Here is a 48,823-nt window from a genome sequence, read left to right as displayed (position 1 = left end):
TTTTAAAGGGTTTTTCCTCCCCTTCCCCCGGCCGCCGGAGGCACCCCCCACCAGGCACTTGCCAACCCGGCCCGGTGTGCTAGGGTGGGGCATCTCTCACGCAACCGGCAGGGCGACCATGGCATCCATAGCGGACTATCACGCGCTCACCTCGCACAGGCGCGGCCACATCACCGGGCGGGTTCCCTTTCAGGAGAACCGGCCCGCGCCCTTCAAGCGCTATCCGGATGGGCCCGTGGCCCGGGTGGTCGAGGCCGAGCCGCCGGACGTGCCCCTGGATCGCGCCGCGCAAAACGCGCCCCGGTCCGGGCAGGCGGACCTGCCCGCCCTGCTTCTGGCCTGCTGTGGGCTGGCCGCTGGCATCAGCCAGGCGCGCACCCTGCCGAGCGGCCGGGTCTTTCACCTGCGCACCGTGCCCTCGGCCGGGGCGCTCTATCCCACGGAGCTGTATCTTGTGGTACAAAATGTCATCGGATTGGATGACGGAGTGTACCACTACTCCCCGCTGACCCACAGCCTGGGCCAGTTGCGGGCCGGTTCCGCCCTTGCCGGACCAAGAGGTGAGGGCGGGGGCGGACCCATGGCCCGGTTTCTCCTGACCTCGATATTTTTCCGTAGCGCGTGGAAGTACGGGCCGCGAGCCTACCGCTATTGCCTCCTCGACGCCGGGCACATGGCCCAGAACCTGCTGCTGGCCACGGCCATGCACGGGCTGGACGGACGCCTGGACTACGATTTTGACGACGCGGCGGCCAATGCCATGCTCGGGGTGGACCCGGACCTGGAAGGATGCCTGGCCATGGTCCACGCCTTGGGCTGCGACAGGGCCACGACCTGGGCCGCCCCGCCCCGGGCCACCCTGGACGGCCTGCCCGGCTTCAGCCGGTGCGCGCCCCGGCCCGACGCGCCGCCGGAGCTGCTCGACGCCCACCAGGCCACGGCCAGCTTTGCCCGCTGCCCCCTGCCCATGGCTGCCGGGCCTGACCGGGAGTTCACCCCCCTGCCTGCCCCGGTGGTCCCGGCCTCTGCCGCAACCACCATCATGGCCCGCCGCTCCAGGCGCGACTTCTTGCCCAGGCCCGTGCCCGCCCGCGACCTGACCGACATCCTCGGCCTGCTCTGCCGCAGCCCGGGGCCGGATTGCTCCGGGGCGACAACCACCCGCCTGCTGGCAGGACCCGACAGCGGCCTGACCCCGGGCCGCCACCATCTGCACCAGACGCCTCCGGCCCTGTCCCTGACCGCGCCCGGCCTGTTCCTGGCTCGGGCCGCGCGCGTCTGCCTCGACCAGGGATGGCTCGAAAGCGCGTCCCTGCACCTGACCTTCACCGCCGACCTGGACGGGCTGCTGGCCCGCTGCGGTCCGCGCGCCTACCGCCATATCCACCTCGATGCGGGCCGCCTGGGCCAGATGGCCTGCCTCGGGGCCACGGCCAAGCGGCTGGGCGCGTGCGGCATCGGCGCCTTCTTCGACCAGGAGGCGGCCACCCTGCTCGACCTACCTCAGGGGCATGCCCTGCTCTATCTCGTTGCGGTCGGTTGCGTTCGCAATCCATGAACGCCAAAAAACCAGATATTCCAAAAGGCACCGTCAATTTTGGCCACTGCTGATCGTTGCCGAAAAATGAGACCGCCCGAAAGGCGGGAAGCCGTTCCGGGCGGTCAGAGTGTGACCGGAAGAAGCCGGTGCGCGCCTAGCCGAGGATGGCCTTGAGGTCTTCGTCAGGCGTGGTGATGGGCGCGATGTTGTAGTTCTCCACCAGGTAGTTGAGCACGTTGGGGGTGATGAAGGCGGGCAGGGTGGGACCGAGCCGGATGTCCTTGATGCCCAGGGCCAGGAGCGAAAGGAGGATGGCCACGGCCTTCTGCTCGTACCAGGAGAGGACCAGGGACAGGGGCAGGTCGTTGACGCCGCAGTCAAAGGCCTTGGCCAGGGCCAGGGCGATCTGCACGGCGGAGTAGGCGTCGTTGCATTGGCCCACGTCGAGCAGGCGCGGGATGCCGCCGATGTCGCCCAGCTTCTTGTCGAAGAAGCGGAACTTGCCGCAGGCCAGGGTCAGGATCACGGTGTCCTTGGGGGCCTTTTCCACGAACTCGGTGTAGTAGTTGCGGCCGGGCTTGGCGCCGTCGCAGCCGCCCACCAGGAAGAAATGGCGGATGTCGCCGGACTTGACCGCGTCGATGACCGTACCGGCCACGGCCATGACTGCGTTGCGGGCAAAGCCGGTCATCACCGTGCCCTTGTCCGTGTCGGCCGGGAACCCTTCCATGGACAGGGCCTTCTCGATGACCGGGGTGAAGTCGCCGTTGGGCACGTGGACCGCGCCGGGCCAGCCCACCAGACCGGTGGTGAAGATGGAATCCAGATAGGTAATGGGTTTCTGGATGCAGTTGGTGGTCATCAGGATGGCGCCCGGGAACTCGGCGAATTCCTTTTTCTGGTTCTGCCAGGCGGTGCCGTAGTGACCGGCCAGGTGCGTGTACTTCTTCAGTTCCGGGTAGGCGGTGCAGGGCAGCATCTCGCCGTGGGTGTAGACGTTGATGCCCGTGCCCTCGGTCTGCCTGAGCAGGGTGGCAAGATCCTTGAGATCATGGCCCGAAACCAGGATGGCCTTGCCCTTGGTGGCACCGAGCTTGACCTCGGTGGGCTCGGGGTGGCCATAGGTGGAGGTGTTGGCCGCGTCGAGCAGCTCCATGGCGCGGATGTTGATGCGTCCGCATTCCAGGGCGGCCTCCACGCACTGGGCCAGGGTCAGGTCCGTGGACAGGGTGGCCACCAGCAGCTCTTGCAGGGAGGCGTGGAGCTTCTCGTCCTCATGGCCGAGAATGGCCGCGTGGTCGGCGTAGGCGGCCACGCCCTTGAGGCCGTAGGTCAGGGTGTGCTTGAGGGACTTGAGGTCCTCGTTGGTTTCCGGGTCGTTCTCGACGCCGTACTGCTTGCCCTGGGCCACGAGGCTGTCCAGGTCAGCGGCGGGCTGGATAGCGGCCGGACCGTCAAAGGTCACACCGGGCACTCGGGCCTTGAGACCCTCGCGCAGGGCCACGCATTTTTCGATGAGTTTGACAAAGCGATCGTCGTCGAAATTGACGTTGGTCAGGGTGGAGAAGACCGCCTCGGCCACAAAGCGGTTGACCTTGGGGTCGGTCACGCCTGCCTTGCGGGCGGCGATGGCCACCTGGGAAAGGCCCTTGGTCAGGTGCAGCAGGAGATCCTGCAGGGTGGCGGTGCTGTCGGTCTTGCCACAGACTCCGGCCTTGGTGCAGCCGCCTTTGGCGGTCTGTTCGCACTGGTAACAAAACATGTCTGCTCTCCTTGGTTGCTGGTTGTCTCAAACGATGAGTCGAGGAGTACCGGCAATCTGATCACAAAAGTATGACTTGAGTCAAAAACGGCGAAAAAATATCATCCTCCCCGAGAAAGTCCGATCCCCCGGGGTTTCGTATGGCAACCGCTTTCCCACACAAGAAACCGGCCCGGAACTCGATGTGTTTGCCCGTGCCCTGGCTTGCGCGGCGGGTCTGCGGCGAGGGGATTGTCCAGACTTCCGCAAATCTCTTTAGACTTTTTCTGGAAAATGTGTTGGATTTGCCGGGCGCGCGACCTGATGGTCCGGCAAGGAGCCAGAATTGATGGACAATGCGGCAAGACTGCCCATAGGCATGTTTGATTCCGGGGTGGGTGGGCTGACCGTGCTGCGCGCCCTGCGCCAGCGCATGCCCTGCGAGGATGTGGTCTATCTGGGCGATACCGCCCGGCTGCCCTACGGCACCAAGTCGCCCCAGACCGTGACCCGCTACGCCGTGCAGTGCGCGGCCGAGCTGGTGCGACGGGAAATCAAGCTGCTGGTGGTGGCCTGCAACACGGTCTCGGCCGTGGCCATCGGGCCCCTGCGGGAGGCGTATCCGGGCATTCCGGTCATCGGGGTGGTGGAGCCGGGGGCCCAGGCCGCCTGCCGGGCCACCCGCAACCAGACCATCGGCGTCATCGCCACCGAGTCCACCATCGCGGGCGGGGCATACCAGCGTGCCATCCACGCCATCGCCCCGGAGGCGCGCATCGTGGGCCATCCCTGCCAGCTCTTCGTGGCCCTGGCCGAGGAGGGATGGACAGAAGGCCCGGTGGCCGAGGGCGTGGCCGCCAGATACCTGCATCCGCTCTTCCGGCCCGCCTCGGGCACCGAGAGCCCGGTGGTGCCCGATACCCTTGTTTTGGGCTGTACCCACTTCCCCCTGCTGGCCCCGGCCATCCGCTCGGTGCTGGACCCGTCCGTAATCATCGTGGATTCTGCTGCCACCACGGCCGAGACCGTGTACGCCGAGCTGGCCCGCCTCTATCTGAACAGGCCCGGCACCGGCTGCGGCGACACCGCCTACCTGACCACGGACGACGCGGCCCGGTTCGCGCGCACTGGCACGCGCTTCCTGGGCACACCCATCGCCGGGGGGCAGGTGGAGCTGGTGGATCTGTAGCGGACAGGATGGCCCCATCAGGGGCTACTTGACGATGAGCACCGAATTCCTGGCCCGGGCGGCCACCTCGTGGGCCACGCTGAAGGTCTTGGCAAACCACGGCTTGGCCGACTCGGCCATGACGATCAGGGAAAAATCGTAGCCGATCTCGGTGATGATCTCCGCCGGATCGCCCGTCTCCACCAGCAGTTCAAGGGGCGTGACCCCGTGATTTCGGAAAAAGGCGTCCGCCTCGTCCACGGCCCGCCGTGCGCTCTCGAGCCCGGCCGTGTCCGGGGCCACCGAGAGCAAAGTGGTGGGGCAGTCGCACGCCTGGGCGTAGCGTACCGCCCGCTCGAGCATGCCTCGCGAGCGCTCGGTCTCCTGCACGCAGACCAGATGCCCGTGGCCCGGCTCCAGGTGGCGGGCCACGATGACCGAGCGCTTGCAGTGGGCGGCCACGGTCAGGGCCAGGGACCGGGGCGTCAGATAGCGGCGCAGCCCTTCCACCGGCTCCGGCGAGCCGCCCACGATGACCAGGTCCGCATTGAACCGCTCGGCCTCGTCCACCACGGCCGTGGTCACGTCCGGGCTGGTGCGCAGCTTCAGCGTCACCGTGCCGCCGCAGGAGCCCCGGTATTCCTGCACATACTCGCCCGCCGGGTCGCCGCCGGTCTGCGCATGCCGCCATTCGGATTCGCCCTTGATCTCGCCCAGGTCGCGCAGGATGTCGCTGGCCTTGCGCAGGGCGGTCATGCCCGGCAGTTCAAGGCCCCACTCAAGGATGTTCTCGCGGGCCACGCGCACCTCCATGCCCCCCGAGGTCAGGCCGCTGTCCTGGGCGCGGACATAGAGCAGCTCGATGCTGGCGCAGTCCTTGCCGCTCATGCGGGCCGCGAATTTCAGGCCGGTAAAAGCCTCGGGCCCGCCGCCGATGCCGATGAGTATCTTCATGGGCTCTTGGTGGGTCATTTCATCTCCTTACAGCCCGACCAGGGGCCAGTACAGTTTCGACGCCAGCAGCATGACCGCAAAGGACATCAGGGCCATGCGCCAGCCCACCTTCATGAAGTCCGACGGGCGCAGATAGCCCGAGGAATGGACAATGGTGGAGGCCGGGGTGCCGATGACCGTGAAATAGGCAAAGGCGCTGGACATGGCCGTGATCATGCCCACGGCCAGGGGGTTGCTGCCCGTGGCCATGGCGATGGAGAGGACGATGGGGCCGAGCACGGCCACGGCCGCGCCGTTGCTCATGGTGTTGGTCAGCAGGGTGGTCAGGAGCATGATGGCGGCCAGGAGCCCGATGCCCCGGTCCATGCCCAGGGGAGCCAGCCCGTCCATGAACAGCCCGGCCACCCAGGCCGCAGCCCCGGTATCGCGCATCTGCACGCCAAGGGAGATGGCCGCCGCATAGAGCAGGACCACGCCCCAGTTCACGCCGGTATTGATGTCCTGCCAGCGGACCAGCCCGGTGACCAGGAAGAGGGTGGCCCCGAGGATGGCGATGGTGCCCATGCCCACCTTGGACGAGAACCCCACCCAGCCGATCAGGGTGAGCACGAACAGGGCAATGGCCAGATAATGCTGGCCGGTCAGGCCGCCCTCGCCGCCCACCTGGGCCTTGAGCTTTTCCACGGCCGGGCCGAGGTCGGTTATCTCGGTTTTGAAGGTGCGGCGCAGGATCAGGTGCATCAGGGGCAGCTGGATCAGGAAGACCGGATAGGCGTAGACCATCCACTTGAAATAGCTGACCCGGAACTGGCTGGTGGCCGGGTCGTCGGCAGAGTAGAAGAAGTCGCGCAGGTAGTCGATCATGATGGCGTTGCGCGCACCGCCCGAGGGGGTGCCGATGCCGGCCATGGCGCAGGCGTAGGAGATGGAGAAGAGCAGGAGCACGGCCAGGGCGCGCCGCTTGTTGTCGTCGTCCGTGGCCAGTTGGAGCAGAGACAGGGCCACGGGCAGCATCATGGCCGCCACCGTGTGCTCGCCGATGAAGGAGGCGAGCAGGCCCGAGAAGACTGAAATACCGAACGCGATGTTGTATGTGTTCGATCCTGTAATACTGACGATGAGCAGGGCCAGCCGCTTGTCCAGCTTCTGCTTGACCAGGGCCACGGCCAGCATCAGCGAGCCCATGATGAACAGGACCGAGTCCTTCATCAGCGAGCTGGCCACCAGGGACGAGTCCAGCCCGAGCAGGAAGACCTGGCCCAGGATGATGAGCAGGGCCACGGCAGGCAGGGGGATGGGCTCGGTGACAAAAAGGATGGTGGCCCCGGCGGTCATGATCAGCACCCGCCAGCCTTCGGGGGAGATGCCCTCGGGCACGGGGGCGATGAGCATGACGGCCTGGATGACCAGGGTGATGAGAAACCACCGTTTTTCGCGTAGATAGTGTATCACGATGGGGGAAGCATACACCAGTTTCCGGTCTGTCGCCAGCCCTGTCGGTGATTTTTGGGGGCCGTCTGTCCCGGTGGACGGCTTTTCATTTCTGCCCGGTTGGGGTATTTTTGGATGATCGGCGTGCCCACGCCGATCGCAACCTTCAGCCCGAAGTCGAGGAGGCGCCCGTGAAGCGCACCATATCCGCCCTGGCCCGCAACGAGCCCGGCGTGCTGGCCAGGATGGCCGCCGAATTCGGCCGGTACGCGGCCAACATCCTCTCCCTGGCCGCCGGTGAAACCGAAAATCCCGAGGTCTCCCGCATCGTGGCCTGCATCGAGGGGGACGACGAGGCCATCGACGCCATCACCCGCCACCTGGAGGCCCTGGACACCATCATCCAGGTGGACGACCTCTCTCGCAAGGATTTCGTGGACCGCGAGCTGGTGCTGGTCAAGGTGGACATGGACCCGACCCGCACTGCCCAGCTGATGCAGGTCTTCGAGGTCTTCCGGGCCAGCGTGGTGGGCATGGGCCGGGAGACCATCACCGTGGAGATGGCCGGTGACCAGGAGCGGGTGGAGGGACTCATCCACATGCTCAAGCCGTATGGCATCAAGTCCATGTGCCGCTCGGGCATGATCGCCCTCAAGCGCGGGGACGAGTAGCCCGTGGCCGCCTGCGCCACCCCGCGCCACGAACCCGTGACCAGCCTCGACGGGCTGGTGCGCGCGGCCCTGGCCCGTGAGCCGGGCACCCCCATGCCCAAGGTGGCCATCGCCCGCTCGGCCGAGGGGTTCGTGATCAGGGCGGGCATCGAGGCCTTTGAGCGCGGCATTGCCGAGCCCATCCTCATCGGTGACATGGACGCCACCCGGCGCATCGCCGACGAGCGTGGGCTGGACATCTCCCGGTTTCACTCCATCGAGATGGCCGACGACCAGGGGGCCGTGGCCGAGGCGGTGCGCCTCTTCCGCGACGGCGAGGCCCAGCTGATCATGAAGGGGCTGGTGCCGACAGCCACCCTGCTCAAGGCAGTGCTCGACAAGCAGACCGGCGTGCCGCACCCCTCGCGCATCATCAGCCATGTAGCGGTCTTCGAGTCGCCCCTTGACGGGCGGCTCATGCTCATGACCGACCCGGGCGTGAACATCAGCCCCACCCTGCAACGCAAGGCGGACATCCTGAGAAACGCCTTGGACGTGGCCCGCTGCCTGGGCATGACCGCACCCCGCGCGGCCATCCTGGCGGCCACCGAAAAGGTCAACTACCCGGCCATGCCCTCCACCCTGGACGGCGACATCCTGACCAAGATGGCGGCCAGGGGCGAGTTTGGCGACGCGGTGGTGGCCGGGCCCCTGTCCCTGGACCTGGCCGTGTCCGGCGAGATCGCGGCCTGCAAGCGCTTTGAGAGCCCGGTGGCCGGGTGCGCGGACATCCTGGTCACGCCCGACATCGAGGCGGGCAACATCCTCTACAAGTGTTTGTCCGTGTTCAGCGGCCGGGTCATGGCCGCGGTGGTGGTGGGCAGCCGGGTGCCGGTGGTGGTCCCTTCCCGCGGCGACTCCAACGCGAGCAAGTTCCACTCCATCGCCCTGGCGGCCCTGCTGGCCACGCGCGGCTGCGGCTAGGCGGCCCATCAATCACAACGGGCTGTCAGCCCCGCCCGACAGCCCGCCAGGAGACGCCATGCGCGTGTTCGTCATCAATCCCGGCTCCACCTCCACCCGGCTTGCCCTGTATGAGGACGACCGGGCCGTGCTCACCAGCGAACTGCATCACCCCAAGGGGGAGATCGCGCGGTTCACGCACATCGCCGACCAGTTCGCCTACCGGCTGGCTGCCATGGACGGTGTGCTCGGGCAGTGGAACCTGGACCCGGCCAGCCTCCACGGCGTGGCCGGGCGCGGCGGGCTGCTGCGCCCCATGGAGGGGGGTGTTTACGAAGTGTCTGCGGAAATGCTGGACGAATTGAAATCAGCCCCGCACGGGGAGCATGCCTGCAACCTGGGCGCGCCCCTGGCCCGGGAGCTGGCGGACCGGGCCGGGGTGGGCGCGTACATCGTGGACCCGGTGGTCACGGACGAGCTGGATGACGTGGCCCGGATCACCGGCCTGCCCGGCATCCGCCGCCGCAGCCTGTTCCACGCCCTGAGCCAGCGCGGCGTGGCCCGCACGGCAGCGGCCCGGCGCGGGGTGGACTATGCGCAGGCGGACTTCATCGTCTGCCACATGGGCGGGGGCATCTCCATCGGCGCGCACCGGCGCGGCCGGGTGGTGGAGGTGGTCAACGCCCTGGACGGCGAGGGGCCGTTCTCGCCCGAGCGCACGGGCGGGCTGCCCCTGGTGCCGGTGCTGGATCTGATCGAGGGCGGCGAGCGCACCCCGGGGGAGATGAAGCGCATGGTGCAGCGCGAGGGCGGACTCTTCGCCCATCTGGGCACCAATGATCTGCGCGAGGTCCTCGGGCGCATGGCCCGGGGGGACGAGGCGGCGGCCCGGCTGTTCCACGCCCTGGCCTATGGCGTGGCGCGGCACATCGGCTCCCTGGCCCCGGTGCTGGCCGATGGGGAGGGGCGGGTGGCCGTGGCCGCGGTGGTGCTCACGGGCGGGCTGGCCCGTAGCAACCTTTTTGTGAATGAAATAAGGCGGATGGTGGGATATCTCGGGCCGGTGGAAGTGGTGGTCGGCGACGAGGAGATGGCGGCCCTGGCCCGGGGCGTGACCCGCGCGCTGCGCGGCGAGGAGCCGGTCAAGCACTATGCCCCGGCCCGGCGGTGACGGCCATGGGCCGGAAACCCTTTGACTTTATCCGTTGACCGGGCCTGCGTGGCCTGCTACCGAAAATGACTGCCCCCAATCCCCGCCTCGTGGTTCACATGGCGTTGGCGCGTGAAAATAATAGCCACGCCCGGTGGTGTTTCCTAGGTTCCCCCAAGGTTGTCCGGATGGGACGACCCCACTTTGGGCAGCAAGGACAGTGAGAGAATGGGATCGCTTTTTTCCAACGCCATAACACTGCGCAAGAGCGTCGGCATCACCGATGCCGAGTTCGTGCAGCTGCGCGACTTCATCTACGAGAAGTGCGGCATCTATGTGGACATCAAGCGCAAGTATCTTTTCGAGAGCCGCTTTTCCAAGCGGTTGTCCGAGCTGGGCCTGCCCGGATTTGCCGACTACATCAAGTATCTCAAGTTCGACAGCCACAAGAGCGAGGAACTGGCCAGGCTCTTCGAGCTGGTGACCACCAACGAGACGAGCTTCTGCCGCGACGGCAAGCAGTTGGAGGCGTTTCAGGACAAGGTGCTCAAGGAGACCCTGGACCGCCAGCGCAAGGCCGGGCGGCTGGAGTTGAATATCTGGTCCGCAGGCTGCTCGTCGGGCGAGGAGCCCTACACCCTGTCCATCCTCCTGCACGAGACACTGCGCGCCGAACTGCCACGCTGGCGCATCGGTATCACCGCCGTGGACCTGTCGCGGGCCATGATCGAGCGGGCCAGAGAGGGCGTGTACGGCGACTACGCCTTCAAGACCACGCCCGACGATATCCGCCAGCGCTATTTCACCCCGGACCCCGGCGGCTGGAAGATCAAGCCCGAGGTGTCCCGGTTCGTCACCTTTCAGGAAATGAATCTCAACGACCCCCTGGCCCTGAAGCGGGTGCCGCGCTCGCATATCGTTTTCTGCCGCAATGTGGTAATTTATTTTGACGACGCCATGAAGCGGAAGGTGGTCAGCGCGTTCTATGACAACCTCCTGCCCGGCGGGTATCTGATGCTTGGCCACTCCGAGACGCTGCACAAGGTCTCGTCGTCGTTCAAGCCCGTGTACCACCCCGGAACCATCGCGTACTTGAAGGAAGGCTAGGCCCGGCCTGCCCGTATCGGAGGAAGACTTGGCTATCACACCCCTTGACCAACTGACCGCAGGCATGGTCCTGGCCTGCGACCTGAAGTCCGAAGACGGCAGGCTGCTCTTTCGGGGCGGCACCCAGCTGGAGGAGCGCCATGTGGAGCTCCTGCGCCGCGTGGGCGTGACCGGGGCCGAGGTGGAGCCCGGGCCGCAGACCCTGGGACCGGAGAAGCTGCGCCAGATCGAGGAGTATGTCCGCGATTTCTTCCTCTACGCCAACCCCGATTCGCCGCCCATCATCGCCATGTTCCGCATGGCGCTGGAGATGACGGCCGAGGCCGTGTCCAGGGGATGGGAACTCCCGGACGCCAACACCCGCCGCGCCTCCAACGTGGAACACATGCACGATCTCTTCCTGCGCGGGCTGGGCACACCCGAGACCATCGTCAAGCACGAGACCGAGCTGGCGAGCTTCCCGGACATCTATTTCCGCATCAGGCAGGTGCTGGAGGACGAGAGCGCCTCGGCCGAGCGCATCGCCAAGGTGGTGGGCACGGACATGAGCCTGTCGGCCAAGCTCATCAAGCTGGTCAACAGCCCCCTCTACGGCCTGCCCCAGCCCCTGGATTCCATCAGCCGGGCCGTGGCCCTGGTGGGGGCCAAGGAGCTTTCCATCCTGGCCCTTGGCATCTCGGCCATCAATTATTTCAGGGACATCCCGCCGGAACTGGTGGACATGCGCACCTTCTGGCGCCACTCCATCACCTGCGGCATCTTTGCCAAGATTCTGGCCGGAACACAGATCGGGCTTTCGCCCGAGCGCTGTTTCACCGCCGGGCTGCTCCACGACGTGGGGCGGCTGATCATGTTCAAGAAACTGCCCTACGCCTCCACCGAGGCCATGCTTTTTGCCCGCGAGAACTCCATCCCCCTGGTGGAGGCCGAGCGCGCGGTCATGGACTTCACCCACACCGACATCAGCCGCCCGCTGCTCGAGGCCTGGAAGTTCCCGGAAGAGCTTTCGGCCATGATCAATTACCACCACGACCCCATGGACTACCCCAACCCCCAGGAGTCGGCCGTCATCCATGTGGCCGACTGCCTGACCAACGCGGTGGAGATCGCCCGGGGCGGCATGTATGTGGTGCCGGGCGTTGACGAACGCGCCTGGGAGCTGCTCGGGCTCGACGCCGAGGCCGTGCTGAACTCGGCCGCAGGCCAGTACTGCGAGCAGATCGACACCATCATGGAAGCGTTTTTTTAGGGCGACAACCAGCCGTCATTCCATGGTTTCTTTGCACACTCGCCCGGACCTGGGCGGGTGTTTTCCTTTGTGGACCACAACCACCCGCAATGTCCGCAATATCCGCAATGGAGCGGGTCATCTCCCGCGCGCGCTTTCCGTGTCGTCCTGCTCGCGCAGGTCGCGGCGGATCATGCCGCTGACCAGGACGCTGTCAAAGACCACCTGGCAGACGTAGAAGACCAGGATGGGGAAGATGGCCAGGGGATGGTGGGCGGCGTAGGTCATGCTCCACAGGGCCACGGACAGGGACATGGGCTTCTCGGCGGTGATGAACAGGAAGGAACGGGCCGGGGCGCGCTCAAGGCGCAGCCACTTTCTGCCCACGAGGTGGGCCGCGCCGACCATGATCACATGGAGCAGGACGCAGGGCAGGGCGATGTGCGCCAGATCGGCCAGACGCAGGGAGTGGAACAGGGCGGATTCGCTGGAGCAGGAGGTGTAGACCAGGATGATGATGCAGACCATTGGCACGCGATGGGCAAAGGCGGCCGTGCGCTCCGGCAGGGTGGGAAAGGCGCGGCGCAACCCCTGGCCCACGGCGGCCGGAATGAAGAGATAGAAGAGCAGGTTGGCCAGCACGGCCATTTCGCCCACCTGGGCCTCGCCGCCCACCCACAGGGCGATGTTGGCCGGGATGGTCACCAGCCCGAGCAGATTGAGGCTGACCAGCAGGATCACGGCCGTGAGGGGGTCGCCCCCGGCGCTGGCAGCCATGGCCATGGCCGCCTCCAGCGAGGTGGGCAGGCTGGCCAGCAGGATGAAGCCGATGTGGAAATCCGTGTCCAGGTCAAAGAGGGCTGACAGCCCGGCCGCCAGCAGCGGATAGCAGACCACCGAAACCACCGCCCCGGCCCCGATCAGGGTGGCGTAGTCGCGCAGCCTGCCGCACCCCTCAAAGGACATGTGCAGCCCCTGGATGATGAAGATCAGGGCCACCAGCGGGGCATTGACGTCAAAGCGGCTCAGGACCGTCTCGGGCACGGGATGGTGCATGCTCAGCCATATGGCGCCGAGGATGCCGACGAGCAGCAGGTTCCTGCTCACGAGATGCCCAAGGGCGGCAAGGATGCGGTAAGTCATGGCGGCCTGGGGCAGAGGGTGGCTGACAGGGGGCCGGAGACGCTCCGGGAATCAGTACACCATTTTGCCCTATGGGGCCAGTGCGTGGGGCGTGGTCGAGCGCATCGCCCTTCGACCTTCCTGTCCGGCCGGGCCGTGGGCGGCGGATTTGTGCGGCCTTGGGTCGTCTTCAAGGGTCAGCAGGGCCTCGGTCACCAGGTCGGCATTGGGCGAACCGGGCCGGGCAAGGCGCAGCAGGGTCAGCCCGGCTGCCAGGAGCGTGAGCAGCCCGGCCAGGGGGATGGCGTTGCACATGACGGGCCTCCTTTGGTTTCAGGAGACCAGCCGCGGGTGACGGTTTGACGAAGGCGGGACGACGCTTGGGTGAAAAAGGCAGGGAGCCGGGCAACGGCAGCCCGGTCAGCGCGGATGCCCCAGGCGCGGGCCGAGGGGGGTCAGGCGGTTTTCTTCTTTTTGGCCGGTCGCTTGAGGCGCTTGCCAGCGGCCAGGAGCTTGCGCAGCTCGGCGGCGGCCTCCACCGGGTCGGCCTCGTGGAGCAGGAACCGCTCGGCCGAGGTCTGGAAGTGCCAGCCCGCTGGCCGGGCCAAGAGCTTGGCCCCCCGGGATTCGAGATATTCCAGGGCCTCGGTCTCGGCGGCCACGCACTCCATTTCGGCCAGGATGCTGCGCCGTTCGCGCATGTCGCGCATGCGCTGCGAGATTTCGTAGGCAGAGCGCAAGATATCGTCCGGCTGGACGTCGGTGGTCTTCTTGCGGCCAGAGAGATGCCGTTGCAGTTCGTTGAGGTCTTCCTTCAGCTCCTTGATCTCGAACAGGGCCTTTTCATTTGAGTCGTCAATTTTGTCAGCAAGTTGTTTGTATATGGCGCGGAGTTTGTGCGTGGACATGTCACCTGCTTTCACGTTGCGGTTGGTCGTCTGCTTGGCCTGTTGTCCTCAAGGCTAGCCCATTTTCGCGGGGCAGCGCAACTGTTCGGGCAGGGAAAATCCTCTTTCCGACCGAGCAGGATATTACTTTTTCGGATCAGGGTCGCGGCCCGTCCGCTTCCACCAGGGCGGGCAGGATCAGGCCGAAGAAGGCGTGGCCATGGCCCGTGAAGCGCCAGCCGAGCATGGCGGCGCATCCGGCGCAGGCCACGGCCTGCCACGCGTATCCGGGAAACCAGGAGAACTCGGCCGTGCGCGGGCCGGTGGGCAGGATGTTACGGGCCGAGGCAAAGCAGCCCACCTCGAAGACATGGCCGTGGGGGTTGAAGAACACATGGCGGTGCGCGCCGCCCATGGCCACTGCCAGCTCCCGGGCCGTGATCACGATGCGGCAGGCGCGGCAGACCAGCACGGGCCGGGCCGGGTCCGAATGGGCCGTGGTATCCGGGCCCTTGTCGGGCGCGGCCAGGGCAACGTCATCCTGATCCGTGCCTCCTGGCGCGTCCTTGAGCAGGACCGAGGGTATCCGGCCGTGGCGGCATGGGGTGATCAGGTGTTCCGGTGTCTGCATGTGGCGAACATACGCCAGCCGGGCGGGAAAATGAAGGGGCGGCCACAGCAGGGGCAAGAAGCATGGCGGGCTTTGAATCAGTCGAATGAATCCGGCATGTTGTTAGGTAAACAGCCAGCTATGCATAGGCAGGATTCTTGACATATAGCCGACTGTTCATGCCAGGGCCGAGCGGACCAGGGCGGCGGCGATGGTCCACATGGTCAGGCAGACCACGGTGTCGAGGACGCGCCATGTGGCCGGGCGGCGAAAGAGCGGGGCGAGCATCCGGCCGCCCGCGCCCAGGAGCGCGAACCAGACAGTGGAGGCCGTGACCGCGCCCAAGCCGAAGGCATATCGGCCAGTGCCCTCGAAGCGGCCCGAGAGGGAGCCCATGAGGACCACGGTGTCGAGATAGACATGGGGGTTGAGCAGGGTCACGGCCAGGGTCAGGAGCAGGGTGCGCCGCAGGTCCGGCGGCGCGCATTGGTCCGTGGCCAGCGTGCCGCCCCGGATGGCCGAGCGCAGCGCGCCAAGGCCGTACCACCCCAGAAAGGCGGCCCCGCCCCAGGTGGCTGCCGCGCCCAGCACCGGGCTGGCCGCCACCATGGCCCCGAAGCCCGACACGCCCAGCCCGATGAGCAGGCCGTCGCAGAGAATGCAGACCAGGACCACGGCCAGGATGTGGTTGCGCCGCACCGCCTGGGTGAGCACAAAGGCGTTCTGTGCCCCGATGGCGACTATCAGCCCGCCGCCCATGGCGAATCCCTGAATGAATGGTGTCATGCCTGCATGCCCTCCGTGGCGGGTGGTGTATGCGAGGGTGGACGACAATGGAAACTCATTGTTTTCATGATGCATGATTTTTGTTAATGGCAGCCCATGCTGGACTACAAGTTGGTGGAGGCCCTGACCGCCGTAGTGGCCGAGGGCGGGTTCGAGAGGGCGGGCCGGGTCCTGGGGTTGACCCAGTCGGCCGTGTCCCAGCGCGTGAAGCTGCTGGAGGAGGCGGTCGGACGGGTGCTCCTGGTGCGCTCTGCGCCGCCGAGGTTCACTGCGGCCGGGCGCGAGGTGCTGGCCCTGCACCGGAGGGTGCGCCATCTGGAGGACGACCTGTGGGCCGGCCTGGGCCATGAGCGCGGCATGGCCACCCTGGCCGTGGGCATCAATGCGGACAGTCTGGCCACCTGGTTTTTTCCGGCCGTGGACGAGTTCCTTGACCGCGAGCCGCTGCTGCTGGACATCAGGGTGGATGATCAGGCCCGGACCCACGCCCTGCTGCGCGACGGCGAGGTGGCGGGCTGTGTCAGCGACCGGGCGACCCCCATGCAGGGGTGCGCGGTCCACCCGCTGGGGGTCATGCGCTACCGGCTCTACGCCACCCCGGCCTATCGTGCGCGCTGGTTTCCCTCGGGCGTGACCCTTGAGGCCGTGCAGCGCGCGCCAATGCTCATCTTCAACCGCACGGACGTGATGCACGCCACCCTGCTGGCTCGGGCCCTGGGGAGCGAGCCGTCCGGCTACACGCCATTTTATCTGCCCTCGTCCGAGCGGTTCGCCTCGGCCATCGCCTCGGGCCGGGTCTGCGGCATGCTGCCGGAGGAGCAGGCGGGTGAGTCAGCAGTTCACGGCCAACTGGTGGACCTGCTGCCCGTCCACGTCCACACCGTGCGTCTTCACTGGCACTGCTGGAATCTTGACACCGGCATCCTGGGCCGCTTCACCAAGGCCCTGACAGCCGGGGCGCGCCGGTTGCTGGCTCAAGACGAGTGAGCCGGGGAGCGCAGAAATCCGTGGAACGGATTCCAGCGGGCCGTGCCCAGGTGATCACGGCCCGCATTGTCTTGAAAAGTGAATTGTGGCAGTGCGTTGTCTACAAATATAGCCTACGATCAGTCTGTTCGGGCACCCCTTGTGGCGCTTTGCGATCACGCGGGGCTAGTCGTCCCGGGGGCCGATCATGTTGGCCGGGTCCGTCAGCCTGTCGAACTCGGCTGCGTCCACAAGGCCCAGCTGAAGGGCGGCCTCGCGCAGGGTGATCCCCTCGGTGTGGGCGTGGCGGGCGATGCGGGCCGCCTTTTCGTAGCCGATGGCCGGGCTTAAGGCCGTGACCAGCATCAGGGAGCGCTCAAGGTGCGCGGCGATGCGCTCGCGGTCGGGCTCCAGGCCGTCGAGCAGGTGGGTGCAAGAGCTTCCCATGGCGTCGGCCAGCAGCCGGATGGAGGTCATGACGTTGTGGATCATCAGGGGCTTGCAGGCGTTCATTTCCAGGCTTCCGGCTGCGCCGCCCAGGGTCACGGCCGTGTCGTTGACCATGACCTGGATGCAGGCCATGACCATGGCCTCGCACTGGGTGGGGTTGACCTTGCCCGGCATGATGGATGAGCCGGGCTCGTTGGCCGGGAGGATCAGCTCGCCCAGCCCGGCGCGCGGGCCGCTGCCCAGCAGCCGGATGTCGCAGGCGATCTTGTGCAGCGACGCGGCCAGGGTCTTGAGGGCGGCCGAGAGGTGGACCAGATCGTCGTGGCTGCCCTGGGCCGCGAACTTGTTTGGAGCGGGCGCAAAGGCCAGCCCGGTCAACCCGGCCACACCAGCCGTGGCCGCCGCGTCAAAGCCGGGATACGCGTTGATGCCCGTGCCCACGGCCGTGCCGCCCAGGGGCAGGCGCAGCACGCCCGCAAGGGCTGCCTCCACCCGGCCGATGCCGTCCCCGATCATGGCCGCGTAGCCCGAGAACTCCTGGCCCAGAGTCAGGGGCGTGGCGTCCTGCATATGGGTGCGCCCGAGCTTGACCACCCCGGCCCAGCGGTGCGCCTTGTCCGCCAGAACCCCGGTCATGCGCCGGACTGCGGGCAGCAGGGAGCGGGTCACGGCCAGGGCTGCGGCCACGTGCATGGCCGAGGGAAACACATCGTTGGTGGACTGGCTCATGTTGACGTGGTCGTTGGGGTGGACCGGATCGCCCGAGCCCAGCGGCCTGCCTGCCAGCTGGGCGCAGCGGTTGGCGATGACCTCGTTGACGTTCATGTTGTACTGGGTGCCGCTGCCCGAGATCCAGACCGGCAGCGGAAACATGGCCGCGTGTTCGCCCGCCAGCAGTTCATCGCAGACCCGGGCGATCATCCCGGCCCGGTGCGCGTCGAGCCGCCCGGCCGCCTCGTTGGCCCGGGCGCACGCCTTCTTGATCACGGCAAAGGCCTCGATCATCTCCATGGGCATGGGCTCGCGGCCAATGGCGAAGAGGGTCAGGGCGCGCTGGGTCTGCGCTCCCCAGAGCCGGTCTGCCGGGACCGCCACCGGCCCCAGGCTGTCGGTTTCGATACGGGTGTCGCTCACGGCCGCCTCCCTGGCTTGCGGGTCGGAAAAAGGTCCATGCTCCCTTCTGGGTCATGGGGCGGCTGGTGTCAATCATTGGGGCTGAATACACTGTGCTGGCCGTTTCTGCGTTGACGCGATATGCATATACGAAATGAGCCGCCACCGGGAGGGATAGATGATCAGACGCAATCGGGAGCTTCAATTCTCAAAAGAGGAACTTCTTGATGAAGGCAACAAGACTGGCTGGTTCGAGAATGATCTTCTTGACCGGGGGCCGCACATTCGCGCTGTTTCCGACCTTCTGCTGACCACGCAGGGCAATTTCGTCATGACCGTGAGTTCCCCGTGGGGAACGGGCAAGACGACCTTTGTGCGGATGTGGAAGGCTTATTTGGAAAGCAAGGGCTGCCCATGCGTGTTGTTCAATGCCTGGGAGCACGATTTCGCCGAAAACCCCTTTCTGACGTTCATAGCAGAGATGCACTCCCAGCTACGCATGGTTCAGGGGAAAGGCAAGAAAACGCGTACCGTCGCCCTGAATGAACTCAAGAAAGTGGGGAAAAAGCTTTTTCCGCGTTTGATCTCTTTAGGCACCAAGGGGTTGTTGGGTGTTTCGGTGGATGTCGAGAAGCTACTGGGCGAAGATTTTGGCAAGGGTTTGAGCGAAGCATTGAGCGGCTCTCTGGAGGCGTATGCCTCGGACGTGATGGAAAAGCATGACGCCACCAAAGAGTTGGTCAACAAATTCAAGGCTGAACTGACCAAGGTTGTGAAGAGCTTTGGCGACAAGCCCCTGTTCTTTTTTGTGGATGAGCTGGACCGGTGCAAGCCGACCTATGCTGTGGAACTGCTCGAAGCGGTCAAACACCTCTTTGATGTGGATGGCGTCATATTCATTCTGTCCCTGGACCGTGAACAACTCGGCCACTCGGTCAGGGCGGCATACGGGGACGGCATAGACGCGGACGGGTATCTGCGCCGATTCATTGATCTGGAATACAGGATTCCGAAGCCGTCAAACGAAGCGTTTGTCAGACAACTATCAGAATATTACGGAGTGAGTGAATATCCAATTTTTAAGAACAAAAGAGACCTAGACGCCTGTGTAGAGTTTGAAAATGAATTTATCATGATCACTAAAGATTGGACTCTACGAGCAATTGAAAAGTCGTTTCTGAGAGGATCTATAATGCTGCGAGGAATAAAATCGCTTGCAGACCACGGTACAACTCGCGCAAAAGTGTTCGCTCACTATATATGCCTTTGCGAAATAAGCCAGGATGCGTTCAATACGCTTGCAAAAGGAGATGATAAAAAGCAATTTCCGTCATTAATGATAATCACTATGCACAAAATATTAATATTGAATTTATTATAGCATGCATTAGCGCCAGGCTACATGTTGAAGCAAGGCGTGGCTTGAAAGGCGATATAACAGTGCACGAGCCCAAGGCCTCAATGGAATACAGCGCTGCCAAAGAGTTTTCCATTCATTACTCTAATAATAATAAGACTTACCTTCACGATGACGTTGTCAGATTCCTTAATCTGTCTGAGTCCCTTGTTCCGACGCCGGGAATAGAGTAGCTGCAGAACCCCGCATTTCCAGTTGTCCCGGCCCCCGGTTGGGGCTATCGGTAGCGGACGGTCCGGGAAAGGCCCGGCCCGTGATCGTCAACCGGCATCATTCACAGTTAACATCGCAAGGGGTTACGCGCCATGAAGCGCCTGCTCAGGTACATCATTTCCCGTCGGGGGCTGCTGGTGGTCAATTTCGCCATCGTGGCCTTCATCGCCATTGTGGCCGTGGAGTCGTGGGAGCTGCTGCGCGATACCATCCACAACGCGGACGAGATCGGCGATATCCTTGACGCGGTGGGCATCGTGCTCGTGGCCTGGGGCGTGGCCCTGGAGGAGCGCGCCACCCTCATGAACGCCTTTGGCGCGTACAAGGAGGGATGCCCGGAGTCCGAGGCCATGATCGACCGCGAATGCCACATCTACGGCATGGCCGCCCTGCTGCTCGGCCTGTTCATGGAGGTGACCGTGGAGCTGGTCAAGGTGCCGGACACGGTCATCAACACCTTTGGCATCGAGCACGTGCTCTTTGGCGTGGGCGGACTCTTCATGCTCGTGGCCGCGAGCCTGCTGGCGCGCATGAATCTCGAAATCTGGCGCATCGGGAAAACCGCCTGCCAGACGGCGTGACAAGCCTCGCAGAAAGCGCCGTGAGAACCATGCTGATCAACGCCGACCCTGTCCGCGCCCGGACCCATCGGGCCAAGGAGGCAGGGCCATGACCCCGCTCCTGGCTGATCTGATCCTGGCCGTGCATGTGCTTTTTGCGGCTTACAACGTGCTCGGGCTGGCCGTGGTCTGGGTCGGTGCCCTGGCCCGGTGGCGCTTTGTGGGCAACCGCTGGTTTCGGGGCTCGCATCTGGCGGCCATGGGCATCGTGGTGGCCGAGGCCCTGCTGGGGCAGGCATGCCCGCTGACAGTCTGGGAAAACCAGCTGCGGGCTGCGGCCGGGCAGGGGCAATACGCCGAATCCTTCCTCAGCCACTGGGCCGACCGCTTCTTCTATTTCGACGCCCCGCCCGAGGTCTTCACCGCCATCTATGCGGCTTTCTTCGGGCTCATGGTTCTCTCGGTCTGGCTGGTGCCCGTGCGCTGGCGCAAGGGCTGACCCCGGCTCGGAATCACCCGAAAAACCCGCAGGAGACGCCGTGCTGGTCAACCTCGCCCGCACCCATCGGCTCAACGCCGCACCCCTGGCTCCCGGCCCTGTCCTCTACTGGATGAGCCGCGAGCAGCGCGTGCGCGACAACTGGGGGCTGCTCCATGCCCGCGAACTGGCCGGACGCGCCCATCCCCTGGTGGTCTGCTTCTGTCTGGTCCCGGCCTACCCGGGCGCGACCCTGCGCCATTATGACTTCATGCTCTCCGGCCTGGCCCGGGTGGAGATCGATCTGGCCGCGCTTGGCATCCCCCTGGCCCTGCGTCTGGGCGACCCGTCGGCCGAGATTCCCCGGTTGGCCGATGAACTTGGCGCTGGCTGCGTGGTCACGGACTTCGACCCCATGCGCGTCAAGCAGGGCTGGCAGCGGGCCGTGGCCGAGGCGTTGCCCGTGGCCCTGATCGAGGTGGACGGACACAATGTGGTCCCGGCCCGGCAGGTGTCGCAAAAGCAGGAATACGCGGCCCGGACCATCAGGCCGAAAATCCACCGCCTCTTTGGCGAATATCTGGAAGAGTTTCCAGCCATTGAGCCGCAGGCGGCGGCCGTTCCAAGCCTGCCGCCCACGGATTGGGATGCACTTCGCGCCGGGCTGGCTGTGGACCCTGCCGTGGGACCGGTGGCCCTCGCGCCGGGCGAGGACGCAGCCCGCGAGGCGCTGGACCGCTTCGTGAGCGACCGGCTGGAAGTGTATGCCGAGCGCCGCAACGACCCCAACGCGGGGGCCACCTCCTGGCTCTCGGCCTATTTTCATTTCGGCCAGCTTGCGCCCCAGCGGGCGGCCCTGGCTGCGGCGGCCTCGGGCAGGGGCGAGGGGCAAGCCGCGTTTCTGGAGGAACTGGTGGTGCGGCGCGAGCTTTCGGACAACTTCTGCCTGCACAACGCGCATCACGACACCCTGGCCGGGGCACCGGCCTGGGCGCTCAGGACCCTGGACGAGCACCGGGCCGATCCGCGCCCATATGTGTATTCGCAGGAGGAGTTCGAGCAGGCGCGGACCCACTCGCGGCTGTGGAATGCGGCCCAGAACGAGATGCGTCGCACCGGGTTCATGCACGGGTACATGCGCATGTACTGGGCCAAGAAGATACTCGAATGGTCGCCCACGCCAGAGGCGGCCCACGCCACGGCCCTGGCCCTGAACGACCGCCATCAGCTGGACGGCCGCGACCCCAACGGCCATGTGGGCGTGCTCTGGTCCCTGGCCGGGCTCCACGACCGCCCCTGGCAGACCCGCCCGGTCTTTGGCTCCATCCGCTACATGAACGAGCGCGGTTGCCGCCGCAAGTTCGCCGTGGACCAATACATCGAGCGCTGGGGCGGCTAGGGCAGGCTGTTGAAAAACGGCGATCTGCGGACGTTAAGCGACTATAGGCGAGTCTTCGAGCCGCACAGAAAGCTTATTCAAAAAGTTCACGAATCCGCAGAACAGCCTGCTTGTATTGACTTTTTTAATGATGGGATGCCGGGGCAGGCGGCTGTTCGGCGGGGAATTGCCCGGGGTTTCCCCTTGTGCTACACCCGGCCTCACGGCAGGATGGCCGGGCTGCCGCAATCGCAACCAGGGAACCAGATGAAGAGAGTGTGCTTTTTCAACACGAGCCAGTCATGGGGCGGCGGCGAGCGGTGGGTGCGCGATACAGCCCTGATGGCGCGCCGGGCCGGGTACGAGGTGCATGTGGTGACCAACACCCACAGCGCCCTGGCCGACAGGCTGGAAAAGCACGACACCATCCGCCCGCACCGCTGCACGATAGCGAACCTGAGCTTTCTCAACCCGTTCACCCTGGCGTCGTTTGTTCGGTATTTCAAGAAAAACCGGATCAGCACGGTCATTCTCTCGCTGCCGACCGATGCCAAGGTCGGCGGCATTGCCGCGCGGCTGGCGGGCGTCGAGTCCATCATCTATCGTCGCGGCATCGCCCTGCCGGTTCACGATACGGGGCTCAACCGGCTCCTTTTCCGTTCGGTGCTGACGCACTTCATCTGCAATTCGCAGGAGACCCGGCGGCTGGCGCTGCGCGACAACCCGGACCTGATTCCCCCGGAGCGCGTCACCGTGATTCCCAACGGACTGGACCGCGAGCAGCTGATCGACCGCCACGCAGCCCCCCTGTATGCGGGTCGCGGCGAGGACGCGGTTATCGGCCACGCTGGTCGGCTCACCGAGCAGAAGGGGCAGCACCTGCTGCTGGAGGCCGTGCATCTGCTCGGGGAGCGCGGCCACAACGTCACGCTCCTGGTGGCTGGCGAGGGCGAGTTGATGGATTCGCTGCTGGCCCATGCCGATCAGCTGGGCCTGGGCGAGCGGGTGCGCTTTCTCGGATTTGTGGAGTCCATGGAGTCTTTCTACAACTCCATAGATTTCCTGGCGCATCCCGCCCTGTGGGAGGGGTTTGGCTATGTCATCGCCGAGTCCATGGCCCGGGGCAAGCCCGTGGTGGCCTTTGACCTCAGCTCCAATCCCGAGCTGATCCGCGACGGGCAGACCGGCCTTCTGGCCCGGCCCGGCGATGTGGCGGACTTCGCTGACAAGCTCGAAGCCATGATCGTGGACCCGGCCCTGCGCCGCGACATGGGCGAGCGCGGCAAACAGCACATCCGCGAGGGGTTCACCCTCGAAGTCGCCTTTGAGAAGCTCGCGCCGCTGATTCGCTGACACGGCCGCGCCGCGTCACCGTGCGCCGCACTCCCTTTCGCAGCGTTACTGGGCGCAGCCTCACCGCGCGCCGCGCGCACAGAGGAAATCGGCGTAGGTCCGGTCGGTGCGCTGGAGGTGGTCGGTCATCCAGTCGCGCAGAAAATCGTACACCTCAAGGTCGATGAGGTCGTTGTTCTGGCGGGCTCTGCGGATGAAGTCGTGTACTTTGCCAGTCAAATCCCTGTGCTCGCCTATGTGGCGCTCCAGCATGTCCGTCGGGAAGCCGTACTCCGTGAGCAGGGCTTCCTCGTGGGCGAAGTGAAGGTCGGCGTATCGGGCCATTTCGTCGAGTATCCCGAAGATGACCTCAACGCCCGCATCCCTGACGATGGCCTGAAACAGGTTGTTGGTGATGGCCACCAGCTGCTTGTGCTGCTCGTCGATGGACGCAACACCCACCGAGTTCTCGTCGTTCCAGAGAATCTGATCCGTGGTCATGTCGTGCCCCCCTTGTCGCAAAGCCGTTCCCGGGCTGCCCGGCCTCTGCTCTCCCGCTTCGACGATAGCCCGAATCGGGCGACCAGGGCAAGGTTGGGGGGGGAGTTTATAAGGCGGCAAAGAAAAGCCCCTGCAAAGAGGTTGCAGGGGCTTGATTCGCACGATGGTGCTCGGGGACAGAATTGAACTGCCGACACGGGGATTTTCAGTCCCCTGCTCTACCGACTGAGCTACCCGAGCACGCGGTCGAGAAGTGGGATTTACCCAAATGGGCCGGGGTTGGCAACCTCTTTTTGGCGTTTGGGTGAATTTTGGCGCCGTTACTCCTCGGTTTCGGGCAGCGGCGCGCCCATTTCCATGATCCGGGCCGCATAGCCGGTGCGCAGGGCCTCCAGGTACTCGGGGTCGATGGGGCCTTTCCAGGTGGTCACCTCGGTGTAGCGCTTGGGAATGACCACCTTGGCCGGGTCGTAGCCCATGCCCAGGCGCAGCCGCCAGCGCAGCCGCTGCACCCTGTCGCCGATGGCGGACAGCGAGTCGTTCAGGGCACCGTAGCCCACGGCCTCCATGGCCTGGGCCATCAGCTCGTCCTTGTACACCCCGCGCGAGAACAGGCAGGCCACCATGCAGTTGAGCACGATGCGCTCGCGGCCGTCGTTGACCAGGAAGTCCAGCGCCCGGGTCACGTTCTTGTCCTCGTACTTCTGGTCGTAGGCGTAGCCGCCCGAGTCGAGATGCGAGTGGCGGAAGCCCAGCGCCTCGGACACGAAGAAGACCTCGCCCGTGGCATAGCCCGCCATCTCCTGGCCGAGCACGCAGGCGAAGTCCGCGCCGCCGAATTTCTGGGCGCACTTCATGGCGCCCTGGGCCAGCAGCCGGTAGAATTCGTTGGGCGGGCGGCTGATCAGCTCGCTGCCCTGCATGTAGGCATCGACATTGCCCCAGGTCAGGTCCACCATGGTCTCGTCGCGGGAGATGACGCCCTCTTCCAGCGCCTCGGTGGCCCAGGCCAGGGCCACGCCCGTGGACATGACATCCAGGCCCTCCTTCTCAATGACGTCGAGCAGGCGGAGCACCTGGGGCGCTTCGGTGATCTCCAGCATGCCGCCGCAGGCGAAGATGGGCTCGTAGTCGTAGCTCACCTGCCGGTAGAGGTACTGGTTGTTGGCCTGGAATTGCTCGCGCACGAAACCCACATGGATGCAGCCCACGGGGCAGCCCGCGCAGGCCGCGCTGCGCAGCAGGGTGTCCTTGGCGAATCGCTCGCCCGAGATGTTGTCCGCCAGCGGGCTGCTGGTCTGCTGAAGGTTCTTCCAGGGCAGGCTTTTCAGCTCGTTGAGGGGGTTGATGTTCACGGCCGTGCCCAGGCCGTGGTATTTGGACATCATCTCCGTGGTGGTCAACTGCTTGAAGATGTCCTTGTACAGGTCGGAATAAGCCTTGCCTTCGGGCAGGTCAAAGCCCCGGTCGCCCAGGATGCAGATGGCCTTGAGGTTCTTGGAACCCATGACCGTGCCGCCGCCCAGGCGGCCGAAGTGGCGGTAGGTGTCCACGTTGATGCAGGCGTAGGCCGAGAGGTTTTCTCCGGCCGGGCCGATGCGCAGGATGGAGCGGCGGCCCGAGCCCGGGAAGAGCTTGCGTACGATGCGGCCGGTGCGCAGGGCGTCGAAGCCGCGCATGTAGTCCACATCGCGGGTCTCGACCCGGCGCGAGCCCACGCACAGGGCGGACAGGCGCGCGGCCTTGCCGACCACCACCAGGGCGTCGAGGTCCGCAAAGCGTAGCGACAGGGCGGATTTGCCGCCTGCGTAGCTCTCGGCGTACTGGTTGTGATAGGGCGAGCGGAAGGCGCAGCAGGTCTTGCTCATGAGCGGGTAGTAGCCGGTCAGGGGGCCGATGGTGAAGATCAGCGGCTGCTCGGGGTCGTCCCAGTCCCTGTCCATGTGGCCGAACTCCTCGAAAAGCATGGCGGCAAGGCCGGTGCCGCCGAGGTATTGGTCGCGGCCGGGCCGCTCCAGCAGGGAGGCCTTGCCAGTGGTCAGGTCTACCTTCATGATGCGGAAGTAGTCTCTAATCATCAGAGTCCCCCTTGTCCTTGGGCGTCTTTGGCAGCTCCTCCATCTCAAGGCAGTCGTGGGGACAGAATTCAACGCAGCGCCCGCAATGGATGCAGACATAGGGGTTGACCTGGTGGTCGAGGAAGATGGCGTCCACCGGGCAGGCCTTGGCACACTCGCCGCAGCGGATGCAGAGGTTTTTCTTCTGGATGACCCCGCCATCGCGCCGCTGGGCCAGGGAGCCGGTGGGACAGGCCTGGGCGCAGGGCGCGGGCTTGCAGGCCAGACACAGCTTGGCCTCGAAACCCGTGGACAGCCCGCCCGACGAGGCGATGCGGATGCCCGACTTGTTCCACGACAGGAACGAGTGGACCTGCCGCGCGCAGGCCAGCGAACACGAATGGCAGCCGATGCAGCGCTCCATGCGTGCAGCCCTTAATGCTTTCATTCTTACTGCCTCCAATTGGTTGGGAACCGGTTCGCCCGGTTCGTGTGCGCCTTTCCCGCCATCGGGGCCAGGGCTTTCCGCTGCCGGGGGCGCTTCAGATTCTTTCGAGTATGTCGTGCTTGAGCGACCAGAGCACGTGGCTGGCGGCCGAGGCATGGTCCATGCCGGGAACCGAGTCCACAAGGTTGCGTATCAGGCTGGCGGTGTCAATGGATTTACGGGCGAGGAACACGAGTTTGCGGGCGATGTCCGGGTCGATGGTTCCGGTCAGGCCGGAATAGAGGGGGGGGAAGTCGCGGCCGCGATAGAAGGCCTCGCCCGTGGCCCCGGGCCGGACCATGAAGGACGGGTCCAGGGTGCGGGAGGGATAATGGCCGAAGATCTCTGCGTAAGGCATGGCCTGGGGGTGGCGGGCCTCGCGCAGGGGGGCGGGGTCCACTGGCTCGCGCCACAAATCGTCCCAGAGCCGGACATGGCGTGCGATGATCGCGGGCCAGGAGTAGTGGGCCTCAACGCGGCGTCTGGCGGCCGCGCCCATGGCCCGGCGCGTGTCGGGCGAGTCGACGAGGGTCTTCAGCGCCTCGGCCAGGGCTGGAATCTCCACGGCCGTGCGCTGGGCCAGCAGCAGATGGTACTGGTTGTCATAGGTGAGCGGGGCCAGCAGGTCGATGTCGTCGGTGCGGTCCGGGCCGATGGTGGGCACCAGCAGGCCGGTTTTGCCCGGGACCACGATGTCGCGGTAGCCGTCGTAGTCCGAGGCGATGACGGGCAGGCCAAAGGCCCCGGCCTCGACCAGGGTGATGCCAAAGGTCTCCTGCGGATTGTCGGCGATGGAGACGAAGATGTCGGCGACGCGGAACAGGGCGGTCTTCTCCGCCTCGCTCGGCCTGAGGACCACGGACATGTCGATGCCCGCGTTGGCGGCCAGGTCCTTGAGTGTGGGCAGGAAGTCGTCGCCGTCGTCCGCCCATCCGGCCAGGGTCAGGGCCACGGAGGCCGGGTCCATGCCCTGGCGCACCAGCCGGTGCAGGGCGCGCAGCAGGGGCAGCAGATCCATCTTGGAATGGTGAGAGATGCGGCCAAACACGAGCAGGCGCACCGGGCCGCCATTCTTCTGGCCACTGGCCCCGCCTTCCCTCGGGTCTGCGGGGCACAGCTCGTCCGTGTCCACGGCCAGGGGGATGTGAGCCAGGGCGGGTTCGGGGAATCGCTCCGGGTCCAAGCCGTAGCCCTGGCGCAGCCAGTGGAAGAAGCGGCCCACGGCCTCCAGGCCGGGGCGCGAGGTGCAGACAATGGCGTCGCGCCGGGTGGTGCCGGGCCACAGGTGGCGCAGGAACTGGCCGCCAAAGGTGGCGTAGCTCAGGGAGTGGATGGCTCCGGTGACGGGAAAGATGTCGCGGCTGTATCGGTTGCGCAGGGCGGCCGCGTGGGGCTGGCTGGTGATGCAGTCCGACAGGTGCATGCAGTGGACCGGCTCTGCGACCAGACGGCGCGGCAGCTCGCGCCGGTCCAGAATGCGCGCGCGGCCCGCCTCGATCATGCCGGGCGCGATCTTGCCCAGGTGGGCGCGCAGTCCTCTGGTCTGGCCCGCGTCGCCCAGGAAGAAGCGGTATTCGTCATAGGGGTCGGCGGTGAGCAGGGCGCGCAGGAACTTGGTGTTGGCCACCTTGCGGCCCAGCACCGGCCCGGGCTCGAAGAACGGGTCCAGGGTGGCCCAGATGCGCTTGGATTCGGACATATGTAGGTCAAAACCGTATTGACCAGGTTTGTCAATGGCTTTGACGGCCGTAGGGCTCCTTTCGCCTCGGCATTTTCTGCCGACCCGTGGTGCCACGGCAGGTTGCTGGATTGAAAATCGTCGTAAATCGGAGGAGATGCCTACGCCGGAAGCGGACGAATCTCCTTTGGCCCCGTTTTTGCTCCCCCTGCTGTGCGGACGTGTCATGCGTCGGTATTTTGACTGCAAGGAGAGATGGAGCCATGCGCAAGCAGACGATGAAGCGGGGCAAGCGGCCCGAACTCATGTGGGGCCTGGGTCTTGACCAGGAACTGGCGGATTGCATCGACGAGGGGGTGGGGCCGGGCTTCCACCTGCGCAACTTCGCCCCGGACGCCCTGCCGCAGACCCGCGAGCTGGACCAGGAGGAAAAACCCTGCGCGGTCTGGGTGCCGTGGTCCGTGTGGTTGAAGCTGCCCGAGCATCGGCGTCAGGAGTACCGCGCCCAGGAGAACACCCAGCGCATCCTCATCCAGGAGCCCCATGACGAGCCCCAGGAGATGGAGGCCGTGCTGGCCGAGGGATTCCTGACCGTGGTCCGCACGCCGCTGACCCGGCCCAAGGTGCAGGACGCCGTGTTCCGCGCCAGGGAAGTGACGAGCATGTATTCCGACATCTACCGCATGACCGAGGAGATTCTCCTTGAGCGCGAGCTGCTGGCGCGCAAGACCGACCAGCTCATGTTCCTCAACAGGATTCTGGCCTCGGCCACCGAGAGTCTGGACCCGGCCACCATCCTGCTCAATGCCAAGGACACCCTGGGCCTGGTCCTGCCGGTGAGGCTGCTGCACGCCGTGTTCTGGACCCGGCAGCGGGATTCTGAAGTGGCCGATGTGGAGATGTTCCTCAACGGCAAGACCGCCCCGGAGACCGAGAGCCAGTGGGTGGAATACCTCCTGGCCGCGGCCGCCGAAAAGGGCGGCGGGCCGGTCAACGGCTTCACCGTCATGCACACCGATCCGGCCCGGCGGCCGGAATTCTCGTTGGCCCCTGCCGAGGGCAAGGTGGTGACCATGCCCCTGACCGCGGCCCACGAGACCTTTGGCGCCCTGGTGCTCCTGTGCGAGCCCGATTACCGGCTGGGCCGCGATCAGGTGGAGACCTTCCGCTCGGCCGTGAACCACCTGGGGTTGGCCCTGCGCAACGCCCTGACCTTCAAGGAGGTCAAGATGCGCGCCGACCGCGACGGCCTGACCCGCATCTACAACCGCCATTCCTTTGATGAGCGCCTGGTCTACGAGATCAAGCGCCGCCGCCGCTACAATCACGACCTTTCGCTGCTCATGGTCGATCTCGACCACTTCAAGCAGGTCAACGACACCTACGGCCACAAGGCGGGCGACATGGTCCTGCGCAAGGTGGGCGAGATTCTCACCGAGACCTTCCGTACCACCGACCTCGCGGCCCGCTACGGCGGGGAGGAGTTCGTGGTCCTGCTGCCCCATACCAGCGAGGAGGCCGCCTGGAAGCTGGCCGAGCGCATCCGCGAGTCCATCCAGTCCAGCGTGTTCCGCTTCGACGGGCAGGAGTTTTCGGTCACGGCGTCCATCGGCGTGGCCTCGGTGGAGGCCGGTGCCCTGACCCGCGACGACGACCTGCTGGTCAAGGCGGACAAGGCCCTCTACAAGGCCAAGCACAACGGCCGCAACATGGTTGTGATCTCCAAGCCTGACGAGCCCATGTCCGCCACCCAGTAGCCCATATTTTCCCATAATATAACCAAAGGAGCGCGGCCATATGGTCGCGCTCCTTTTCGTGCTGCGCGATGGTCGTGCTGCGCGATGGTCGTGCGGGTCGCGCTGATTGCGGTGATCGGGGTCAGGGGGCCATGCGGTCCAGAACGCGGAAGGTCACGGACGATGTCCGCCCCTGGCTGTCCGTGACCGAGGCGCGGTGCTCACCCGGGGCCATGGGCCAGAAGAGAACGGCCGGTTCGTGGCCTGAAAAAAGATTCTTTCCACCATCTGATTCGTCGTTTTTTTTGGTAATGTATTCGTATGACGATCCGTGCACGACGCCCAGGAAGCGGCCATCCACATACCACCACAGGGAGTCGCCCGGGTCGGCGGGCGCGGCCCGTAGCGCCACCTGCTGGTGGTGGGCCGGGGCGTCGTGGCGCAGGATATAGGGGGTGGCGGGCGAGGGCGAGAGGATGGCCGGCCCCAGGCCCTCGGGCACGTCCGGGCACAGGGGCGAGAGGGCGGGCAGGCCGGGCACGGGCTTGCCCTGGGCGGCCAGCCATGCGGCCAGCTCGGGCGGCACGGTCTGCACCTCTCTGGCCACGGCCCGGCCGCCGGGCACGGGCGCGGTCAGGCAGCTCCCTTCCAGGCGCAGGCCGGTGGCCGAATCCACCAGAACCCGGCGGTGCTCGGCGCAGCGGGGCAGGGCCAGGGTCGGCCCGGCCGGACTCTCGACGGTGGCCGGGCAATCCGTCCCGGCGGGCAGGCCGCTGGCTGCGCACAGGGTCACGCTGCGCAGAGCCGGGGCCTCGGGCAGCCGCAGATCGCGGCCCGGTTGGTCCAGGGCGCGCAGCACGTCGAAGAAGATCGGCCCGGCGTGGACCGCGCCCGAGATGCCCTTGACCGGCGTGCCGTCCGGATTGCCCACCCAGACGCCCACGGCCAGGGTCGGGCCAAAGCCCACGGCCCAGGCGTCGCGGTGGCCAAAGGAGGTGCCGGTCTTCCAGGCTGCGGCTGGCCGGTCACGGGTCAGCCGCCAGGAGTCGGGCATGTCGGGCCGCGTCACCTCGGTGAGCATGGTCGCTATCACCCGGGCCGCCTCGGGCGAGAACAGCTGTGCGCTCGGCCCAGACGCTGCTCCCGAGCCTGACGATTCGCTTGACCCGGCCTCGGGCATGGCCGGGGGCGTGACCCGCCAGGGGCGGTGCTCCCCGCCCTGGGCCAGGGTGGCGTAGACATTGGTCAGGTCCACAAGCCGCACCTCGCATGCGCCAAGGACCAGGGGCAGGCCGTAGCTTGTCGCCGGTCGGTCGATGGTCTCAAGCCCCCCTTGGCGCAACAGGGCGTGGAAGTCGCGCAGGCCGGTGCTGGCCAGCAGGCGCACGGCCGGGACGTTGAGGGATCGGGTCAGGGCCTCGGCCGTGGTCACCCGGCCCGAGAAGATTCCGGTGTAGTTCTCGGGCGCGTATCCGGCGTAGTCCACGGGCACATCCAGCAGCCGCGAGCCGGGCACAGCCAGGCCCCGGTCAAAGGCCAGGGCGTAGAGCAGGGGCTTGAGGGTGGAGCCGGGCGAGCGCGGGGCCAGCGCGTTGTTCACCTGCCCCTGGCGGCGGTCGTCGGCAAAGTCCGCCGACCCGGCCAGGGCCAGCACCTCGCGACTGGTCCGGTCCAGGACCACCACCGCGCCGTTGCCGATGCCAAGGTCGCGCAGCCGCTCCACATGGCGGGCCAGCAGCCGCTCCACGGTCCGCTGGCGGGCGAGGTCCAGGGAGGTGGCGATGACCGGCTCGGCCCCGAGCCGGGCGCGGGTCAGCAGGCAAAAATGCGGGGCGAGCATGGGCGATGGCCTGCGCTGGGCCACCATGGGCTGGCGCATGGCCCGGGCTGCTTCGTCCGCGTCCACGGCCTTGCGCTTGGCCAGCAGGGTCAGCACCTGGTCGCGCACAGTCATGGCCGCTTCGGGGTGGCGCGAGGGATCGTAGCGGTTGGGCGCACGGGGCAGCACGGCCAAGAGGGCGCATTCGCCCAGGGAGAGCCGGTCCGGCGGCTTGCCGAAATAGATGCGCGCGGCCGCGCCCACGCCCACGATGTTGCCGCCAAAGGGCGCGGTGTTGAGGTACGCTTCGAGCAGCTGTGTCTTGGAGCGGGTCAGGCCCAATTGCAGGGCGCGGAAGGATTCGATCAGTTTTCGGCGCAGGGTGCGCGGGCCGGGGTCGGCCATGCGTGCCAGCTGCATGGGGATGGTGGACGCGCCCGACACCACCCGGCCCGAGGCCGCGTTGGTCCAGGCGGCGCGGAGCACGGCCAGGGGGTTGACGCCGGGGTGGACGAAGAACCAGCGGTCCTCGGACTCCACCAGGGCCGTGACCAGGGCGGGCGAGACCTCTTCCAGGGTCACCGGGAACCGCCACTGGCCGTCGCTGGCCGGAAAGCGGCGCAGCTCGGTGCCGGAGCGGTCCAGCAGCCGGGTTCCCGAGGGCGCGTCGAGCCACCCGGCCGGGAGCGGAAAGAGCGCGTCCAGCACCAGGAAGGCCAATGGCGCGACCAGCATCAGGCCAGCCAATATCAGGGCCAGCCGTGCCCACGCCCGTTGAGGCCAGGGCAGCCGCACCGAGCGGGCCGCCTGCCCGAGCCGTCGCGCCAGTCCGATCATGCCGGGCTAGGGCTGTCTGGTCACGGCCATGCGGCTTGGCCCGTCCGAGGCCGTGATGTCCGGGTCGTACATGGCTTCTGCCTGGACCGGGGGCAGGGCAAAACTGCCCGGGGTCACGGCCCGCAGCTGGGTGTAGCCCGCATGCCAGCCCGGGCGGGGCAGGTCGGTGAAGAAGAGCACCCGGTCGTCGCGCAGGTCCTGGTGGCCGGACAGGGGCAGCTCGTCGTCACGGGCCAGGGGTGCGGTCTCGGTGGTCTCAAGGCGCGGGTTCTCCACCTCAAGGCCCGCCGGCAGCAGGCACTGGATGGCCACGTTCTCCACCCCGCCGTGCGGTGCGCGCACCTCTGTCTTCATGATCACCAGCGCGCCCTGGGCCAGGCTGGTCATGTCCACGGCCGCGCCTGTCCTGTCGAGGAAGGTGCGCCGAATCTCCAGGCCTTGGCTGACGGGCGCGAGGCTTTCGGGCAGGGGCACGCCCCGGGTGACCACGGACCAGTAGACAGTGGCGTTGTGCGCGCCGAGGTCCACTGTCAGGGGGGCGTCGGCCATGTCCGTGTCCAGGGTCACGCTGGCCGCATCGGCAAAGTCCGCGGTCCAGTCCCCGGCGTCGAGGCGGCCGGTCAGGGGCGCGGGGTCGATCCCGGCCAGGGTTCTGCCCAGGGCGGCGAAGGCGAGGCCGTTCTCCTGGGTGGTGCCCCAGTCCGGGGCGGTCATGCGCCGGGCCACGTCTGCGGCCAGTTCCGGCACCAGGGGGTCGCTGGGCGCGGCCTCGGCCAGGGCCAGGAGCATCAGGGCCGCGTCGCGCAGGCCCGAGCCCATGCCCCCGCCCGGCTGGCGTCCCTCGCCCGCCCGGGGCCGGGTCGCCAGCAGCCCGTTGAAGGAGTCCATGTCACCGGCCAGGGCATAGGCAGAGCCCAGCAGGGTGCGCGCCAGATCGGGCAGGGGGCCGGGCTTCCTGTCGCGCAGTTCGTCCATGGCCCCCCGGTCCGGGCGGCCTGCCAGGGCGAGGTTGTAGAGGGCCAGGGCGGCCATCGCGGGGTCGGCCGGGCGCGAGGCGGCCAGGCCGGTCATGCGCTCCAGGGCTCGGCTGGTCATGCCCGGCGATGCATAGCCCGCCCGGGCCGCCTCCACCAGGAACAGGGTGACGTACGCGCTCACCCAGCCAGAATCCTCGTTGCCGCCCGGCCACAGGGCGAATCCGCCGTTGTCCGTTTGCAGGGATTGCAGGCGCATGATGGCTGATTGGACCATGAAGGCCGGGCCGCGTTCGCCCGCCAGGGAGGGCGCGAACTCGCGGGCCAGATGGCCGAATCGGATCAGGGGCAGGGCCTGGGAGGCCACCTGCTCGGCGCAGCCGTAGGGGTAGGTCAGGAGGTTATCGAGCCTGCCCGCGAACCGGGCCAGGGGCAGCCCGCCCAGGGTCACCGAGCGGGTCGCGGTGCCGGGCACAAAGCCTTGGGCGGCCGGGACCAGCTCGCCCGACGGCGTGTCCAGCGCGCCAAAGGCCAGCTCGCGGCGCATGGGCGCGGCCGGGCGCACAGGCAGGTGGGTGACCACCCGGCGCGTTTCGATTGTGCCCGGCCCCGAGGCCGTGCCCGTTGCTGATGCCGTGCCAGTGGCCGTCACCGTGACCGTGCCGTCGCCGCCCGGGCCGGGCAGGGCCGAGACCGGCACGTACACGGTCTGCTCCTCGCCGTGCTTCAGGTCAAGGGTCAGCGGCTCGGCCGTGGTGGTCAGCGCGCCCGAGGCCGTGACGGTCAGGGTGATGGCGGCGCTGTCCGCGTCAAGATCGTTGCGCACGGTCACGGGCATTTCGATTTCGTCGTCCGGAGCCATGAAGCGCGGCAGGGTTGGGGTCACGGCCAGGGGCGAGCGCACACGGACCATGGCCCGGCCCGTGCCGAAGCGCTTACCGTCGAGGCCCACGGCCACCACGCGCAGCGCGCCCTGGAAGTCGGGCAGGGTCACGCGCCAGCGCACGGTGCTGTCCTCGCCCACGGGGAGAGGCCCGGACCAGAAGGCCACGGGCGTGATCCGGCGGATGGACTCGGTGCGCATGAATTGGCTCTCGGCCGCGAGGTCCATGCCGCCGCCTGCCGCGGCCGCGCCCAGAACCCGGGCCAGATCGGGATAGAGCATGGCAAAGGTGTCGTAGGTGGTCACGCCCAGGGCGCGGCGGGCGTGGAAGAAGCCGAAGGGGTCCGGGTCGCCCGCGCCAGAGAGCTGGAGGATGCCCTCGTCCACGGCCGCGATGGTCACCAGCGTGCCGGGCCGGACATCGCCCCGAAGGCGCACGGCCAGCTCAAGCTCGGCCTCGGGCCGAACCTCGGCCGGGGCGTCCACGGTCACGTCCAGCCGGTTGGCTCCGGTGTCCACCAGCAGGGGAATGGCCCCGAAGGCGCGGCCCACCGAGCCCTCGGCCACGTCCGACGCCTTGCGCACCAGCAGGGCCGTGACATGGACGTTGGGACCGTATGTCTCGCGCACCGGGATGACGACCTCGCCGGTGTTGCCCTCAAGCTCCACCACGCGCACGTCGTTGACAAAGCGGCCCTCCACGGCCACCAGCAGCCGACCCGGGAAGGGGGCGCGAATCTGGATCAGGGCGTTTTCCCCGGCCAGATAGTGGTCCTTGTCCGCCACCAGCTCCACCCGGGCCGGATTTTCCAGCGCCCAGGGCGAGTCGCCCCAGCCGCCGCAGAAGAAGGCGGCCACGGTCGATGCGCCCGAGGCGGCGGGGTCGGCCGGGGTCACGCGCACCCGGTAGCTGCCGTGGTCGGGCGGGGTGAAGGTCACGGAGCCCGGGCCGGTTCCGGCCGGGATGGTCTGCTCGGCCAGCAGCTCGGGGTCGTTGACCGACTCGTAGCGGTAGCTGCCCGAGGGGGTCAGGCGCACGGCCGTGCGCCAGCGGTCGCGATATAGCCGGGCCGAGAGGGGGCCGTGGGCTGTGGCCTCGCCGCCGGTGTCCACGGCCACGAAGTCGAAGGTGGCGGGCTTGCCCGGGTCGAGTCCCTTGCGCTCCATCTGGCGCAGGCCGAGGTAATAGGGGTGGGGGTGGACCACCACCCGCTTGCGGGCCGTGACCCCGCGCCCGCCCGCCTCGCTGACCCGGGCGAGGATGATCGCCTCAAGGGCGGCCGGCGGGGTGAGGGAGGACGGGATGGCCACGGCGAAATCGGCCCGGCCTGCCTCGTCGAGGGCGGCGTTTTCGGAGAATATCTCCTGGGGCGCAAAGGGAGCGTCCGGGTCGCCGAAGAGATAGTCCTCAAATCCCCGGGCCGTGAACGGGGCCGGGCGCAGCTGAACGCGCAGCGCGACAGGCAGGGCCGAGGCGGGCGGGCCGAAGAGATACTCGGCGCTCACTCCGGCCCGGATTTCCTGGCCCGGGGCAAAGGCGTCGGCCGGGGTGGTCACCGCCACCTTGATCCTGTCCGGCACGAACTCCTCCACCTTGAGGGGGGTCGAGCCGATGAGGGTGTCACCGGCCAGCAGCTCCAGGGCGTGGGTCCCGGTCAGGGCGTAGCCGGGCAAATCCAGGGCAAAGGGCACGGCCCCGGCCGGGCCGCTGTCCAGGCGCAGCTTGCGCACCTCGCGTCCGCGCGGGTCGCGCTGGACCAGGGACAGGGGCATGGAGGCGGGTATGGTCAGGTCGTCCCTGCGAATGACGGCCACGCCCTGGGCGGTCTCGCCCGGGCGGTACAGGTCGCGCTCGCCGTAGAGGTAGGCGCGCAGACCCGAGGAGGTGGCCTGTGCCCCGGCCACGTCCAGGCCCGTGGTGTCCACGGCCGCGCGCGCGAGCAGGAGAAAGGCGAAGTCGTCGTCGCGCTCGGCCAGGAGCATGAAGGGCGCGCCCGGTCCCCGGTCGGCTGTTCCGTCGTGGTCCGCCCTCCCCGGGTCTGCTGGCGGCAGGGCGATCCGCGCCGTGCCGCTGGCATCGGCCACGGCCGAACCGAGGCGCTGGTTTCGGTCGCTGATCAGGGTCAGTCGGGTGCCGGGCAGGGGAGCCAGGCTGGTGTTTGACACCGCCCAGACCAGGAAGCCCTCGGCCCCTCGCTTGGCGGTCAGGCCGATGTCGGTCAGGGCGAGCCAGCGCTGGACCCCGGACTGGCCCGGGATGGACGCGCTGAGCCGGAACAGGCCGCGCTCGCCCGCGCGGATGGCGTCGAGCCGCACCGGCAGGCGCACCAGGACGTTGCGCCCTCCCTCGACGCCCAGGGTGGTCTCGAATATCCGTCCGCCCAGGGTGTCGGGCACCCCGCCATAGTCCCAGGTGTCCTCGAAGAGGCGGCTGCCGTAGTCGCCGAGCATGGAGAAGAGGTTGTTGGGGTAGACCCGGTCCACGCGCAGTTCAACCCGATCCGCATTGACCACGGACAGCGCAAGCCCGGCCTTGCGGCCCGGGGGCAGGAACAGGCCGGTGCCCACGAAATCAACCGACGGAGTCACGTCCGGCACGGTCAGGGAGGCGGTTTCGTCCGCCTTCAGGATCGCGCCGTCGGCGGCGGTCAGGCCCTGGCGCAGGGTCACGGTGTAGCGCGTGCCGGGGGCGAGCCCGCCCGAGAGGAGCAGGGCCGCGCCGTCGGCGGACAGGGAGTGGTCCGCCGATGGCTGGATGGAGACAAAGGGGGCGGCACGGCGCGCGTCCATGGGCGTGGAAAAGGTCAGCCGGATGCCCGAGCCAGTGGCCGAGGACCATGCGTCGGCCCCGCGATAGGCCAGGACCGGGTCCAGACGCACCGGGATGGAGGCCGTGGCGTCGCGGCTTAGGGACAGGGCCGAGCCCGCCTTTTTCAGGGCGCGCGACACGGTCAGGACATAGGTGCTGCCCTCGGGGGTCTTGATCACCGGGTCCGAGCGCAGCTCCATGTAGCGCGAGGTCCACGAGGTCATGGCCCGAAGCGGGACCTCGCTGCCGTCCGCCTCGTTGACGAGCCGGGCATGGGTCAGGATGTTCTCGGGCGAAACCGGCCCGGTGAATTCGAGGACGGCCGCGATCACCGCGCTGGCCGGGGCGTCGCCCGCCTGCTCGGACAGGGAGATGGCCGAGAGGGCAAAGGAACCGGTGCCCACGATGAAGGTGTGCTCGCCAGTCAGGTTCAGTGCCGGGCGCATCTCCACGGTGTATTCCGCCTCCTCAGGCATGGGAGCGCGGGTCTCGAAGCGGAGCAGGTAGGGATTGGCCCAGCGCCACCGGCCATCCAGGGCCGGGAGGATGGTGGCCGCCTCGTCGGCCGGGATGGAAGCGGTGTCGGCCGGGCCGGTCAGGGCCACCTCGATGGCGGTTCGGTCCGGGCTGACGCGCACCTCGCCGACCGTGATGCCGTCGTCGGGCAGGGACGGGGACCGGGCAATCCAGACCGCCTGGACAGCCACGATCAGGGCGAGGACGATGATGATGCGGGTTTTCAGCTTGGTGGCGTTCATGGGACTCCCTCCGGCTCGGCGTTGCGGCAGGGCGCGGCCCGCCCTGTTTCCACGAAGTACCACAGCCGGATGGCCCGCGCCAGCGGTGAGAGCGTTTCGGCGTCTGAACCAAAGGTGCCGGGAGTGCCCCTCGGAAGCAAACATGGGGCCGGAACATCGCGTTCCGGCCCCTGTTGGCTGGTATCGGGCCAGGGTGTCAGCGGCGCTCGGACATGCGCTCCCAGTCTTCCACTTCCTCGCCCTCGGGCACTTCCTCCCAGCCGGAGAACATGGCCGCGATGTGCGCGGTCACGGTGTGTCCGGTGGTGGTCATGTACACGTGGACGATGAGGAAGATGAGGATGGCGAACCCGCCGATGAGATGGACCAGGGCCAGCACCTTGAGGCTGAGGAACCCGTCCAGCCCCCAGGCGGGCCAGTCGTTGTAGCTCCAGTAGAGCAGCCCGGTGGCCATCTGCACCGGCAGAAGCACGGCTGTCAGGCCCAGGTAGGTCAGCCGCTGCATGGGATTGTGCTTGGCCACGCGGCTCTTGCGCACCGGGTGCGGCTCGCCCCGGAAGATGCCCGAGGCGTAGTAGCGGACCACCTCCAGGAGTTTCCTGGTGGTGGGGATGTACTGCTTGTATTCGCCGGTGACAAAGAGCCAGAAGACGATGAACACGAACAGGATCAGCCAGGTCAGGCCGATGGTGTTGTGCAGGTCCACCGCGGCCATGAAGCCGAGCCAGGCGAAGCTGCCGTGGACCTCGAACCCCGTGACCAGCAGCAGGATGATCAGCGCCGACTGGACCCAGTGCCAGAAGCGCTCGAACTTGGAATACAGGTATATCTTGACCAGGGGCTGGTGTGTCATGGCTATTCCTCCTTCCTTCTCAGGCCGGAGACGAAGCGCATCAGGCCGTGGATGATGACGGCCACCATGGCCCCGGTCACGCCGACCCAGCCTGCCGCGTCCACCATGGCGAAGGTGTCGCGGCCGGGCATGTAGACCTCGGTGATCCCGGCCAGCCGGCTCTGGCGCGAGTGGCACGCCTCGCAGGGCAGAGCCTCGTTCTTGGGAGCCACCATGTGGGTGGTGGGGAAGACGTAGGTGGTCTCGACAAAGCCGTACTCGCCACTGTAGGGTTGCCCGGCCTTTTCCATGCCCACCTCGATGGCCCGGTTCCAGTCGTATCCCTTCCAGTAGGCGGTGTCGTCGTCCTTGTTGAAGGGGAACAGGTGCGGGATGACCATGACCTTGTTGACCTTGTCGTAGGGGGCCATGGCCCGGTGCACCTTGAAGGGCATGATGCGCGAGTTCGGGTCGTCGGCCGAGCCCTGGGGCCTGTTCAGCCAGACCTCGGCCGTGGGGTCGATGGGGTCGGCCACGGTGACGTGGTCCAGGGTTCCGTCGAACCAGTAGTATTCCGGAACCACGTTCTTCTCCCAGCGGAATTCGCCCTTCTTCCTGTCGAAGACGGACTTGCCGTCCGGGCCCATGACCACTTCCTTGCCGTCCATGAGTTGCCCGGCCTTGGACCAGTCCCACCACATCTTGGTGGACTGGGCGCGGGCGAACTCGGGAATGTGGCAGGCCTGGCAGGAGACCGTGTCCGTGTGGTCGTTGATCTTGTCGGACATGCCGCCGCTCTGGTGCGGCTCGGTGCCGTGGCAGGACTCGCACAGGATCTTGTCGCCCAGGTCGTCCTGGAGCAGGCTCTTGCGCTCGGCCGCGGCCGGGGTCTCGTAGATGCGCCCGGCAATGTGGTGGCTGTGCGTGGTGTGGCAGCGCACGCAGGTGAAGTCCTGGCCGCCGGATTCGCGCGTGCCCATGTGGACGTCCAGGGTCTTGGGCGGTCGGCCCATGGTGGAGTCCAGGTCGCCGTGCTTCACCGCGTCGCCGCCGCCGCCGTAGAAGTGGCAGGTGCCGCAGTTCATGCGCGAGGGGCGGGCCACGCTCTGGGCCACCCGGGACCAGTCAGGGGCGAAATAGGATTTGCTCTCGCCCGGAAAGGGAACACCCTTCTGGGTGCCCGGATTGGCCGGGTCCTCCACATAGGGGGCGGGATAGCCCGCGCCGGAAGGAAACTTGCGGTAGGTGCCTGTCTGCTCGTGGCAGACCAGACAGTCCACCTTGTCCTGGGCCGTGAAGTCGAAGGTGTCGTCCTTCCATCCGTATCCTGCGTGACATGAGGTGCAACGAGCCTCGTTGCTGATGATGTTGATTCAGAAGTTGTTGACCGAGAGCGCCCCCTTGCCGAAATTCTCGGGCTGGCCCTCGGTGTCGCGCCAGGTCCAGTGGATGGACTGGTGAAACTGGAGCGCCGCGAGATTGTGGCAACCAAGGCAGGTCCGGGTCACTTCCTCGGGTTGCATGGTTTTCTGCTTTTCCGCGTCGAAGTGCAGCACCTCGAACCTGCCGTGGTCGGCGGTGGTGCTGCGCACCTCGGGCTTGGCCCGGGTGGCCTGGATGGCCAGGGCACGGCCCGGGGCCGTGTCCTCGGTCGAACCCGGGGTCGAACCCGGGGTCAAGCCCGGGGCCGGGGCCGCGTCAGCCGGGGCAGGCAGGGCGCACGGCAGCGCCCAGGCAAGGGTCAGGAGAAGCACTCCCCAGACAGTGTTGCGCATGGGTCCTCCTTGCTGGCTGTCCCCGCCTGGGCGGGGGGTTGAGTCAGTTCCATGGTTACTCATATATTCAACAAAGAGCAACGCTCCTGGAGAGAGAATCATCCGGCACGGCACGGCACGGCCCGAACCGGGCGGCGGTCGCAGCGTTTCTGGAACTTCTCCTTGACATTTCAGTCAGATCGCTGGAATCGTGAAAAGAAGAACACGAATTCGACAATCAGGTGACGCCCGGCTGATCTGCCGGGAGAAGGGTGTTTCATGCTGCCTCGGGTGCCCCGCATCTTCTTCGACCCCTCGGACCACCGGCTGTTGGCCGTGGTCAACGACGTGCTCGATCCGGCCCGGCGGCAGGGCCGCGACGTCAAGACGCTGCTCGAGCCCTTTCTGCATCCCAACGGCATCAAGGCCCTGGCCTCCACCGCCAACCTGCGCATCGCCTACGCCGTGGCCAGCCTGCTCGGCTCCCTGGAAACCGGTCTGGCCAGCGAGCGGCTCCAGGCCCTGCGCTCCCTGCGCGACGAGGTGCTGACAGCGCCCACCGGATTCATGCGGCGCAACACGGCCCGGGTGCTCCTACAGATCATGAAGGAGCTGGTGCGCGCCCCGCGCGGCAGCCTGGAGCAGCTCAGGCTGGCGCACGAATTCCGCGTGGCGGCCACGGGCAGGCCGCGCATGATCAGGGCGCAGCTGGCCAAGTACCACCTGATGGAGATGCCAGAGGCGTGGAACCAGATCACCTTTGACGACCGGGTCCACGACGCCAACACCAAGGGCCGCAAGTCGCCCACCCACCTGATCATGGACGCCTGGATCAAGGGCATCCGGCGGCTGACCGTGGTCTACTACAACTTCGTGCGGCCCGATGTGGCCCGGGAGCTGCTTGAGGCGGCGAGGATCATGGACGTGGAGGTCCATGTGGGCGTGGAGATGGCCGCCCGGCACCGCGAGCGGTTCGTGAACGTCATCTGGGAGCCCAAGGGGTTTACCGAGCAGGGCGAATACCTGCGTTTTCTGGAGTCCGAGCCAGTGCGCGACTTCATGGCCCTGGGTCGCGAGGCGTCGCGCTTCAGGCGCAAGTATGTGTATGCCGTGCTTGAGGCCTTCAACGACCAGCACCGCGCGTCCATCCTGCGCGAATTCGGGCTGGACCTGCCCCGGCTGGAGCGCGGGGATTTCGAGTCCTTCGTGGGCTCGGGCCAGCCCTCGCTGCTCCACCTCGGCGGCTTCATCCACAGGACCGCACTGCCCCTGATGCGCGAGCGGGCCGAGGCCCTGCGCGCCGAGTACGCCGCCACAGACGACCTCGATGCCCGGCGCGACATCGAGATGCAGGTGGACACCCTGGACGCCCTGGACGCCGACACCTTTGTGCAGCGCTACCTGCTGCCCGGCGACAATCCCGGGCTGCCCAACCCCACGGCCCCCTCGGCCGATGATCCCGAATTGCTGACCCTCTCCCCGCTGGAGTTGATGCACCGGCTTCGCGGTCTGCACTCGGTCAACCGGTTCATACTCAACACCGTGGACCTGACCCAGGCCGATGTCATCGAACTGCTCTACGACGCCAAAGGCCTGATCAACCACCTCGAGCTCTTCAGCCTGCGCGACGTGGCCGACAACCGCTTCCGCGACGGCGAGGACCTGGGCGAGCTGCGCGAGGCCCTCAATCGGGGCGACGTGGTGGCCCTCAAGCACATACTCCTGGACAACATCGACCAGCTCTGCCTGGGCGACATGGACTGCGCCGAGAGCGACGAGGCGGTCAAGCTGCGCGAGATACTGGCGGACATCAACACCCTGGCCGGACTGTATCGCCACAATCCGCTGCACACATGCATCGGCAGCGGCTCCACCGGCCACAGCTCGCGCAGCTTCGGCATGGGCTTTGCCGTACTCGAAACCCTGCCGCCGCGCGCCGCGCACATGGCCCGCGGGGGATCGCGTCGAGGGTGGGGCCAGGGCCGGGGCGTGTGTCTGCCCATCGCCACCACGGTGCGCGAGCGCCACACCTATTCGCCGGTGGAGGCTGTGACGCCCCTTGGTCGCAGGGTCCGGGCGGTGCTGGACCGCGTGCCCGTGCTGCGCCGCCTGGGCCGCGCCCGCGAGGTGGACTATATCTCGGAGCGCACGCGCATCACCCCGGGCCGCTGCGGCAACATCGCCATGCTCGGCGGGCTGACCGAGACCAGCAACGGCCTGTCCCTAGCCGAACCCGATGCCCGGGACCGGGCGGAACGGCTCACGCCCTTCTACCTGAACACCACCCTGCGCAACTGGCTCAAGGTGTTCATCGGGTTCGTTCCGGCCTTCCTGACATTTTCCCTGAGCAAGGACTGGTGGCTGCTCGCCTACTTCGGGGCCTTCATCTGGCTGGGCATCACGGCCGGGCGCAACGTGGTCCAGTCCGTGCTGGGCGGCGGCGGGGTGGGCAGCCTGTCGCTCCTGCGCTGGCACCAGTACGTCAACTGGAGCCGCATCGCCGACTCCCTCATGTTCACCGGTTTTTCCGTGCCCCTGCTCGACTGGCTGTGCAAGGGCGTGCTCCTCGACGCGGGCCTGGGCATCACCACCGCCACCAACCCGGTGCTGCTCTACGCGGTCATGGGTCTGACCAACGGCCTGTACATCTTCAGCCACAACATGTTCCGGGGGTTGCCCCGTGAGGCGGCCTTCTGGAATCTCTTCCGCAGCGCGCTGTCCATCCCCCTGGCCGTGGCCTTCAACTGGGTGGCCGGGCTGGCCCTGGCGGCCGGGGGCGTGGCTGCGGTCGATCCGGTGCTCCAGCAGTGGGCGGCCGTCATCTCCAAGCTCGCCTCGGACTGCGTGGCAGGCGGCATCGAGGGGCTGGCCGACCGGGGGGCCAACGTGCGCCTGCGGCTGTGGGACTACCGGGGCAAGATCGCCCAGGTTTTGTCCGTGTACGCCCGGCTCGACTGCCTCTTCCCGGAGCGCGACACCCTGCGCATGATGGCCGACCCCGATACCATGGTCCGCGAGGTGCGCCAGTTGAAGGAGCGGGGCGTGATCGTGGACGAACTGGACAAGGCGGTGATGCTCAACGCCCTGGACCTGCTCACCTTCTGGATGTACCAGCCGCGCGCGGCCACGGCCCTGGCCGCCCTGCTGCGCGAGATGAAGCCCGAGGAGCGGCGCATCTTCTTCATGTCCCAGCTGGTGCTCATGCGCGAGCGCGACGTGTCCCAGCTCTTCGTGGACGGCGTGGTGGGCCGGAACTTCTCGCGCGCCCTGTCCTTCTACCTCGTGCGCTACCCCGGCTACCTCCGGGCGCTCGACCGCATGCTCCTGCGCCTTGGCACCCCGGGCCACAACAGCCACGGCGGCGCGGGCCGGGCGGCAGAGGACCTGGGCTGACCCTGGACCCGCCCGGACACCTGGGCACGCCTGGGCCATGTCGTTTCCTGAGGGACAATCGATAGCCCATCGTCTTTCAAGAGTGCCAATAAATTCAATGGTTATCTGTTTCGTTGCTGATTGGTGCAGGGAGCGTCGCTAGCCCCCGGAGCTTTTGGCGGCAAGCGGCTGCGGGTTGACGATGGCGCGGCGGAACAGGGCAAAGGCTTCAAGCGCGGCCTGGCCCAGGCGGGTCATGTCGTTCGCCAGCATGGCCTGCATGACCAAGCCCTGGATGGAGCCGATGAACAGGGACGCGGCAGAGGGCGGCGATACCTCGGCCGACACTTCGCCCAAGGCAAGTCCCTGCTCGATGAGGGCCTCAAGCCGCTGCCGGTAGCCATCGAGCATGGCCTGCACCACCTCCACCACCGGGGAATGCCCGGCCCGCTGCATCTCGCTGAAGACCAGCCGGGGCACGCCCGGATTCTCCATGGCAAAGGCCGCATGGGTCAGGAACACGGATTCAAGGGCGGCCAGGGGGCCGGTCGCGGCCGCAGCGGCGCGGTCCACCCGCTCCATCAGATGGGCCGCCACCCAGTCAACCGTGGCCAGCCAGATGGCCTCCTTGGTGGGAAAGTGGCGAAACACCGCGCTCTGGCTCAGGCCCATGCGCTCGGCGATGATGGCCGTGCTGATGGATGCCGGGTCCATGATGGCGGCCAGCTCCAGTACGGTGCGTACGGTCATGGCCCGGCGCTCGTCGGCACTCAGGTATCGCGGCGTGCTCACGGCTGTTTGTCCCGGCTTTGCTCACAAAGTGATTGCCAACTCACATTGCTTTTGTCATACAGAATTGGCATGGCTTCGATCTCCATGGCCAGTTGGCCGTTTTGACGGCAGCCGGACCAGGGGTGCCGGAATCGGTTGTTATAATTTCGCGAGAGTGTTTCCATTGCCCCGGTTTGGTGGTATCGTTGCCACAAATTTGTATGCTCCGGCGGCGGGGGGTGGCCCCGGAGCGTACCCATGGTGGAGGCTCTCTTCGGACGATGGGCGACAATAGCGCATTGTCCCATGAAGGAAAAGGAGGGAAGGAATGTTGTTCAAGAAAGGCGACCCCGGCGGCCCGGGATGGCTCTACGCGCTGCTGCCCGCTCTGGGCGGCGTGGTTCTGACCGTGGGGGTGGCCCTGGCCATGCACACCACGGATCAGGCCTCGTTTTGCGGCAGTTGCCATTCCATGTCAGAGGCGGCCCTGACGCACCAGCAGTCGGTTCACGCCAAGCTGGCCTGCAACGAGTGTCACGCCCCGTACAATCTGGTGGCCAAGATACCGTTCAAGACCAAGGAAGGGATGCGGGACATGTATGTGACGGCCACGAGCACGATCCCCGATCTCATCCACCCCGGTGGCGAGACCAAGGACGTGACCCAGGCCAACTGCCTGCGCTGCCACTCGGAGACCACCTCCACGGTGGTCATGCAGAGCAAGCAGTACTGCACCGACTGCCACCGCAGCGTGCCCCACATGCCGAAAATCCCCGTAGCCAAAAGGAGCGCCGCCGATGCGTAGAACCATACCCGTTTTCGCCCTGCTGGCCGCCCTGTGCGCGCTGGCACTGATCGCGTGTTCGGAGGTGTCCGAACCGCAGACCCCGGTCTTCAAGACCGACCTGCCCGAAACCGAAATCAAGAACTCCAAGTTCAAGCCGGACTTTCCGCTGCACTACGAGACCTACCTGCGCAACAACGAGACCGAGATCATGACCGAGTACGGCGGGTCCGTGGCCTACAACAAGAACGACGGCGTCAACCCGCTGCCCGAGGGCTACAAGTACGCCCAGCCGTACCTGAAGAACCTCTGGCTGGGCTATCCCTTCAGCTACGAATACCGCGCGGCGCGGGGCCACACCTACGCCATGAAGGACATCCTGCACATCGACCGGCTCGACCGCTACAATGAGAAGGCCGGGCTGCCCGCCACCTGCTGGAACTGCAAGACGCCCAAGATGAACGAGTGGGTCGCCGAGTACGGCGACGACTTCTGGGCCAAGGATTTCAACGAATTCCGCGAGCAGGTGGACCTGGACGACGACACCATCGGCTGCGCCAACTGCCACAACCCGACCAACATGGAGCTGCGCCTCTACTCCGAGCCCCTCAAGGTCTATCTGGCGGGCCAAGGCAAGGAGTTCAAGGATCTGCCGCGCAACGACCAGCGCGCCCTGGTCTGCGGCCAGTGCCATGTGGAATACTACTTCACCGATGTGGGCATGGGCGCGGCCAAGAAGCCCGTGTTCCCCTGGACCGAAGGGTTGGACCCCGAGGAGATATACACCTACTACAAGTCCCACGGCATCACCACCACGCCCGGCTTTGAGGGGCATTTCGTGGACTGGGTCCATCCCGTTTCCAAGACACCCATGCTCAAGGCCCAGCATCCCGAGTACGAGTTCTGGTTCAACGGCGTGCATGGCGCGGCCGGGGTGAGCTGCTCCGACTGCCACATGAGCTACACCCGCCTGGACGGCAAGAAGAAGATCTCCAACCACCACTGGAACTCGCCGCTGAAGGACCCGGACATGAAGGCCTGCCGCCAGTGCCACACCGACAAGACCCCGGAATACCTGCGCGAACGGGTGCTCTACACCCAGCACAAGGTATGGGACCAGCTGCTCATCGCCCAGGATGTCTCGGTCAAGGCGCACGAGGCCATCCGCATGGCCGCCGAGTTCGAGGGCGACAAGCCCGCCGATTACGACCAGCTGATGATCGACGCCCGCGAGATGTGCCGCAAGGGCCAGTTCTTCTGGGACATGGTCTCGGCCGAGAACAGCGTGGGCTTCCACAACCCGGCCAAGGCCCTCGACACCCTGGCCCGGTCGCAGCAGTACAGCCAGAAGGCCGTGGACACCGCCATCAAGGCCGCGTCCTTCACCACGGCCGAGGCCCTGTCCGGCGATATCAAGGAGTTGGTGCCGCCCATCCTGGAGCACACCCGCAAGCTGCAGCAGAGCCAGGAACACATGGACAGCCACGCCTGGTTCAAGTACCTCCCGCTGCTGCCCGAGAAGGAGCTGATGTGGGATGAGAACAAGCGGCTCATTCCGCCTCCATCGGGAAGCTGACGGCAACTGACCGTTGATTGAAAGGATCGGGATTCCGGCATCATGCTGGAGTCCCGATTTTCTTTTGCGAGCTGTAGGCGGGCGGTGTCAGTCTCTGGCGCGGGGAAGGGCGATGGCCCGGTTCAGGTCGTCCAGCAGGGCGTCGAGGTCCAGGCCGTGGGCCACGGCCACGGCCCCGATGGTCTCGAAGAGGGCGGAGCAGAGCAGGCAGACCCCGGCCTGCTCGTCGCGGGAGCGGAACACGGCCTCGGTGGCCGGGTGGGCGTGGACCGTGTCCAGCAGGGTCATGGACGCAGTGATCGCGGGCCGGGTCGCGGTCATTGGCCGGTCCCGTTCATGGCCTGTTTCAGGGCCTGGGGGATGTGGACGACGATTTCGGCGATGCGCGAGCCCGGGTTGGGGCAGGCCAACTGCCCGGCCAGCCGGTTGGCCCTGGCCGCCAGATGCGCGGCCTTGGCCACGGACAAGCCGCCTTCAACCAGGGCGGCGGCGATCCCGGCCACGGTGTCGCCGGTGCCGCCCATGGCCTCCAGGGCCTCCTCGCACGGGCTGTCCACGGTGTGCAGCACGCCGCCCGCGTCGGCCACGTGATCGACGCTTCCCTTGACCAGCAGGCAGCGGGCCGCGTTGCCCCCGCCGTAGGCGCGCCGGATGAGGTCGGGCACGTTGTTGTCATCGTGCAGGATGAAGCCCCGGGTGTAGAAGGGATGCGGCGCGGTCTCGTCGGCCAGGAAGGCCAGCTCCCCGGCGTCCGGGGTGAACAGGTCGTAGGCCGAGGCCTGCCCGCTCATCTTGGCCGCGTACATGAAGCCCGCGTCCGCGATGAGCCGGGGCCGGGCGGCCATGGTCTCCACGGCGAAGAGGACCTTGTCGTGCCACATGACGTCGGGCATCAGGTAGTGGAAGACCAGGGTGGCGATGTCGCGGCCGGGCAGGGTGTCGGTCAGGTGGGCGTACAGGGCTCGGCTGCCGTGGCCCAGCCCCTGGTCGCCCACCAGAAAGGCGTGGGGTGCGGGCAGGCCCAGGGTGGCGCTGGCCGCGCAGGCCGCTGCCAGCAGGGCCGGGGTGCCCCGGTCCGTGGGGATGCGTCGGCCGGCCACCATCAGGGCAGCGCCCTCAAGGAGCGCCTCGCCCTCGACGATGGGCAGGTCCGGGTCCGGCACCGTGCCTACGATGGCGAGCATAGCCGCTTCATCTCCTCGAAGGCCAACCCCAGGGCGTAGCCGCACAGGGTGTGGCCCGTGTCGCGCGGGGAGGGGGCCTCGTCCAGCCGCTGCCCGATGAGCCGGGCGGCCAGCCAGGGCACGTCCGGGCAGCCGCCGCCCGAGACATTGACGATGACGCCGGTGCGCTTGTCCACGGTGACTTTCATGTTGGCGGCCCGGACCATGAGATGGTCGCCGAAGTCCTTGACGTGGTAGAGGTCCACCGGGGTCAGCAGCGGCCCGGTCACCGGGATGGCGTCCAGCGGCGGCACCCTGGCCTCGTCGAGGTGCCGCAGGATGTTCAGCCCCTCGATGAGGGGGTATTCCACGGCCAGGTCGCAGCCGGTGCGCACCTCGGGCGGCGGCCCCTTGACCGCCACCTCGAAGCCTGCGGCGCGCAAGACCTTCTCGGCCCGGATGACCTCGCTGGTGTTCTCGAAGAGCAAAAGCCCCCGGTCCGCCCTGGACGGGGTCGGACCGGAGGTCTTGTTGCGCAGAAAGTCGAGAAAACCCACTATGATCCCTTGCTGATGCGTATCCTGTATTCTCCCCCGTCTTCGGTCACGCTGTCAAGGCTCCACCCCTTGGCCTGGACCGCGCGGCAGACGTTTTCCTTGGACGCCTCGGTGTCCACCAGGATTTCGAGGCTGCCCCCGCTCATGGCTGCGATGGCATTGAGGGTCTCCAGAACCGGCTGGGGGCATGACAGCCCGCGTGCGTCGACTATGTTGCTCATGTTCATTTCT

General features: G+C 66.8%; 39 protein-coding genes and 1 tRNA gene. 17 read left to right on the top strand and 23 right to left on the bottom strand.

Annotation, left to right across the window (positions count from 1 at the left end):
- The first annotated feature begins 118 nt into the window (after positions 1-118).
- Positions 119-1,558 (top strand): SagB/ThcOx family dehydrogenase, encoded by a 1,440-nt coding sequence (locus QQS14_RS11295; protein ID WP_285907102.1) that lies wholly within the window; start codon positions 119-121, stop codon positions 1,556-1,558.
- A 136-nt stretch (positions 1,559-1,694) separates the two neighbouring features.
- On the opposite strand, the gene hcp is transcribed toward QQS14_RS11295, so the two are convergent.
- Positions 1,695-3,302, bottom strand: a complete 1,608-nt coding sequence (gene hcp, locus QQS14_RS11290) for a hydroxylamine reductase (RefSeq protein WP_285907101.1) — start codon at positions 3,300-3,302, stop codon at positions 1,695-1,697.
- Positions 3,303-3,630: 328 nt separating this feature from the next.
- Here hcp and murI point away from each other — a divergent pair, with 328 nt between their 5' ends.
- Positions 3,631-4,470 carry a glutamate racemase gene (gene murI, locus QQS14_RS11285; RefSeq protein ID WP_285907100.1) on the top strand — a complete coding sequence of 280 codons (840 nt, stop codon included), beginning with the start codon at positions 3,631-3,633 and terminating at the stop codon, positions 4,468-4,470.
- 24 nt (positions 4,471-4,494) lie between these two features.
- Here murI and QQS14_RS11280 read toward each other — a convergent pair whose 3' ends face one another.
- The gene (locus QQS14_RS11280; RefSeq protein WP_285907099.1) at positions 4,495-5,421 is read right to left on the bottom strand and encodes a universal stress protein; all 927 of its coding nucleotides are present in this window, start codon (positions 5,419-5,421) and stop codon (positions 4,495-4,497) included.
- A gap of 9 nt (positions 5,422-5,430) precedes the next feature.
- Positions 5,431-6,855 (bottom strand): SLC13 family permease, encoded by a 1,425-nt coding sequence (locus QQS14_RS11275; protein ID WP_285907098.1) that lies wholly within the window; start codon positions 6,853-6,855, stop codon positions 5,431-5,433.
- A gap of 170 nt (positions 6,856-7,025) precedes the next feature.
- Between QQS14_RS11275 and ilvN the strand changes: the two genes are divergently transcribed.
- The 5 genes from ilvN to QQS14_RS11250 all read left to right on the top strand — a co-directional run bounded on the left by ilvN (position 7,026) and on the right by QQS14_RS11250 (position 11,953).
- Positions 7,026-7,505 (top strand): acetolactate synthase small subunit, encoded by a 480-nt coding sequence (gene ilvN, locus QQS14_RS11270; protein ID WP_285907097.1) that lies wholly within the window; start codon positions 7,026-7,028, stop codon positions 7,503-7,505.
- Between the two features lie 93 nt (positions 7,506-7,598).
- Positions 7,599-8,468 (top strand): phosphate acyltransferase, encoded by an 870-nt coding sequence (locus QQS14_RS11265; RefSeq protein ID WP_425607924.1) that lies wholly within the window; start codon positions 7,599-7,601, stop codon positions 8,466-8,468.
- A gap of 58 nt (positions 8,469-8,526) precedes the next feature.
- On the top strand, positions 8,527-9,618 hold the full coding sequence (gene buk / locus QQS14_RS11260) for a butyrate kinase (RefSeq protein ID WP_285907095.1): 1,092 nt from the start codon (positions 8,527-8,529) through the stop codon (positions 9,616-9,618).
- Positions 9,619-9,825: 207 nt separating this feature from the next.
- A complete protein-coding gene (locus QQS14_RS11255) occupies positions 9,826-10,704 on the top strand; it encodes a CheR family methyltransferase (protein WP_285907094.1) in 879 nt (292 codons plus the stop codon).
- Positions 10,705-10,732: 28 nt separating this feature from the next.
- Positions 10,733-11,953 (top strand): HDOD domain-containing protein, encoded by a 1,221-nt coding sequence (locus tag QQS14_RS11250; RefSeq protein WP_285907093.1) that lies wholly within the window; start codon positions 10,733-10,735, stop codon positions 11,951-11,953.
- 117 nt (positions 11,954-12,070) lie between these two features.
- Here QQS14_RS11250 and QQS14_RS11245 read toward each other — a convergent pair whose 3' ends face one another.
- The 5 genes from QQS14_RS11245 to QQS14_RS11225 all read right to left on the bottom strand — a co-directional run bounded on the left by QQS14_RS11245 (position 12,071) and on the right by QQS14_RS11225 (position 15,337).
- Positions 12,071-13,075: a bile acid:sodium symporter gene (locus QQS14_RS11245; protein ID WP_285907092.1), complete on the bottom strand. Its 1,005-nt coding sequence runs from the start codon at positions 13,073-13,075 to the stop codon at positions 12,071-12,073.
- Between the two features lie 69 nt (positions 13,076-13,144).
- The gene (locus QQS14_RS11240) at positions 13,145-13,369 is read right to left on the bottom strand and encodes a hypothetical protein (protein WP_285907091.1); all 225 of its coding nucleotides are present in this window, start codon (positions 13,367-13,369) and stop codon (positions 13,145-13,147) included.
- A gap of 140 nt (positions 13,370-13,509) precedes the next feature.
- Positions 13,510-13,962: a hypothetical protein gene (locus QQS14_RS11235; RefSeq protein WP_285907090.1), complete on the bottom strand. Its 453-nt coding sequence runs from the start codon at positions 13,960-13,962 to the stop codon at positions 13,510-13,512.
- A gap of 136 nt (positions 13,963-14,098) precedes the next feature.
- The gene (locus QQS14_RS11230) at positions 14,099-14,572 is read right to left on the bottom strand and encodes a cereblon family protein (protein WP_285907089.1); all 474 of its coding nucleotides are present in this window, start codon (positions 14,570-14,572) and stop codon (positions 14,099-14,101) included.
- A 156-nt stretch (positions 14,573-14,728) separates the two neighbouring features.
- The gene (locus QQS14_RS11225; RefSeq protein WP_285907088.1) at positions 14,729-15,337 is read right to left on the bottom strand and encodes a LysE/ArgO family amino acid transporter; all 609 of its coding nucleotides are present in this window, start codon (positions 15,335-15,337) and stop codon (positions 14,729-14,731) included.
- 96 nt (positions 15,338-15,433) lie between these two features.
- Here QQS14_RS11225 and QQS14_RS11220 point away from each other — a divergent pair, with 96 nt between their 5' ends.
- Positions 15,434-16,324 carry a LysR family transcriptional regulator ArgP gene (locus tag QQS14_RS11220; RefSeq protein ID WP_285907087.1) on the top strand — a complete coding sequence of 297 codons (891 nt, stop codon included), beginning with the start codon at positions 15,434-15,436 and terminating at the stop codon, positions 16,322-16,324.
- 165 nt (positions 16,325-16,489) lie between these two features.
- On the opposite strand, the gene QQS14_RS11215 is transcribed toward QQS14_RS11220, so the two are convergent.
- Complete coding sequence (locus QQS14_RS11215) at positions 16,490-17,887, bottom strand: class II fumarate hydratase (RefSeq protein ID WP_285907086.1); 1,398 nt, start codon at positions 17,885-17,887, stop codon at positions 16,490-16,492.
- 157 nt (positions 17,888-18,044) lie between these two features.
- Here QQS14_RS11215 and QQS14_RS11210 point away from each other — a divergent pair, with 157 nt between their 5' ends.
- The 5 genes from QQS14_RS11210 (at position 18,045) to QQS14_RS11190 (ending at position 23,265) form a co-directional block, all read left to right on the top strand.
- Entirely contained in the window at positions 18,045-19,247 is a 1,203-nt protein-coding gene (locus tag QQS14_RS11210; protein ID WP_285907085.1) for a KAP family P-loop NTPase fold protein, read from the top strand.
- A 341-nt stretch (positions 19,248-19,588) separates the two neighbouring features.
- On the top strand, positions 19,589-20,077 hold the full coding sequence (locus QQS14_RS11205; RefSeq protein ID WP_285907084.1) for a hypothetical protein: 489 nt from the start codon (positions 19,589-19,591) through the stop codon (positions 20,075-20,077).
- Between the two features lie 88 nt (positions 20,078-20,165).
- Positions 20,166-20,555, top strand: coding sequence for a DUF2784 domain-containing protein (locus QQS14_RS11200; RefSeq protein ID WP_285907083.1), 390 nt, complete (start codon positions 20,166-20,168; stop codon positions 20,553-20,555).
- A gap of 40 nt (positions 20,556-20,595) precedes the next feature.
- Positions 20,596-21,933, top strand: coding sequence for a deoxyribodipyrimidine photo-lyase (locus tag QQS14_RS11195; RefSeq protein WP_285907082.1), 1,338 nt, complete (start codon positions 20,596-20,598; stop codon positions 21,931-21,933).
- Positions 21,934-22,179: 246 nt separating this feature from the next.
- Positions 22,180-23,265, top strand: a complete 1,086-nt coding sequence (locus QQS14_RS11190) for a glycosyltransferase (protein ID WP_285907081.1) — start codon at positions 22,180-22,182, stop codon at positions 23,263-23,265.
- Positions 23,266-23,325: 60 nt separating this feature from the next.
- Here QQS14_RS11190 and QQS14_RS11185 read toward each other — a convergent pair whose 3' ends face one another.
- The 5 genes from QQS14_RS11185 to QQS14_RS11165 all read right to left on the bottom strand — a co-directional run bounded on the left by QQS14_RS11185 (position 23,326) and on the right by QQS14_RS11165 (position 27,988).
- Positions 23,326-23,745: a bacteriohemerythrin gene (locus QQS14_RS11185; protein ID WP_285907080.1), complete on the bottom strand. Its 420-nt coding sequence runs from the start codon at positions 23,743-23,745 to the stop codon at positions 23,326-23,328.
- A gap of 164 nt (positions 23,746-23,909) precedes the next feature.
- Positions 23,910-23,985 (bottom strand) — tRNA-Phe (locus QQS14_RS11180).
- Between the two features lie 80 nt (positions 23,986-24,065).
- On the bottom strand, positions 24,066-25,823 hold the full coding sequence (locus QQS14_RS11175) for an aldehyde ferredoxin oxidoreductase N-terminal domain-containing protein (protein WP_285907079.1): 1,758 nt from the start codon (positions 25,821-25,823) through the stop codon (positions 24,066-24,068).
- Positions 25,816-26,250 (bottom strand): 4Fe-4S dicluster domain-containing protein, encoded by a 435-nt coding sequence (locus tag QQS14_RS11170; protein WP_285907078.1) that lies wholly within the window; start codon positions 26,248-26,250, stop codon positions 25,816-25,818. Before QQS14_RS11170 ends, QQS14_RS11175 begins: the two co-directional genes overlap by 8 nt.
- Before the next feature lie 94 nt (positions 26,251-26,344).
- Positions 26,345-27,988, bottom strand: coding sequence for a glycosyltransferase family 4 protein (locus tag QQS14_RS11165; protein ID WP_285907077.1), 1,644 nt, complete (start codon positions 27,986-27,988; stop codon positions 26,345-26,347).
- A gap of 242 nt (positions 27,989-28,230) precedes the next feature.
- On the opposite strand from QQS14_RS11165, the gene QQS14_RS11160 reads away from it, so the two are divergent.
- Positions 28,231-29,724: a GGDEF domain-containing protein gene (locus QQS14_RS11160; RefSeq protein WP_285907076.1), complete on the top strand. Its 1,494-nt coding sequence runs from the start codon at positions 28,231-28,233 to the stop codon at positions 29,722-29,724.
- A gap of 121 nt (positions 29,725-29,845) precedes the next feature.
- Here the strand turns inward: QQS14_RS11160 and pbpC are convergent, their stop codons facing one another.
- The 4 genes from pbpC to QQS14_RS11140 all read right to left on the bottom strand — a co-directional run bounded on the left by pbpC (position 29,846) and on the right by QQS14_RS11140 (position 40,390).
- Positions 29,846-32,359 carry a penicillin-binding protein 1C gene (gene pbpC / locus QQS14_RS11155; protein ID WP_285907075.1) on the bottom strand — a complete coding sequence of 838 codons (2,514 nt, stop codon included), beginning with the start codon at positions 32,357-32,359 and terminating at the stop codon, positions 29,846-29,848.
- 6 nt (positions 32,360-32,365) lie between these two features.
- Positions 32,366-37,783 carry an alpha-2-macroglobulin family protein gene (locus QQS14_RS11150; protein ID WP_285907074.1) on the bottom strand — a complete coding sequence of 1,806 codons (5,418 nt, stop codon included), beginning with the start codon at positions 37,781-37,783 and terminating at the stop codon, positions 32,366-32,368.
- A 196-nt stretch (positions 37,784-37,979) separates the two neighbouring features.
- Positions 37,980-38,636, bottom strand: a complete 657-nt coding sequence (locus QQS14_RS11145; RefSeq protein ID WP_285907073.1) for a cytochrome b/b6 domain-containing protein — start codon at positions 38,634-38,636, stop codon at positions 37,980-37,982.
- A gap of 2 nt (positions 38,637-38,638) precedes the next feature.
- On the bottom strand, positions 38,639-40,390 hold the full coding sequence (locus QQS14_RS11140) for a tetrathionate reductase family octaheme c-type cytochrome (RefSeq protein WP_345782798.1): 1,752 nt from the start codon (positions 40,388-40,390) through the stop codon (positions 38,639-38,641).
- Positions 40,391-40,648: 258 nt separating this feature from the next.
- On the opposite strand from QQS14_RS11140, the gene QQS14_RS11130 reads away from it, so the two are divergent.
- Positions 40,649-43,762 carry a hypothetical protein gene (locus tag QQS14_RS11130; RefSeq protein ID WP_285907071.1) on the top strand — a complete coding sequence of 1,038 codons (3,114 nt, stop codon included), beginning with the start codon at positions 40,649-40,651 and terminating at the stop codon, positions 43,760-43,762.
- 138 nt (positions 43,763-43,900) lie between these two features.
- Here the strand turns inward: QQS14_RS11130 and QQS14_RS11125 are convergent, their stop codons facing one another.
- Entirely contained in the window at positions 43,901-44,533 is a 633-nt protein-coding gene (locus QQS14_RS11125) for a TetR/AcrR family transcriptional regulator (protein WP_285907070.1), read from the bottom strand.
- 307 nt (positions 44,534-44,840) lie between these two features.
- On the opposite strand from QQS14_RS11125, the gene QQS14_RS11120 reads away from it, so the two are divergent.
- Complete coding sequence (locus QQS14_RS11120) at positions 44,841-45,317, top strand: cytochrome c3 family protein (protein WP_285907069.1); 477 nt, start codon at positions 44,841-44,843, stop codon at positions 45,315-45,317.
- A complete protein-coding gene (locus QQS14_RS11115; RefSeq protein WP_285907068.1) occupies positions 45,310-46,872 on the top strand; it encodes an ammonia-forming cytochrome c nitrite reductase subunit c552 in 1,563 nt (520 codons plus the stop codon). The genes QQS14_RS11120 and QQS14_RS11115 overlap by 8 nt, the downstream gene beginning before the upstream one ends.
- A gap of 87 nt (positions 46,873-46,959) precedes the next feature.
- Here QQS14_RS11115 and QQS14_RS11110 read toward each other — a convergent pair whose 3' ends face one another.
- From QQS14_RS11110 to QQS14_RS11095, 4 genes are all read right to left on the bottom strand, one after another.
- A complete protein-coding gene (locus tag QQS14_RS11110; protein WP_285907067.1) occupies positions 46,960-47,193 on the bottom strand; it encodes a hypothetical protein in 234 nt (77 codons plus the stop codon).
- Complete coding sequence (locus tag QQS14_RS11105) at positions 47,190-48,056, bottom strand: NAD(P)H-hydrate dehydratase (protein ID WP_285907066.1); 867 nt, start codon at positions 48,054-48,056, stop codon at positions 47,190-47,192. Before QQS14_RS11105 ends, QQS14_RS11110 begins: the two co-directional genes overlap by 4 nt.
- Positions 48,041-48,592, bottom strand: a complete 552-nt coding sequence (locus tag QQS14_RS11100; RefSeq protein ID WP_285907065.1) for a putative Se/S carrier protein — start codon at positions 48,590-48,592, stop codon at positions 48,041-48,043. Before QQS14_RS11100 ends, QQS14_RS11105 begins: the two co-directional genes overlap by 16 nt.
- On the bottom strand, positions 48,592-48,823 hold a 232-nt coding region (locus QQS14_RS11095), incomplete at its 5' end, for a sulfurtransferase TusA family protein (protein WP_285907064.1). The genes QQS14_RS11095 and QQS14_RS11100, both read right to left, overlap by 1 nt.

Source organism: Pseudodesulfovibrio pelocollis (assembly GCF_030282845.1).
Taxonomy (GTDB): Bacteria; Desulfobacterota; Desulfovibrionia; order Desulfovibrionales; family Desulfovibrionaceae; genus Pseudodesulfovibrio; species Pseudodesulfovibrio pelocollis.
This window is presented reverse-complemented; position numbering and strand designations above follow the sequence as displayed.

What these genes read in the sequence shown, in the direction of transcription:
- QQS14_RS11295 (WP_285907102.1), top strand. Translation starts at nt 119, where the DNA reads ATGGCATCCATAGCGGACTATCACGCGCTCACCTCGCACAGGCGCGGC.
- hcp (WP_285907101.1), bottom strand. Translation starts at nt 3,302, where the DNA reads ATGTTTTGTTACCAGTGCGAACAGACCGCCAAAGGCGGCTGCACCAAG.
- murI (WP_285907100.1), top strand. Translation starts at nt 3,631, where the DNA reads ATGGACAATGCGGCAAGACTGCCCATAGGCATGTTTGATTCCGGGGTG.
- QQS14_RS11280 (WP_285907099.1), bottom strand. Translation starts at nt 5,421, where the DNA reads ATGACCCACCAAGAGCCCATGAAGATACTCATCGGCATCGGCGGCGGG.
- QQS14_RS11265 (WP_425607924.1), top strand. Translation starts at nt 7,599, where the DNA reads ATGCCCAAGGTGGCCATCGCCCGCTCGGCCGAGGGGTTCGTGATCAGG.
- buk (WP_285907095.1), top strand. Translation starts at nt 8,527, where the DNA reads ATGCGCGTGTTCGTCATCAATCCCGGCTCCACCTCCACCCGGCTTGCC.
- QQS14_RS11255 (WP_285907094.1), top strand. Translation starts at nt 9,826, where the DNA reads ATGGGATCGCTTTTTTCCAACGCCATAACACTGCGCAAGAGCGTCGGC.
- QQS14_RS11245 (WP_285907092.1), bottom strand. Translation starts at nt 13,075, where the DNA reads ATGACTTACCGCATCCTTGCCGCCCTTGGGCATCTCGTGAGCAGGAAC.
- QQS14_RS11240 (WP_285907091.1), bottom strand. Translation starts at nt 13,369, where the DNA reads ATGTGCAACGCCATCCCCCTGGCCGGGCTGCTCACGCTCCTGGCAGCC.
- QQS14_RS11235 (WP_285907090.1), bottom strand. Translation starts at nt 13,962, where the DNA reads ATGTCCACGCACAAACTCCGCGCCATATACAAACAACTTGCTGACAAA.
- QQS14_RS11230 (WP_285907089.1), bottom strand. Translation starts at nt 14,572, where the DNA reads ATGCAGACACCGGAACACCTGATCACCCCATGCCGCCACGGCCGGATA.
- QQS14_RS11225 (WP_285907088.1), bottom strand. Translation starts at nt 15,337, where the DNA reads ATGACACCATTCATTCAGGGATTCGCCATGGGCGGCGGGCTGATAGTC.
- QQS14_RS11220 (WP_285907087.1), top strand. Translation starts at nt 15,434, where the DNA reads ATGCTGGACTACAAGTTGGTGGAGGCCCTGACCGCCGTAGTGGCCGAG.
- QQS14_RS11210 (WP_285907085.1), top strand. Translation starts at nt 18,045, where the DNA reads ATGATCAGACGCAATCGGGAGCTTCAATTCTCAAAAGAGGAACTTCTT.
- QQS14_RS11205 (WP_285907084.1), top strand. Translation starts at nt 19,589, where the DNA reads ATGAAGCGCCTGCTCAGGTACATCATTTCCCGTCGGGGGCTGCTGGTG.
- QQS14_RS11200 (WP_285907083.1), top strand. Translation starts at nt 20,166, where the DNA reads ATGACCCCGCTCCTGGCTGATCTGATCCTGGCCGTGCATGTGCTTTTT.
- QQS14_RS11190 (WP_285907081.1), top strand. Translation starts at nt 22,180, where the DNA reads ATGAAGAGAGTGTGCTTTTTCAACACGAGCCAGTCATGGGGCGGCGGC.
- QQS14_RS11185 (WP_285907080.1), bottom strand. Translation starts at nt 23,745, where the DNA reads ATGACCACGGATCAGATTCTCTGGAACGACGAGAACTCGGTGGGTGTT.
- QQS14_RS11175 (WP_285907079.1), bottom strand. Translation starts at nt 25,823, where the DNA reads ATGATTAGAGACTACTTCCGCATCATGAAGGTAGACCTGACCACTGGC.
- QQS14_RS11170 (WP_285907078.1), bottom strand. Translation starts at nt 26,250, where the DNA reads ATGAAAGCATTAAGGGCTGCACGCATGGAGCGCTGCATCGGCTGCCAT.
- QQS14_RS11165 (WP_285907077.1), bottom strand. Translation starts at nt 27,988, where the DNA reads ATGTCCGAATCCAAGCGCATCTGGGCCACCCTGGACCCGTTCTTCGAG.
- QQS14_RS11160 (WP_285907076.1), top strand. Translation starts at nt 28,231, where the DNA reads ATGCGCAAGCAGACGATGAAGCGGGGCAAGCGGCCCGAACTCATGTGG.
- pbpC (WP_285907075.1), bottom strand. Translation starts at nt 32,359, where the DNA reads ATGATCGGACTGGCGCGACGGCTCGGGCAGGCGGCCCGCTCGGTGCGG.
- QQS14_RS11150 (WP_285907074.1), bottom strand. Translation starts at nt 37,783, where the DNA reads ATGAACGCCACCAAGCTGAAAACCCGCATCATCATCGTCCTCGCCCTG.
- QQS14_RS11145 (WP_285907073.1), bottom strand. Translation starts at nt 38,636, where the DNA reads ATGACACACCAGCCCCTGGTCAAGATATACCTGTATTCCAAGTTCGAG.
- QQS14_RS11130 (WP_285907071.1), top strand. Translation starts at nt 40,649, where the DNA reads ATGCTGCCTCGGGTGCCCCGCATCTTCTTCGACCCCTCGGACCACCGG.
- QQS14_RS11120 (WP_285907069.1), top strand. Translation starts at nt 44,841, where the DNA reads ATGTTGTTCAAGAAAGGCGACCCCGGCGGCCCGGGATGGCTCTACGCG.
- QQS14_RS11115 (WP_285907068.1), top strand. Translation starts at nt 45,310, where the DNA reads ATGCGTAGAACCATACCCGTTTTCGCCCTGCTGGCCGCCCTGTGCGCG.
- QQS14_RS11110 (WP_285907067.1), bottom strand. Translation starts at nt 47,193, where the DNA reads ATGACCGCGACCCGGCCCGCGATCACTGCGTCCATGACCCTGCTGGAC.
- QQS14_RS11105 (WP_285907066.1), bottom strand. Translation starts at nt 48,056, where the DNA reads ATGCTCGCCATCGTAGGCACGGTGCCGGACCCGGACCTGCCCATCGTC.